49 protein-coding genes and 2 pseudogenes (2 of these 51 only partly in view) are annotated in these 57514 nt (G+C 75.1%); 28 read left to right on the top strand and 23 right to left on the bottom strand.

What is annotated here, in order from left to right:
* The 6 genes from D7294_RS17465 to glgP all read left to right on the top strand — a co-directional run.
* Positions 1-691: the 3' portion of an ABC transporter substrate-binding protein gene (locus D7294_RS17465; protein WP_120680727.1), read on the top strand. Its footprint begins 980 nt before the window's first position; 691 of the gene's 1671 nt are visible here — the last part of the coding sequence; the start codon falls outside the window, past its left edge; its stop codon occupies positions 689-691.
* 177 nt (positions 692-868) lie between these two features.
* A complete protein-coding gene (locus tag D7294_RS17460) occupies positions 869-1873 on the top strand; it encodes an ABC transporter permease (protein WP_120680725.1) in 1005 nt (334 codons plus the stop codon).
* Entirely contained in the window at positions 1873-2826 is a 954-nt protein-coding gene (locus D7294_RS17455; protein ID WP_120680723.1) for an ABC transporter permease, read from the top strand. Before D7294_RS17460 ends, D7294_RS17455 begins: the two co-directional genes overlap by 1 nt.
* Positions 2827-2830: 4 nt before the next feature.
* Positions 2831-3967, top strand: a complete 1137-nt coding sequence (locus D7294_RS17450; protein WP_120680721.1) for an ABC transporter ATP-binding protein — start codon at positions 2831-2833, stop codon at positions 3965-3967.
* Positions 3964-5136, top strand: coding sequence for an ABC transporter ATP-binding protein (locus tag D7294_RS17445; RefSeq protein WP_120680720.1), 1173 nt, complete (start codon positions 3964-3966; stop codon positions 5134-5136). Before D7294_RS17450 ends, D7294_RS17445 begins: the two co-directional genes overlap by 4 nt.
* 101 nt (positions 5137-5237) lie before the next feature.
* A complete protein-coding gene (glgP, locus tag D7294_RS17440) occupies positions 5238-7820 on the top strand; it encodes an alpha-glucan family phosphorylase (protein ID WP_120680719.1) in 2583 nt (860 codons plus the stop codon).
* 70 nt (positions 7821-7890) lie between these two features.
* Here glgP and D7294_RS17435 read toward each other — a convergent pair whose 3' ends face one another.
* Together D7294_RS17435 and D7294_RS17430 are read right to left on the bottom strand one after the other, a co-directional pair.
* Positions 7891-9759: an ABC transporter ATP-binding protein gene (locus tag D7294_RS17435; protein ID WP_120680718.1), complete on the bottom strand. Its 1869-nt coding sequence runs from the start codon at positions 9757-9759 to the stop codon at positions 7891-7893.
* Entirely contained in the window at positions 9756-11588 is a 1833-nt protein-coding gene (locus D7294_RS17430; RefSeq protein ID WP_120680717.1) for an ABC transporter ATP-binding protein, read from the bottom strand. Before D7294_RS17430 ends, D7294_RS17435 begins: the two co-directional genes overlap by 4 nt.
* 135 nt (positions 11589-11723) lie before the next feature.
* Here D7294_RS17430 and D7294_RS17425 point away from each other — a divergent pair, with 135 nt between their 5' ends.
* Positions 11724-12032 (top strand): hypothetical protein, encoded by a 309-nt coding sequence (locus tag D7294_RS17425; RefSeq protein WP_120680716.1) that lies wholly within the window; start codon positions 11724-11726, stop codon positions 12030-12032.
* A 166-nt stretch (positions 12033-12198) separates the two neighbouring features.
* Here D7294_RS17425 and D7294_RS17420 read toward each other — a convergent pair whose 3' ends face one another.
* From D7294_RS17420 to D7294_RS17410, 3 genes are all read right to left on the bottom strand, one after another.
* Positions 12199-12666, bottom strand: coding sequence for an ATP-binding protein (locus tag D7294_RS17420; RefSeq protein ID WP_241562435.1), 468 nt, complete (start codon positions 12664-12666; stop codon positions 12199-12201).
* Between the two features lie 138 nt (positions 12667-12804).
* Positions 12805-13581, bottom strand: a complete 777-nt coding sequence (locus tag D7294_RS17415) for an enoyl-CoA hydratase/isomerase family protein (RefSeq protein WP_120680714.1) — start codon at positions 13579-13581, stop codon at positions 12805-12807.
* Positions 13582-13674: 93 nt separating this feature from the next.
* Positions 13675-14886: a L,D-transpeptidase gene (locus D7294_RS17410; protein ID WP_338325659.1), complete on the bottom strand. Its 1212-nt coding sequence runs from the start codon at positions 14884-14886 to the stop codon at positions 13675-13677.
* A gap of 343 nt (positions 14887-15229) precedes the next feature.
* Between D7294_RS17410 and glgX the strand changes: the two genes are divergently transcribed.
* Positions 15230-17467, top strand: a complete 2238-nt coding sequence (glgX, locus tag D7294_RS17405; RefSeq protein WP_120680710.1) for a glycogen debranching protein GlgX — start codon at positions 15230-15232, stop codon at positions 17465-17467.
* Here the strand turns inward: glgX and D7294_RS17400 are convergent.
* A complete protein-coding gene (locus D7294_RS17400; protein WP_120680708.1) occupies positions 17442-18464 on the bottom strand; it encodes an SDR family oxidoreductase in 1023 nt (340 codons plus the stop codon). The genes glgX and D7294_RS17400 overlap by 26 nt on opposite strands.
* Positions 18465-18658: 194 nt before the next feature.
* Complete coding sequence (locus D7294_RS17395) at positions 18659-21781, bottom strand: FAD-binding and (Fe-S)-binding domain-containing protein (RefSeq protein WP_120680706.1); 3123 nt, start codon at positions 21779-21781, stop codon at positions 18659-18661.
* 553 nt (positions 21782-22334) lie between these two features.
* Between D7294_RS17395 and D7294_RS17390 the strand changes: the two genes are divergently transcribed.
* The 12 genes from D7294_RS17390 (at position 22335) to D7294_RS17335 (ending at position 32870) form a co-directional block, all read left to right on the top strand.
* Positions 22335-22838: a Na+/H+ antiporter subunit E gene (locus D7294_RS17390; protein ID WP_158674644.1), complete on the top strand. Its 504-nt coding sequence runs from the start codon at positions 22335-22337 to the stop codon at positions 22836-22838.
* Complete coding sequence (locus D7294_RS17385) at positions 22835-23110, top strand: MrpF/PhaF family protein (protein WP_120680702.1); 276 nt, start codon at positions 22835-22837, stop codon at positions 23108-23110. Before D7294_RS17390 ends, D7294_RS17385 begins: the two co-directional genes overlap by 4 nt.
* 192 nt (positions 23111-23302) lie before the next feature.
* The gene (locus D7294_RS17380; protein ID WP_120680700.1) at positions 23303-23608 is read left to right on the top strand and encodes a cation:proton antiporter; all 306 of its coding nucleotides are present in this window, start codon (positions 23303-23305) and stop codon (positions 23606-23608) included.
* Positions 23605-23976 carry a hydrogenase subunit MbhD domain-containing protein gene (locus D7294_RS17375; protein ID WP_241562434.1) on the top strand — a complete coding sequence of 124 codons (372 nt, stop codon included), beginning with the start codon at positions 23605-23607 and terminating at the stop codon, positions 23974-23976. Before D7294_RS17380 ends, D7294_RS17375 begins: the two co-directional genes overlap by 4 nt.
* A complete protein-coding gene (locus tag D7294_RS17370; protein ID WP_120680696.1) occupies positions 23973-24731 on the top strand; it encodes an MnhB domain-containing protein in 759 nt (252 codons plus the stop codon). Before D7294_RS17375 ends, D7294_RS17370 begins: the two co-directional genes overlap by 4 nt.
* Positions 24728-25072, top strand: a complete 345-nt coding sequence (locus D7294_RS17365; protein ID WP_120680694.1) for a sodium:proton antiporter — start codon at positions 24728-24730, stop codon at positions 25070-25072. Before D7294_RS17370 ends, D7294_RS17365 begins: the two co-directional genes overlap by 4 nt.
* 8 nt (positions 25073-25080) lie before the next feature.
* On the top strand, positions 25081-26940 hold the full coding sequence (locus D7294_RS17360; protein ID WP_241562433.1) for a complex I subunit 5 family protein: 1860 nt from the start codon (positions 25081-25083) through the stop codon (positions 26938-26940).
* A gap of 170 nt (positions 26941-27110) precedes the next feature.
* Positions 27111-28058 (top strand): phytanoyl-CoA dioxygenase family protein, encoded by a 948-nt coding sequence (locus D7294_RS17355; protein ID WP_120680692.1) that lies wholly within the window; start codon positions 27111-27113, stop codon positions 28056-28058.
* Between the two features lie 67 nt (positions 28059-28125).
* The gene (locus D7294_RS17350) at positions 28126-29100 is read left to right on the top strand and encodes an AraC family transcriptional regulator (RefSeq protein WP_120680691.1); all 975 of its coding nucleotides are present in this window, start codon (positions 28126-28128) and stop codon (positions 29098-29100) included.
* A gap of 249 nt (positions 29101-29349) precedes the next feature.
* Positions 29350-30081, top strand: coding sequence for a sulfite exporter TauE/SafE family protein (locus D7294_RS17345; protein WP_120680689.1), 732 nt, complete (start codon positions 29350-29352; stop codon positions 30079-30081).
* Between the two features lie 179 nt (positions 30082-30260).
* Entirely contained in the window at positions 30261-31055 is a 795-nt protein-coding gene (locus D7294_RS17340) for an SGNH/GDSL hydrolase family protein (RefSeq protein WP_422070712.1), read from the top strand.
* Positions 31056-31322: 267 nt separating this feature from the next.
* Entirely contained in the window at positions 31323-32870 is a 1548-nt protein-coding gene (locus D7294_RS17335; RefSeq protein WP_120680685.1) for a carotenoid oxygenase family protein, read from the top strand.
* 55 nt (positions 32871-32925) lie between these two features.
* Here the strand turns inward: D7294_RS17335 and D7294_RS17330 are convergent, their stop codons facing one another.
* Both D7294_RS17330 and D7294_RS17320 read right to left on the bottom strand, forming a co-directional pair.
* Complete coding sequence (locus D7294_RS17330) at positions 32926-34071, bottom strand: hypothetical protein (RefSeq protein WP_120680683.1); 1146 nt, start codon at positions 34069-34071, stop codon at positions 32926-32928.
* A gap of 655 nt (positions 34072-34726) precedes the next feature.
* Positions 34727-35653 (bottom strand): LysR family transcriptional regulator, encoded by a 927-nt coding sequence (locus tag D7294_RS17320; protein WP_120680679.1) that lies wholly within the window; start codon positions 35651-35653, stop codon positions 34727-34729.
* A gap of 82 nt (positions 35654-35735) precedes the next feature.
* Between D7294_RS17320 and D7294_RS17315 the strand changes: the two genes are divergently transcribed.
* Positions 35736-36737 (top strand): threonine ammonia-lyase, encoded by a 1002-nt coding sequence (locus D7294_RS17315; protein WP_120680918.1) that lies wholly within the window; start codon positions 35736-35738, stop codon positions 36735-36737.
* A 586-nt stretch (positions 36738-37323) separates the two neighbouring features.
* Positions 37324-38862, top strand: a complete 1539-nt coding sequence (locus tag D7294_RS17310) for a pectate lyase family protein (protein ID WP_120680677.1) — start codon at positions 37324-37326, stop codon at positions 38860-38862.
* Between the two features lie 152 nt (positions 38863-39014).
* Here the strand turns inward: D7294_RS17310 and D7294_RS17305 are convergent, their stop codons facing one another.
* The 5 genes from D7294_RS17305 to D7294_RS17285 all read right to left on the bottom strand — a co-directional run bounded on the left by D7294_RS17305 (position 39015) and on the right by D7294_RS17285 (position 43889).
* On the bottom strand, positions 39015-40484 hold the full coding sequence (locus D7294_RS17305; protein WP_120680675.1) for a sensor histidine kinase: 1470 nt from the start codon (positions 40482-40484) through the stop codon (positions 39015-39017).
* On the bottom strand, positions 40481-41173 hold the full coding sequence (locus tag D7294_RS17300; protein ID WP_120680673.1) for a response regulator transcription factor: 693 nt from the start codon (positions 41171-41173) through the stop codon (positions 40481-40483). Before D7294_RS17300 ends, D7294_RS17305 begins: the two co-directional genes overlap by 4 nt.
* A 121-nt stretch (positions 41174-41294) precedes the next feature.
* On the bottom strand, positions 41295-41924 hold the full coding sequence (locus D7294_RS17295) for a GerMN domain-containing protein (RefSeq protein WP_241562432.1): 630 nt from the start codon (positions 41922-41924) through the stop codon (positions 41295-41297).
* Between the two features lie 91 nt (positions 41925-42015).
* Positions 42016-43245 (bottom strand): acyltransferase family protein, encoded by a 1230-nt coding sequence (locus D7294_RS17290; protein ID WP_120680671.1) that lies wholly within the window; start codon positions 43243-43245, stop codon positions 42016-42018.
* A 5-nt stretch (positions 43246-43250) separates the two neighbouring features.
* The gene (locus D7294_RS17285) at positions 43251-43889 is read right to left on the bottom strand and encodes an SGNH/GDSL hydrolase family protein (RefSeq protein WP_241562431.1); all 639 of its coding nucleotides are present in this window, start codon (positions 43887-43889) and stop codon (positions 43251-43253) included.
* Between the two features lie 592 nt (positions 43890-44481).
* Here D7294_RS17285 and D7294_RS17280 point away from each other — a divergent pair.
* A complete protein-coding gene (locus D7294_RS17280; RefSeq protein ID WP_277751100.1) occupies positions 44482-45588 on the top strand; it encodes a CapA family protein in 1107 nt (368 codons plus the stop codon).
* Between the two features lie 33 nt (positions 45589-45621).
* Here the strand turns inward: D7294_RS17280 and D7294_RS17275 are convergent, their stop codons facing one another.
* On the bottom strand, positions 45622-46254 hold the full coding sequence (locus D7294_RS17275) for a TetR/AcrR family transcriptional regulator (RefSeq protein ID WP_120680667.1): 633 nt from the start codon (positions 46252-46254) through the stop codon (positions 45622-45624).
* A 91-nt stretch (positions 46255-46345) separates the two neighbouring features.
* On the opposite strand from D7294_RS17275, the gene D7294_RS17270 reads away from it, so the two are divergent.
* Positions 46346-47326 carry a GNAT family N-acetyltransferase gene (locus D7294_RS17270; RefSeq protein WP_120680665.1) on the top strand — a complete coding sequence of 327 codons (981 nt, stop codon included), beginning with the start codon at positions 46346-46348 and terminating at the stop codon, positions 47324-47326.
* Between the two features lie 139 nt (positions 47327-47465).
* Positions 47466-48953, top strand: coding sequence for an aminopeptidase P family protein (locus D7294_RS17265; RefSeq protein ID WP_206619519.1), 1488 nt, complete (start codon positions 47466-47468; stop codon positions 48951-48953).
* A 26-nt stretch (positions 48954-48979) separates the two neighbouring features.
* Here D7294_RS17265 and D7294_RS17260 read toward each other — a convergent pair whose 3' ends face one another.
* The 3 genes from D7294_RS17260 to D7294_RS17250 form a co-directional block, all read right to left on the bottom strand.
* A complete protein-coding gene (locus D7294_RS17260; RefSeq protein WP_241562430.1) occupies positions 48980-50137 on the bottom strand; it encodes an FHA domain-containing protein in 1158 nt (385 codons plus the stop codon).
* Complete coding sequence (locus D7294_RS17255; RefSeq protein ID WP_241562429.1) at positions 50134-51855, bottom strand: serine/threonine-protein kinase; 1722 nt, start codon at positions 51853-51855, stop codon at positions 50134-50136. Before D7294_RS17255 ends, D7294_RS17260 begins: the two co-directional genes overlap by 4 nt.
* Before the next feature lie 336 nt (positions 51856-52191).
* Positions 52192-52836: a class I SAM-dependent DNA methyltransferase gene (locus D7294_RS17250; protein WP_120680906.1), complete on the bottom strand. Its 645-nt coding sequence runs from the start codon at positions 52834-52836 to the stop codon at positions 52192-52194.
* A gap of 101 nt (positions 52837-52937) precedes the next feature.
* Here D7294_RS17250 and D7294_RS33980 point away from each other — a divergent pair.
* From D7294_RS33980 to D7294_RS33235, 3 genes and pseudogenes are all read left to right on the top strand, one after another.
* Positions 52938-53286, top strand: a pseudogene (locus tag D7294_RS33980) (Tn3 family transposase); the annotation flags it as partial.
* 92 nt (positions 53287-53378) lie between these two features.
* Positions 53379-53810, top strand: coding sequence for a hypothetical protein (locus tag D7294_RS17240; protein WP_147450854.1), 432 nt, complete (start codon positions 53379-53381; stop codon positions 53808-53810).
* A gap of 50 nt (positions 53811-53860) precedes the next feature.
* A complete protein-coding gene (locus D7294_RS33235) occupies positions 53861-54241 on the top strand; it encodes a hypothetical protein (protein ID WP_241562428.1) in 381 nt (126 codons plus the stop codon).
* Positions 54242-54356: 115 nt separating this feature from the next.
* On the opposite strand, the gene D7294_RS33230 is transcribed toward D7294_RS33235, so the two are convergent.
* From D7294_RS33230 to gcvT, 5 genes and pseudogenes are all read right to left on the bottom strand, one after another.
* Positions 54357-54587 (bottom strand): hypothetical protein, encoded by a 231-nt coding sequence (locus tag D7294_RS33230; RefSeq protein WP_241562427.1) that lies wholly within the window; start codon positions 54585-54587, stop codon positions 54357-54359.
* Positions 54588-54756: 169 nt separating this feature from the next.
* Positions 54757-55104 (bottom strand): annotated as a pseudogene (locus D7294_RS33975) (transposase); the annotation flags it as partial.
* A gap of 161 nt (positions 55105-55265) precedes the next feature.
* Positions 55266-56648, bottom strand: a complete 1383-nt coding sequence (locus tag D7294_RS17230) for an L-serine ammonia-lyase (RefSeq protein ID WP_120680656.1) — start codon at positions 56646-56648, stop codon at positions 55266-55268.
* Positions 56649-56661: 13 nt separating this feature from the next.
* Positions 56662-57045, bottom strand: coding sequence for a glycine cleavage system protein GcvH (gcvH, locus tag D7294_RS17225; RefSeq protein ID WP_120680654.1), 384 nt, complete (start codon positions 57043-57045; stop codon positions 56662-56664).
* 116 nt (positions 57046-57161) lie between these two features.
* Positions 57162-57514, bottom strand: the 3' end of a protein-coding gene (gcvT, locus tag D7294_RS17220; RefSeq protein ID WP_120680652.1) for a glycine cleavage system aminomethyltransferase GcvT. Its footprint extends 823 nt past the window's final position; the window shows 353 of its 1176 coding nt (coding positions 824-1176); its start codon lies off the right edge, out of view; the stop codon is at positions 57162-57164.

The following is a 57514-nucleotide window of genomic DNA, read 5'->3' as shown; positions in this document are numbered from 1 at the left end:
CCTTGAGGAACTGCCGGTCAGACAGGCCCTCGCCTACGCGCTCGACCGGCAGAACATCGTCGACACCCAGCTGCCCGAGGGCGGCGTGGTGGCCACCCAGTTCGTGCCGCACACGATCGAGGGCTACTCGGAGAACGTCACCACCTACGAGCACGACCCCGAGAAGGCAAGGGAGTTGCTCGCCCAGTCCGGGCACGAGGACCTCTCCCTCGACTTCTGCTACCCGACGGAGGTCACCCGGCCCTACATGCCGGCCCCTGCCGACATCTACGAGCTGCTGCGGGCCGACCTGGAGGACGTCGGCATCACCGTCAACCCGGTCCCGCTGAAGTGGAACCCGGACTACACCGAGACCACCAGGGACGGCGGCTGCAACGTCTACCTGCTCGGCTGGACCGGCGACTTCAACGACGCCTTCAACTTCCTGGGCACCTGGTTCGGCAGCTACCAAAAGGAGTGGGGCTTCCGCAACGAGGACCTGTTCGACCTGATGGCGCAGGCCGAGGTGGAGCCGGACGTGGACACCCGCGTCGGCCTCTACCAGCAGATCAACGAGATGATCATGGACTTCCTGCCGGGCGTGCCGATCTCCAGCTCCCCGCCGTCCATCGCCTTCGCCCCTGACGTCAACCCGCCGAACGTCTCCCCGCTCACCCGGGAGAACTACGCAGAGGTCAGCTTCAAGGACTGAAGCCCCGCGCGCGCAGGCCCGGATCGCTTCCCGCCCGGCCACGGCACCCCGTGGCCGGGCGGGTCGCTGAACGGCCCTGGCGCGCCGGCACACCGTCCCTTCCCACCCCCGCACAGAAGGCGAATTCCAAGCTGATTTCCCACAGCTGAGATAACCGAGCAGAGAAAGGGACCCTCGGTGCTCCGTCTCATCATCCGCAGGCTGCTGCAGCTGATACCCACGCTGCTCGGCCTGTCGGTCCTGCTGTTCCTCTGGCTGCACCAGCTGCCAGGCGGACCGGCCTCCGCGCTGCTCGGCGAGCGCGGAACCGAGGCCGACCGGCGACAGATCGAGGAGTCGCTCGGCCTCAACGACCCCGTCTGGGTGCAGTACGGCCGCTGGATGCAGCGCCTGGTGCACCTGGACCTCGGCGACTCGGTGCGCACCGGGCGCCCCGTGTGGGAGGAGTTCACCCAGCGCTTCCCCGCCACCGTCGAACTCGCCCTCTCCGCCATCCTGATCGCCGTCGTGGTCGGCATTCCGCTCGGCTACTTCGCCGCCAGGAGGCGCGGCAGCTGGCTGGACGTCACGGCCGTCTCCGGCTCGCTCATCGGGATCTGCATCCCGGTGTTCTTCCTCGGCTTCATCCTGCGGGCGATCTTCGCGGTCAACCTCGGCTGGCTGCCCAGCTTCGGGCGCCAGACCACCGGCATCAACGCCACCGAGGTCACCGGCTTCTACGTGCTCGACGGCCTGCTGACCGGGGAGTGGGACGCCTCCTGGGACGCGGTCGAGCACCTGATCCTGCCCGGCGTCGCCCTGGCCTCCATCCCGCTCGCGGTCATCGTGCGGATCACCCGCGCCAGCGTGCTGGAGGTGCTCGGCGAGGACTACGTGCGCACCGCCGAGTCCAAGGGCCTGCAGCGGCGCGTGGTGCGCTCGCGGCACGTGCTGCGCAACGCGCTGCTCCCGGTCGTCACGACCGTCGGCCTGCTCACCGGCAGCCTGCTCTCCGGGGCCGTGCTCACCGAGTCCGTCTTCGCCTTCGGCGGCATCGGCTCGTTCATCAAGGAGGCGATCGACAACCGGGACTACCCCGTCCTCATGGGCTTCATCCTCTTCATCGCACTCCTGTACGTCGCCATCAATCTCCTGGTCGACCTCGCCTACAGCCTCATCGACCCGAGAGTGCGGGTGAACTGATGACCACCAAGACCGAGAAGCTCGACCGGCTGGCGGAGCTCACCACCCGCACCGAGTCCACCGCCGGCGGCAGCCTGTGGCGGGAGGCGCTGCGGCGGCTGCGGCGCAGCAAGATGGCCCTCATCGGCGCCGTCATCATGGCCGTGTTCGTCGTCGTGGCCATCGTCGGGCCCTGGATCGCGCCCTACGACCCGACCGACCAGACCTGGCGCGACGAGGTCCTGGTCAACCACGCCCAGTTCGTCGGCCCGCGCGGCGGCAACTGGCTCGGCCTCGACCACCTCGGCCGCGACGAGCTGTCCAGGATGCTGGTCGGCACCAGGCAGACGCTGCTGGTCGGCGTCGTCTCGACGCTGCTCGGCTTCGCCGTCGGCGCGCTGACCGGCGGCATCTCCGGGGCCGCCCTCGCCTTCGGCGGGCGCGCCGGGCGGCGCCTCGACACCGTCCTCATGCGGCTGATCGACATGATGCTCGCGCTGCCCTCGCTGCTGCTCGCGGTCAGCGTGGCCGCCATCATGGGCCAGAGCCTGACCACCGTCATGATCGCCGTCGGCGTGGTGCAGATCCCCGTGTTCGCGCGCCTGCTGCGCGGCTCCATGCTCGCCCAGGCGGGGGCCGACTACGTGCTGGCCGCCCGCTCGCTCGGCGTGCGCCGCCGCCGGATCGTGCTGGCCCACGTGCTGCCCAACTCCCTGGGCCCGGTCATCGTGCAGGCGACCCTGGCCCTGGCCACCGCCATCATCGAGGCCGCCGCCCTGTCCTATCTGGGCCTCGGCAACCCGGACGCCTCCCAGCCCGAGTGGGGCGTCATGCTCGCCCAGGCCCAGCGCTTCTTCGACGCCGCCCCGATGATGGCCGTCTACCCGGCGGTCGGCATCATCGTCACCTCGCTCGGCTTCACGCTGCTCGGCGAGGCCATGCGGGAAGCGCTCGACCCGAAACTGCGGAGCTGATGTCATGCCCTTGCTTTCCGTGGACGAACTGACGGTGACCTTCACCGGCCACGGCGCGCCCGACGTCGCCGCCGTCTGTGGGGTCTCCTTCCAGGTCGACGAGTCCCAGGTGGTGGGCCTGGTGGGCGAGTCGGGCTGCGGCAAGAGCGTCACCTCGCTCGCCCTCATGGGCCTGCTCCCGCAGCGCGGGGTGCGCATCGGCGGACGGGCCGAGTTCGACGGCACCGACCTGCTGAGGCTGCGCCAGGCCCGGCTGCGCGACCTGCGCGGCAGCCAGCTCGCCATGATCTTCCAGGACCCGCTCTCCTCGCTGAACCCGGTGGTGCCCATCGGGGTCCAGGTCACCGAGATCCTCAGCCGCCACCGCGGGCTGCGCGGCTCCGCGGCCCGCAAGGAGGCCGCCGAGCTGCTCGACCGGGTCGGCATTCCCGACCCGACGCGGCGCCTGAAGGAGTACCCCCACCAGCTGTCCGGCGGCATGCGGCAGCGCGCCCTCATCGCGATGGCCGTCGCCTGCGCGCCCCGGCTGCTGATCGCGGACGAGCCCACCACCGCGCTCGACGTGACGATCCAGGCGCAGATCCTGGAGCTGCTCAAGGAGCTGGTCGACCAGCAGGGCACCGCCCTTTTGATGATCACGCACGACCTGGGCGTGGTCGCCGGCCTGTGCGACCGGGTCAACGTGCTGTACGCGGGCAAGGTGGTGGAGGCCGCCGACCGGCGCCCGCTGTTCGCCGAGGCCGCCCACCCCTACGCGCACGGGCTGCTCGGCTCCATCCCGCGCCTGGACGCGCCCCGGGGCGAGCGGCTGCGGCCCATCCGCGGCTCGATCAACGACCGCATCGACTGGGGGGACGGCTGCGCCTTCGCGCCGCGGTGCGACTTCTCCACCGAGGAGTGCCTGGACGGCGGCCTCCCCCTCACCCTGCTGCCCGGGCGCGAGGCCCACCGGGTGCGCTGCGTCCACCCGGTGGCCGCCGCCCCGGGGGACGGCGCCGGGGACGGGCCAGGGAACGCCGGGAACGGCCCCGGGAACACCGCCGGGAACGACCCCGGGAACACCGCCGAGAACACCGCCGAGGGCAGCCCCGGGGAAAACCCGGAAGGCGACGCCGCCGAGACGACGGAGGCCACCTCATGACCCTGCTCGAACTGGACGAGGTCAAGGTCCACTTCCCGGTCAGGCGCGGCATCCTCTTCGACCGCACCGTGGGCCACGTCTACGCGGTGGACGGCGTCTCGCTCAGCGTCTCCGCCGGCCAGACCTACGGCCTGGTGGGGGAGTCGGGCTGCGGCAAGACCACCCTGGGCCGGGCCGTCCTGCGGCTCAACGAGATCACCTCGGGCCGCGTCGTCTTCGACGGCACCGACCTGGCCGCCCTGCCGGCCGAGGAGATGCGCCGCGCCCGCCGCCGCCTGCAGATGGTCTTCCAGGACCCCCTCGGCAGCCTCAACCCCCGCCAGAACATCGAGTCGGTCCTCGCCGAGGGCATGGCCGCCCACGGCCTGGGCGCCGACCGGGCGGAGCGCCGCGCCAAGATCCTGGAGATCCTCGACCGGGTCGGCCTGCCCGCCGGCTCCCTGTCGCGTTACCCGCACGAGTTCTCCGGGGGCCAGCGGCAGCGCATCGGCATCGCCAGGGCCCTGGTCCTCGAACCCGACCTCGTCATCTGCGACGAGCCGGTCTCCGCGCTCGACGTCTCCATCCAGGCCCAGGTGCTCAACCTCCTGGAGGAGCTGCAGGACTCCCTCGGGCTCACCTACCTGGTCATCGCCCACGACCTGGCCGTGGTCCGGCACATCTCGGACGTCATCGGGGTGATGTACCTCGGCTCGCTGGTCGAGGAGGCCCCGAGCGACGCCCTGTACTCCGACCCGCGCCACCCGTACACCCGGGCGCTGATGTCGGCGGTCCCGGTGCCCGACCCCGAGGTGGAGGACACCAGGGAGCGGATTCTGCTGCGCGGCGACCTGCCGTCCCCGGCCGGCCCGCCCGCCGGCTGCCGCTTCCACACCCGCTGCCCCTGGCGGCAGCCCGAGCGCTGCGCCACCGAGCGGCCCGAGCTGACCGACGTGGGCGGCGGGCACCGGGTGGCCTGCCACTACGCGGCCGAGATCGCCGAGGGCACCCTCCGGCCCAACCGGGAGCTGGCCCCGCCGATCCTGCACCAGCCGGGCACTCTCACGGGCTTCGAGGCGGAGGCCGCCGAGGCCGCCGCGGAGCCGGGGGCGGCCGCGGGCCCCGAGGCCGGACCCGGCGGGCCCCCGGACGGCGGCCCGGGGCAGGGGCCGCAGCCGCTCATTCCCTGACCGCCGGCCCGTGGTCCCCGGGGGTGGTTTAGCGGCCCGATTCCACCGGATTGCCCCGGAATCCTCCGCAACCTCCCCCGGTGCCCGGCTACGGTCGAGGCGTGAAGGCCATCCGTCGCTTCTCGGTACGTCCCGTCCTTCCCGAACCACTCCGCCCCCTCCACGAACTCGCGCACAACCTGCGCTGGTCCTGGCACCCCGAGACCCGCGAGCTGCTGCGCTCCGTCGACCCGCAGGGCTGGCAGGCCGGCGGCGAGGACCCGGTCCGGCTGCTCGGCACCGTCCGCGCCGACCGGCTGGCCGCCCTCGCCGCCGACCGCGGCTTCCTGCGCCGCCTTGAGGTCGCCGTCGGCGACCTGCGCGACTACCTCACCGAGCCCCGCTGGTACCAGCAGGCAGACTCCCGCGCCGGCGGCGAACTCCCGCGGGCCATCGCCTACTTCTCGCCCGAATTCGGCATCACGGCCACCCTGCCGCAGTACTCGGGGGGCCTCGGCATCCTCGCCGGCGACCACCTCAAGGCCGCCAGCGACCTCGGCGCGCCGATGATCGGCGTCGGCCTGCTCTACCGCTACGGCTACTTCCGCCAGACCCTCTCCCCCGACGGCTGGCAGCAGGAGCACTACCCGGTCGTCGACCCGCACGAACTGCCCCTGACCCCGCTCACCGAGCCCGACGGCTCGCCCGCCAGGGTGACGCTCGCGCTGCCGGGCGGGCGCACCCTGGCCGCCAGGATCTGGCAGGCCCAGGTCGGCCGCGTCCCGCTGATCCTGCTCGACTCGGCCGTCGCCGAGAACGGGCCGGCGGAACGCGACGTCACCGACCGCCTCTACGGCGGCGGCAGCGAGCACCGGCTGGTGCAGGAGATGCTGCTCGGCATCGGCGGGGTCCGCGCGGTGCGCGCCTTCTGCCGCCTCACCGGCCACCCCGAGCCCGAGGTCTTCCACATGAACGAGGGCCACGCCGGCTTCCTCGGGCCCGAGCGCATCCGGGAGCTGGCCGCCTACGGGATCGGCTTCGACTCCGCGCTGTGGGCGGTGCGGGCCGGGACCGTCTTCACCACCCACACGCCGGTGCCCGACGGCATCGACCGCTTCTCCGAGGAACTGGTGGCCAGGCACTTCGGCGAGGGCGGCGAGCTGGCCGCCCTCGACTCGCGGCGGCTGCTCGCGCTCGGCCGCGAGCCCGAGGGCGTCACCGTGTCGGGCGAGGGCCCGCCGCAGTTCAACATGGCGGTCCTCGGGCTGCGCACCGCCCAGCGCGCCAACGGGGTCTCGGCGCTGCACGGCCGCGTCAGCCGCGGCATGTTCGCCGGCCTGTGGCCCGGCTTCGACCCGGAGGAGACCCCCATCGGCGCCGTCACCAACGGCGTCCACGCCCCCACCTGGACGGCGGACGCGGTGCAGCGGCAGTGGACCGGCTCGCTGACGGACGCGGAGCTGTGGGAACTGCGCCGCACCCTGCGCGAGCAGCTGGTGCACGAGGTGCGCGCCAGGCTGCGGGCCTCCTGGCGGCAGCGCGGCGCCGGGCACGCCGAACTCGGCTGGGTGGACGACGTCCTCGACCCGGACGTGCTCACCCTCGGCTTCGCCCGCCGCGTCCCCTCCTACAAGCGGCTGACCCTGATGCTGAAGGACCCCAAGCGGCTGCGCGCCCTGCTGCTGCACCCGCAGCGGCCGCTGCAGATCGTGGTCGCGGGCAAGGCCCACCCGGCCGACGAGGGCGGCAAGCGGCTGATCCAGGAGCTGGTGCGCTTCGCCGACGACCCGGCCGTCCGGCACCGCATCGTCTTCCTGCCCGACTACGGCATGGCCATGGCCCGCTGCCTCTACGCCGGCTGCGACGTCTGGCTGAACAACCCGCTGCGCCCGCTGGAGGCCTGCGGCACCTCGGGGATGAAGGCCGCCCTCAACGGCTGCCTCAACCTCTCGGTCAGGGACGGCTGGTGGGACGAGTGGTTCGACCCCGACTTCGGCTGGGAGATCCCCACGGCCGACGGCCAGGCCGCGGCCGAGCCGGAGCGGCGGGACGCCATCGAGGCCGCCGCCCTCTACACGCTGCTCGAACAGCAGGTCGCGCCCTGCTTCTACGACCGCGGCGCGTGGAACCACGGCGGCGCCTCCGGCCTGCCGGGGCGCTGGCTGGAGATGGTCCGCGCCACCCTGGACCGGCTCGGGCCCAAGCTCAGGGCGGACCGGATGCTGCGCGAGTACATCACCGGCTACTACGCGCCCGCCGCCGGCGCGCACCGGGCGCTCACCGCCGAGGCCGCGGAGGAGCTGTCCGGCTTCGCCGACCGGGTGCGCCGGGAGTGGCCGCGGGTCGCCGTCGACCACGTGGAGGCCGCCACCGAGCCGCCCACCCTCGGCGGCTCGGTGCCGCTCAGGGTGCGCGTCGCCCTGGGCGACCTGCCGCCCTCGGCCGTCGAGGTACAGGCGGTGACCGGCCGGGTGGACGGGGACGACACCCTGGCCGAGCCGGTGTACGTCCCGCTGAAGCCGAACGGCGGACCCGACCTCTCGGGCCGCTGGACCTACGAGGGCGAACTCACCCTGCACCGCCCGGGACCCTTCGGCTACACCGTCCGCGTGCTGCCCGCCCACCCGCTGCTGTCCGCGCGGGCCGAACTCGGGCTGCTCGCCCTGCCGCCGGAGGCGCCGGCCGACCAGGCGGCGGCACGCTGAGGGACCCCGCCCCGCCCGCGCCGCCGCGCCACCCCGCCCCGCGCCCTCTCCGGGCGCGGGGCGGGCGCGTTCAGGCCAGGCTCTCGCGCCAGGCCCGGTGCAGGTCGGAGAAGCGGCCCGTGCCGGCGATCAGCTCGGCCGGCGGCCCGTCCTCCACGATCCGGCCCGCCTCCATCACCAGCACCCGGTCGGCGATCTCCACGGTCGAGAGCCGGTGCGCGATCACCATCGCGGTACGCCCGTGCAGCACCGTGACCATCGCCTCCTGCACCGCCCGCTCGCCCGGCACGTCGAGCGAGGAGGTGGCCTCGTCCAGGATCACCACCGAGGGGTCGGCGAGCAGCACCCTGGCGAAGGCCACCAGCTGGCGCTGGCCGGCCGAGATCCGGCCGCCGCGCTTGCGCACGTCCGTGTCGTAGCCCTCGGGCAGGGCGGCGATGAAGTCGTGCGCGCCGATGGCCTTGGCGGCCTGCTCGATCTCCTCCGGGGTGGCGTCGGGCTTGCCGATCGCGATGTTCTCCGCCACCGTGCCGGAGAACAGGAACGCCTCCTGCGTCACCATCACCACCCCGCGCCGCAGCTCGGGCAGCGCCAGGTCCCGCAGGTCGACGCCGTCGAGCAGCACCCGCCCCTCGGTCGGGTCGTAGAACCTGGCGAGCAGCTTGGCCAGGGTGGACTTGCCCGCGCCGGTGGCGCCGACCAGGGCACAGGTCTGGCCCGCGGGGAGCGAGAGCCGGAAGCGGGGCAGCACCTCCCCGCCGGTCCGGTAGGCGAAGCGCACCTCCTCGAAGAGCACCTCGCGCCCGGGCGCGCCCGCCGGCCGCTCCGGCAGCCGCACCGGGTGCGCGGGCTCCGGCACGTCGGGCCGCTGGGCGAGCAGCCCGGCGATCTTCTCCAGGGAGGCGACCGCGGACTGGTAGTTGTTCAGGATCATCGCGAAGCGGTCGAGCGGGTCGTACAGCCGCCTGATGTACAGCGCGCCGGCGGCCAGCGCCCCGAGTTCGAGATCGCCCGAGGCCACCCGCTGGGCGCCCCAGAGCACGATGGCGGCGACCGCCACCGCGGCCGTCATCCGGGAGGTGACGACGAAGCGGCTCATCTCCAGCAGCGTGTCGCCGTTGAGCCGCTCGTGCCGCCGGTTCAGCCGGTCGAACTCCGCGGCGTTGGCCTCCTCGCGGCGGAACGCCTTCACCGGCCGGATGCCGTTGATGGTCTCGGCGAACTTGACGATGACCGCGGCGATCGCCGTCGACCGCTTGCTGAACCGCTCGGCCGAGCGCCGCCGGTAGCCGCGCACCAGCAGGAACAGCGGCACGAAGGACAGCAGGGCCGCCCCGCCGAGCCCGACGTCGAGGTAGAAGAGCAGCAGGCCGATGTAGCCGACCGAGACCAGGATCAGCAGCATCTCCTGGAGGCCCTCCTCCAGCAGGTCGCGCAGCGACTGCACGTCGCTCGTCGACCTGGAGATCAGCCGCCCCGAGGTGTACCGGTCGTGGAAGTCGAGGCTGAGCGCCTGCGCGTGCCGGTAGATCCGGCCGCGCAGGTCGAGCAGGATGCTCTGGTTGATCCGCGCGGCGACCCGCACGTACGCGGCCTGGAGCAGCCCGCCTCCCGCCGCGCACAGGAAGTAGGCGACGGCCACGGCGATCAGCGGGCCGCGGTCGTCCTCGCGCAGCGCGGGCACGCCGCTGTCGATGGCGTAGGCGACCAGCAGCGGCCCGGCCTGCACCGCGGCCTGCTGGGTGAGCAGCAGCAGGGCGCCGAGCGCGACCCGCGCCCGGTGCGGGAGCAGCAGCGAGCCGAGCAGCCGCCGCGAGGCGCCGGCCGGCGCGGGCAGCCGGTCCTGGTCGAAGGGGTCCGTGGGGCCGGGCAGGCCCGGCAGGTCCTCGGGCCCGGGCGGCGGCGTCTGCCGTCCGCCGGCGTCGACGGTGGTGCTCATCGGGCGGAGACCTCCGGCTGCTCGGCGTGCCTGCCCGTCATCAGGTGGCGGTACTCGGCGTTGGTGTGCAGCAGTTCGGCGTGGGTGCCGACGGCGGCGATCCGGCCGCCGGAGAGCAGCGCCACCCGGTCGGCGAGCTGCACCGTGGAGGGGCGGTGCGCGACGACGAGCGCCGTGGTGGTGGCGAGCACGTCGCGCAGGGCCGCCTCGACCCTGGCCTCGGTGTGGACGTCGAGGGCGGAGAGCGGGTCGTCCAGCACCAGGAACCTGGGGCGGCCGACGACGGCGCGGGCCAGCGCGAGGCGCTGCCGCTGGCCGCCGGACAGGCTCAGGCCCTGCTCGCCGACCTGGGTGTCCTCGCCCTCGGGCAGCGCCCGCACGAAGCCCTCCGACTGACTGGTGCGCAGGGCCCGCGCCAGGTCGTCCCGGTCGGCCTCGGCCGCGCCCATCAGGACGTTCTCCGCGACGGACGCGGAGAACAGCGTGGGCTCCTCGAAGGCCATCGCCACGTGCCGGCGCACCTCGTGCCGCGAGAGGCCGGCGATGTCGGTGCCGTCCAGGGTGATGCGGCCCGAGGTGACCTCGTGCAGCCTCGGCAGCAGGGTGACCAGCGTCGTCTTGCCGCTGCCCGTGCCGCCGACGAGGGCCATCGTCTCGCCCGGGGCGACGTGCAGGTTCACCCCGTCGAGCACCGGCGGGCTGCCGGGCGGGCTGTCCGGGTAGCGGAAGACGACGTCGGTGAAGCGGATGCCGTCGCCGGCCGGCGCGCCCCGGCCCGGCGCGGCGGGGGCGGCGGGCAGCCGGGCGCCGCCGGCGGGCTCGGCGGGCACCGGCTCGTCGAGCACCTCGAAGAAGCGGTCGGTGGCGGCGGCCGACTCGTTGGTCAGCGCGAGCAGGAAGCCGATCGACTCCACCGGCCAGCGCAGCGCCATCGCCGTGGTCATGAAGGCGACCAGGGTGCCCGCCGTCAGGTCGCCGTCGGCGACCCGGTCGACGCCCAGGACCAGGGCGGCCCCCAGGAAGAGCTCCGGGAGCGAGGCGATGACCAGCCAGATCGCGGCGAGCAGCCGCGCCTTGTGCAGCTCGGTGTCCATCAGGCGGTGGGAGAGGACGCGGAACGCCTCGGCCTGGCTGCGGTGCCGGCCGAAGCCCTTGATGATGCGGATGCCGAGGATCGACTCCTCCACCACCGTGGTCAGGTCGCCCATCTGGTCCTGGGCCCGCCGGGCCACCACCGAGAACCGCGACTCGAACACCCAGCTCAGCGCGATCAGCGGGACCACGGGCGCGATCAGCACCAGGCCGAGGGTCCAGTCCTGGACGAGCAGCACGCCGAAGCCGATGAGGATGGTCGTGCTGTTGACGATCAGGAAGGTGAGGCCGAAGGCGAGGAACTGCCGCAGCAGCTGCAGGTCGCCGGTGCCGCGCGAGAGCAGCTGGCCGGTGGGCCAGCGGTCGTGGAAGGTGACCGGCAGCCGCTGCACGTGCCGGTAGAGCTCCGAGCGCATCGCCGCCTCGACGCCGGCGAGCGGCCTGGCGACCAGCCAGCGCCGCAGGCCGAAGAGGCCCGCCTCGAACAGGCCCACGCCGAGCAGCAGGGCACCGCCGAGCCACACGCCGGCCTCGTCCCCGTCGCTGACCGGGCCGTCCACGATCCACTTCAGCACCAGCGGCATCACCAGGGACATCGAGGAGCCGGCGACCGCGACCGCGGCGGCGCCGAAGACCCTGGCCCGCACGGGGCGTACATAGGGCCACAGCCGGAGCAGGGAGCGGACGACGGAACGTTTTCGGGCAGGGGCGGCTTGGGCTTCGGCTGAGGCAGACATCAGCTTCGAGAGTACGTTTCGCCCCTGACACTGCCCACGGGTTTTCGGCCTAGGGCGCAGGACGGAGGGGGTGGTGGGCCGCCGCTTCCCGGCCCGCGGGCGCGGCTGTCGGTGGGGGCTCTTAGGCTGGCGGGCATGAGTCAGCCCACAGAGCTGAGGGAGTTGCAGACCTCCCTGCGGACGGCGTCCGACATCGCCTTCGACGTGCAGCCGCCCTCGGGCGAGCAGGCGGAGGTGCTGGTGGACGCCCTGCGGCGGGCGCTGGCCGCGGCCCAGGCGCTCGGCGCGGGGCCGGGCACCACCGGCTGCCGGGAGCACCCGCGTGGGGCGGTCGACCCCCTCTACGGCGACAAGGACGACCCGCTCCCGCCCGGCTGGGGCCGGTGCCTGCTGTGCAACGACCGGCGCCGCCGCGCGAGTCGGGGCCTGGCCGGCCGGGCCTGAGGCGCGCCCGCGCCTCGGGAGGCCCGGGCGGCCTCCCGGTGGCGGGCGCGCGCCCGCCGGCGTGCGCCGCGGCCCCGCCGGGCGCCGCGGTGCTGCCGGGCGCCGCGGTGCTGCCGTGGGCCGCGGTGCTGCCGTGGGCCGCCGTGCGCCGTGGGTGCCGCCCGGGTCAGGCCGGCGAGGCGGGGCCCCGCGAGGGCACCCGCATCTCGAACCAGGTGGTCTTGCCGCAGGGGAGGAGGTCGACGCCCCAGCGGTCGGCGAGGGTGTCGACGAGGAAGAGGCCCCGGCCGCTGACGACGTCCATCTCCCGGACCGGCAGCCGGCAGGGCAGGGCCCGGGAGGGGTCGCGGACCTCGGCGCGCACCCAGCCGCGGCGGCGCCTGAGCCGCAGCCCGAAGGAGTGCGCGCCGGCGTGCCGCACCGCGTTGCCCACGAGTTCGGAGACGAGAAGCACCGCGTCCTCGGTCAGCTCGGCCGGAAGCAGCCACCTGCCCTGCAGCTGGCGCCTGGTCACGCGCCTGGCCCAGGCCGCGGACTCGGGCCGCGAGGGGAGGCAGAGCTCGGCCGCCGAGGGGTCCGCGTCGGTGAGCTCCTCCTCGCCGATGACGTCGCTTGGATGTGCCGTCGCTGCCATGCCCCCATCATGGCGTGCATATGCCGGACGCGTGGGCCGTTCGGTGGGAAGTGCCCCCTCTGGGGTGAGTGGTGCCGCGGTGCTGCCGTACATATGCCCACGGCAGGCCCGTCCGGGAAGGGCGTGGCGCGGCGGCGCTCAGCCCCGGGGCCAGAAGACCGCCTTCCCCGGGCCGTCCTCGACGAAGCTGCGCATCCCGTAGTCCCGGTCCTCGGTGGCGAAGAGCCCGGCGAACCAGGTGCGTTCGAGGGTCAGCCCGGTGTCGAGGTCCGTCTCCAGGCCGGCGTCCACCGCCTCCTTGGCGGCGCGCAGCGCCGTCGCCGGGCCCGCCGCCAGCCGCACGGCCAGGGCCCGCGCCTCGGCGAAGACCTCCGCGGCCGGCACCACCCGGTCCACCAGGCCCATCGACAGCGCCTCGTCCGCCTTCACGTGCCGGCCGGTGAAGATCAGGTCCTTGGCCCGCGAGGGGCCGATCAGCCGCGGCAGCCGCTGGGTGCCGCCCGCCCCGGGGATGAGCCCGAGCTGGATCTCGGGCTGGCCGAACCTGGCGTCCTCGGCGGCGATCCTGAGGTCGGCGCACAGCGCGAGTTCGAGCCCGCCGCCGAGGGCGTAGCCGGTCAGGGCCGCGATCACCGGCTTCGGGATGCGGGCCACGGCGGTGAACGCCTCCTGGAGGCCACGGGACCGCTCGATCATCGCGGCGTGGTCCATGGCCCGCATCTCCTTGATGTCCGCGCCCGCCGCGAACACCCGCTCGCTGCCCCGGATCACGACCGCCCGCACGTCCGCGCGGGCGGTCGCCTCCCCTGCCAGCTCCCGCAGGCGGTCCTGGACGGCGATGTCGAGGGCGTTCATCGGCGGACGGTCCAGGCGCAGGGTGCCCACCCCGTCCGCCACCTCCAGATGCACAGTCATGCGCGTCAGGCTAGCCGCGGCGGGCGCGCGGCGGACGGAGGGCCCGGGCGCACTAGGCGGCTCCCTAGGAGGTGGTGCCCCCTCGCCCGGCGCTCACTGCTCCGCGGTCCAGTCGCTCCAGGACATGTTCCAGCCGGTCAGCCCGTTGTCGGGGGCCACCACCTCGTCGTCGGAGTTCACCACCTCGACCACGTCGCCGATCATCGAGTGCTCGTAGAACCAGTAGGCGTCGGTGCTCTCGTCCGAGGCGCCGCGGGTGTCGTCGAGGCCGATGCAGCCGTGGCTGCTGTTCTCGCTGCCGAACACCGAGCTCGCCGCCCAGTAGTTGCCGTGGATGAAGGTGCCCGAATTGGTCAGCCGCATCGCGTGCGGCACGTCCGGGATGTCGTACTCGCCGCCGTAACCCACCGTCTCGCCGTCCATCCGGGTCTCGACGAGCCTCTCGGTGATCACCATGCGGCCCAGCCAGGTGTCGCGGCCGGGGGCGCCGGCGGTGATCGGGATGGTCTTCACGCGCTCGCCGTCCCGGACCACGTCCATGGTGTGGGCGGCCACGTCCACGGTGCTGACCTGGCTGCGGCCGATCGTGAAGTGCAGGTCCTCGTAGGCGGTCCCGTACACGCCGGGCGCGCCCTCGACGCCGCGCTCCCGCAGCCTGACGGTCACCTCGGTGCCCGGCGCCCAGTACTCCTCGGGGCGGAAGTCGAGGCGGTTGCTGCCGAACCAGTGGCCCGCGACCTCGACCTCGGGCTCGGTGGTGATCTGCACCGCGTCGCGGACCTCGTCCGGGTTCTCGATGGCGGCGTCGAAGGTCAGCGAGAGCTCCATGCCGACCCCGACCTCGGCGCCGTCGGGGATGTTCCAGTTGGTGGTGAAGGTGGCGTCCGCGGCCACCGTGGTGAAGTGGGAGCTGACGGTCTCCTCGGCGCCCTCGCTGTTCTTCCCGGTGGCCGTGACGGTGTAGGCCGTGTCGTTGGCCAGGTGCTCGGTGGGCGCCCAGCCTGCGCCGTCCTCGGTGAGCTCGCCCGGGACCTCGGCCCCGTCCGCGTCCGCGACGGTCACCTCCGTCAGCGTGCCGTCCTGCGCGGTCACCTGAAGTTCACCCGAAGTGGCCACCCCGGTGGCGCCGTCCCCCGGCGCCACGGATATGTGCACGGGCTCGGCCTGCTCCGCCGTGGCGCCCTCGCCGGCCGGCGGTTCGTTCGCCTCGCTGCTGCCGCTGCACCCCGCGGTGCCGAGCAGCAACGCCCCGAAAAGGACCGCCGTCGCCGCCGGAATCCATGCGCGTCTGGGCCGCGTTCTCACGATTGTTCTCCCCTCGCGTGCGCCCCGCGCACACGCCCCTTTGCGCCCAGGTAATCAGACTGTTGTGACGGGGGAGGGAGGTGAATTGTCACCGTTCCGCTGCAAGTTCGGAGTGGTCGCGATCGGCTCCGCGGGCCTCCCGCCGGCCGCCCGTGGCACTATGGGGCGAACCGTGACACATGCGGTCAACGCGGCGGATGCGCGCAACGCGAGGAGCGCCGGCGCACGCCGCGAGCACCGGTGAGCGCCGGTGAGCACCGAGCGCCGGCAGTGAACGAGGCCCGCCGGGTGCCCGCGGTGCATGCGGTGAGGAGATGTCGGCAGATCCCGAGCGGAGGCGCACGTGTCCGAGGCAGCCCAGCGCGCCGGAGCGGAGGTGTGGCCGGGCCATCCCCAGCCCCTGGGCGCCAGGTTCGGGCCCGGCCCCGGCGGCGTCGAGGGCACGAACTTCGCGCTGTGGGCGGGCGGCGCGAAGGCCGTGGAGCTGTGCCTCTTCGACGAGCGGGACCGCGAGACGCGCCACCGACTGGAGGAGCTGACCCACGAGATCTGGCACGGCTTCCTGCCGGGCGTCCGCCCGGGGCAGCGCTACGGCTACCGCGTGCTGGGCCCGTGGAACCCGGCGCAGGGCGCCCGCTGGAACCCGGCCAAGCTCCTGCTCGACCCCTACGCGCGGGCCGTGGACGGGGAGTTCTCGCTGCCGCCCGAGGTCTACGGGCACGTCAGGCACTCGGCCTGGGGCGATCCCGGCGAGGACGACACCGTGCGCGACGACCGCGACTCGGCCCCCTTCGTGCCCAAGGGCGTCGTCGTGGACGACCAGGACACCTGGGCGGACGACGTCCGCCCCAAGACGCCCTGGCCCGACTCGGTGATCTACGAGCTGCACGTGCGGGGCTTCACCATGCGCCACCCCGGCATCCCGCCCGCCCTGCGCGGCACCTACGCCGGCCTCGGCCACCCCGCGGCCGTCGAGCACCTGGTCTCCCTCGGCGTGACGGCCGTGGAGCTGCTGCCCGTCCACCAGTTCGCGCACGAGGAGCACCTGCTGCGGCGCGGCCTGCGCAACTACTGGGGCTACAACTCCATCGGCTACTTCGCCCCGCACTCCGCGTACAGCGCCTCGGGCACCCGCGGCCAGCAGGTCGGGGAGTTCAAGGCCATGGTCCGCGCCCTGCACCGGGCCGGGATCGAGGTGATTCTCGACGTCGTCTACAACCACACCGCCGAGGCGGGGGAGTTCGGGCCGACGCTCTCCCTGCGCGGCATCGCCAACCCCGGCTACTACCGGCTCGCCGAAGACCCCCGCGGATACGCGGACTACACCGGCTGCGGCAACACCCTGCACGTGGTGCAGCCGCAGGTGCTCCGGCTGATCACCGACTCGCTGCGCTACTGGGTCCAGGAGATGGGCGTCGACGGCTTCCGCTTCGACCTCGCCGCGGCCCTCGCCCGCTCCATGCACGACGTCGACATGCTCTCCCCCTTCCTCGCCGTCATCGCCCAGGACCCGGTGCTGCGCCGGGTCAAGCTGATCGCCGAGCCCTGGGACGTGGGCAGCGGCGGCTACCAGGTGGGGGCCTTCCCCCCGCTGTGGACCGAGTGGAACGACCGCTACCGCGACACCGTGCGCGACTTCTGGCGCGGCGCGCTGCCCGACGTCCGGGACCTGGGCTACCGGCTCTCCGGTTCGAGCGACCTGTACGCCTGGGGCGGACGCAGGCCGTACGCCTCGGTCAACTTCGTCACCGCCCACGACGGCTTCACCCTGCGCGACCTGGTCACCTACGCGCACAAGCACAACGAGGCCAACGGCGAGGACAACCGCGACGGCAGCGAGGACAACCGGTCCTGGAACTGCGGCGCCGAGGGGCCCACCGACGACCCCGCGATCGCCGCCCTGCGCCGCCGCCAGCTGCGCAACCTGCTCACCACCCTGCTGCTCTCCACCGGGGTGCCGATGCTCGTGGCAGGCGACGAGATGGGCCGCACCCAGCGCGGCAACAACAACGCCTACTGCCAGGACAACGCGCTCAGCTGGCTGGACTGGTCCCTGCCGGCCGACCCGGCCTGGCGGCCGCTGCTCGACCTCACCCGCAGGCTGATCGGGCTGCGCCGCGCGCACCCGGTGCTGCGGCGCCGGGCCTTCTTCTCCGGCAGCCGCGACGAGCCGGGCGGCATGGGGGACCTGAGCTGGTTCCGCCCGGCCGGCGGCGAGATGACCGAGGAGGACTGGTACGCGCCCACCGCCACCCTCGGCATGTTCCTCTCCGGCCGCGACATCCCGCACCGCGACGAGTTCGGCCGCCAGATCGCCGACGCCAGCTTCCTCGTCCTCCTGCACGCCGGCGCGGAGCCGGTGGCCTTCCTGCTGCCGGGCCCGCCCTGGGCGGACGCCTACGAACTGGTCGCCGACACCTCCCGCGAGGACCAGGAGGCGCCCCCGGGCACCAGGCACCGCGGCGGCGCGGCCGTCACCGTGCCCGGCCGCTCGGTGCTGGTGCTGCGCGCCGGGGCGCCGCGGGACGAGGCCGCGGCCCCGGGGGAGGAGGCCCTCAGCCGCGGCGCCGGTACGCCCTGAGCAGCGCGGCCCCGGCCAGCAGGGAGCCCGCCGCCCCCACCGTGGCGCCGGCCGCTGAGGTCTTGCGGTGCCTGGCGGTCCACAGCTGGCCCGTCCTGTGGTGCGCGCGGGAGTCGAACGCCCCGTGCGCGCCGTGGTCGTGGCCCCGCGCCCCGTCCACCGGCTCCCACAGGTTGTGCGGCCGCCCCGGCTCCACCACCTCGTCGGTCTGCTGCGAGTCGAAGCCGGTGCGGGCCAGGTAGCGGTCGAGCAGCCCGGGCACCACCTTGTTGGCGAGCACGGTGCCCACCGTGGAGCCGCCCAGGAGGTACTCCCTGCGCCTGGGGTGGTCGGCGGCGAACAGCACGCCGCGCGCGATCGTCTCCGGCTGGAAGATGGGCGGCACCGGCTGCGGGTGCCGGGGCAGCCGGGACAGCACCCAGGAGAACTGCGGGGTGTTCACGGCCGGCAGGTGCACCGTGGTGACGCGGACGTGGCTCTTGTCGTGCATCAGCTCGGTGCGCACCGACTCGGTGAGGCCGTTGATGGCGTGCTTCGCGCCGCAGTACGCCGACTGGAGGGGGATGCCGCGGTAGGCCAGGGCCGAGCCGACCTGCACGATGGTGCCCTCGTCACGGGGCAGCATGTGCCGCAGCGCGGCCCTGGTGCCGTTGGCGAACCCGAGGTAGGTCACCCGCGTGACCCGCTCGAACTCCTCGGGCTCGATGTCGGTGAACCGGGCGAAGACCGAGGTGAAGGCGACGTTCACCCAGACGTCGATCGGGCCGAACGCGTCCACCACCGCGCGGGCCGCGGCCTCCACCTGCGCGGCCTCGGCGACGTCGGTGGGCAGCGGCAGCGCCCGGCCGCCGGCCGCCTGCACGTCCTCCACCGCGCCCCGCAGGCCCTCCTCCCCGCGGGCGAGCAGCCCGATCGAGGCGCCCCTGCGGGCGAACAGCTCCGCCGTGGCCCGGCCGACCCCCGCGGTCGCGCCCGTGATGACCACCGTCTGACCCATCGTTCGCGTCCCTTCCCTCTCCGTTTTCCTTCCGATCCCTTCCGAGTGCCTTCCGATTCCTTCCGAGTCCTTCCGAGTCCTGCCGAGTCCTGGCGAGTCCTTTCGCAGTGCCTTCCCGGTGCCTTCCGTCCCTGCCAGGGCCCCGCCGCCCCGGCACCGCTGCCGTGGCCTCCCCCGGGCGGCGGCCGGCCTCCTCACCCGTTCCGCAGCCGCCGCGCGTACCCCGCCCCGGCCGCCGCCGCGGCCAGCGCGGCCGCGGCGGTCCCGGCGGCGAACAGCGCGGCCTCGCGCGGGGCGGCCTCGGGCCGCACCGCCGCCTGCCGCTCCGGGTACGTGGCGGGCACCGGGCCCTCCAGGCCCGCCGCCAGCGCCTCCGCGAGGTGCACCGCGCGCCGCCCGGTGGTGCCCTGCTCGATCTGGGTGCGGCAGCTGAAGCCGTCGGCGATCACCAGCGAGCCGGGCGCCGCGCTCCGCACCGCGGGCAGCACCCCCTGCTCGCCGACCGCCATCGACACCTCGTGGTGCCCCCGCTCGAAGCCGAAGTTGCCGGCGAGGCCGCAGCAGCCCTCGTCGAGCACGTCCGCGTCCAGCCCGGCCCGGCGCATCAGTTCGGCGTCCGCGTCGTAGCCGAGCACGGCGTGCTGGTGGCAGTGGGTCTGCACGGTCGCGCCCCTGGCCAGCCGCGGGGGCCGCCAGCCCGCCCGGTTCGCCAGCACCTCGGAGAAGGTGTGGAACTGCCCCGCCAGCCGCTGCACATCCTGGTCGTCCGGCATCAGCTCCGGCGCGTCCGCGCGGAACACCGCCGAGCAGGAGGGTTCGAGACCGACCACCGGGGTGCCCGCGGCGATCCAGGGCCGCAGCGTGTCCAGGGTGCCGCGCAGCACCCGCTTGGCCCGGTCGAGCTGCCCGGTGGAGATCCAGGTGAGGCCGCAGCACACCGGTTCCTGCGGCACCGCGACCCGGAACCCGGCCTCCGTCAGCACCCGCACCGCGGCGTGCGCGACGTTCGGGTGGAAGTAGTTGCTGAAGGTGTCGGGCCACAGCAGCACGGCGTTCTCCTCGCCGGGGCGCGGCTGGTCCGGCGCGCCCTGCCGCTGCCACTCCTGCGTGAACGACCGGGGCGCGAAGACCGGCGCCTCGCGCTCGCCCGCCACCCCGGCCAGCCGCTTCCCGAGCGCGGCGACGCCGGGGGCGTGCAGCGCGGCGTTCACCACCCGGGGCGCCACCCGGGAGAGCCTGGCCCACACCGGCAGCCAGCCCAGCGAGTAGTGCGCGGCCGGGCGCAGCCGCCCGGCGTAGTGGTGCGCGAGGAACTCCGCCTTGTAGGTGGCCATGTCGACGCCCGTGGGGCAGTCCGACTTGCAGCCCTTGCAGGCCAGGCACAGGTCGAGGGCGTCCCGCACCTCGGTGGAGCGCCAGCCGTCGCCGATCGCCGAGTCCTGATGGCCGCCGAGCATCTCGAAGAGCAGCCTGGCCCGGCCCCTGGTGGAGTGCTCCTCCTCGCCCGTCGCCCGGTAGGAGGGGCACATCACCCCGCCGTGGTGGGAGCGGCAGTTCCCGATGCCGACGCAGCGCATGACCGCGTGCGAGAAGCTGTGCTCGTCCTCCGGGTAGCCGAAGTGGGTGGGGCCGGCCTGGGGCCGCCAGCGCGGCCCGAGCCGCAGCTGCCCGTCCACCGGATGGGGGTGGACCACCTTGCCCGGGTTCATCCGGTCGTCCGGGTCGAACAGCGCCTTCAGCTCGTCGAACGCCCGCACCAGCCGCTCGCCGAACATCCGCGGCAGCAGCTCGCCGCGCGCCTGCCCGTCGCCGTGCTCCCCGGAGAGCGAGCCGCCGTAGGACACCACGAGGTCGGCCGCCCGGGTCAGGAACGCGCGGAAGCGTTCCACCCCGTCGGCGGTCTTGAGGTCGAAGGGAATCCTGGTGTGGACGCAGCCCTGCCCGAAGTGCCCGTAGAGGGACGCCTGTTCGTAGCCGAACTCGGCCAGGAGCCGGCGCAGGTCGCGCAGGTAGCCGCCGAGGCGCTCCGGCGGCACCGCCGAGTCCTCCCAGCCCTCCCAGGTCTCCCGCCCGTCCGGGGGCCGCGCCGTCACCCCGAGGCCCGCCTCGCGGGCCTTCAGCAGCTGGTTCTCGCGCTCGGGGTCGTCCGAGAACCCCACCCGCGGGTCGTCCTCGGCCAGGCCGAGGCCCCGCAGCAGGTCGCGGGCCTGCGCGTCGGCGTCCTCCTTGCTCTCGCCCGCGAACTGCACCAGCAGCCAGCCGTCCCCCTCGGGGAAGCGGGCGAGCGAGTCCAGGTACGCCCGCTCCTCGCGCATCAGCTGGGCCATCCGCCCGTCGATGGCCTCAAGTTGCAGGGGGTGGCAGTGTTCGAGCAGCCGCGGCACGTCGTCCGCGGCGGCGCAGACGTCGGGGTAGCCGAGCACCAGCATCGCGTCCGCGGGCTCGTGCGGCACCAGCTTCAGCTCGGCCCGCAGCACCGTCACCAGGGAACCCTCGCTGCCGGTGAGGGCCTTGGCCAGGTCGAAGCCGCGCTCGGGCAGCAGGAAGTCGAGGTTGTACCCGGACACCCGGCGCGGCAGGCTGGGATAGCCGCGGCGGATGTCCGCCAGGTAGGTCGCGACCAGCTCCTTCAGGCCCCGGTAGAGCTCGGCCCTGCGGCCCCCGGCGGCGAGGATGCGCGCGTACTCCTCCTCGCCGGTCGGCCCCACCCAGCAGCGCAGCCCGTCGTAGGTGAGGATCTCCAGGCGCAGCACGCTGTCCGCGGTCTTCCCGTAGGCCTGCGCGGTGGCCCCGCAGGAGTTGTTGCCGATCATGCCGCCGAGCGAACAGTGGCTGTGCGTCGAGGGCTTGGGGCCGAACTTCAGCCGGTGCTCGGCGAGCAGGCCGTTCAGCCGGTCGAGGACGATGCCGGGCTCCACCACGCAGGTGCGGGCCTCGGTGTCCAGGGAGACCAGCCGGTTGCAGTGCTTGGTCCAGTCGATGACGACCGCCGCGTTGGTGCACTGCCCGCCCAGGCTGGTCCCGCCGCCCCGGGACAGGACCGGCGCCCCGAACTCGGCGCACACCCGCACCGCCTCGGCGCCCGCGTCCACCGTCCGCGGCACCACCACCGCCAGCGGCACCTGCCGGTAGTTGGAGCCGTCGGTGGCGTACGCCCCCCGGCTTCCCGCGTCGAATCTGACCTCGCCCGCCACCCGCTCGCGCAGGGCCGCCTCCAGCGCCCGGAGGTCCCGGCCCCCGTCCGGCGCGGCCCCGTCCGCACCCGCGTGCGGCGCCTGCTGCCGCTCCGGCGCGCCGATCCGGAAGAAACCGTCCATCCTGCCCTGCCGCCTTCCTGCCGCCCCACGGCCGCCGTCTCGCCGCCGTCTCGCCACGCCCGCGCCGGCCCGCCCCGCGCGGGCGCGTGCCGCACCTGCCCGCCGGGCCCGGCCGCCGTCACGGGCGCCGCGAGTACCCGCACCCGCCCGCGCTACACCGGGGAGTCCCGCGCGCCGCCGGCCCCCGGGCGAGAAGGCGGGAGTGATTCCGGGCCGGCCGGGTACCCCGCTCTGCCCCACGCCGCGGGCGGCCGGGCGGAACGGCCGCCCGCGCCGCCGCCGCGCCGGTGCCTGCATCGGAGTGGTGCGGCCTGGCGTGTTGCCCGCCCACCGGGCCGGTTCCGGGACGGCGGGCGGGCATCCGCGTACATATCCGTAGATGCCGGGTGCGCGGCCAGGGGCCCGAGGCAGGGAGCCGCCGGACGGCCCCCTGGCTCCCGGAGGCACCCGGAGAGGTTTCGGAGGCAGTGGTGGCGACAGAGCGGGCACGGCAAGCGGCCGGAGCAACGGGGGGCGCGGCGGGCACGCCGTGGGCATCCTGCCGGGGCCTGACGTGAGCCGGGGGCGCGCGAACCGCGCCACGCGCGTGACGGGCTTCGTCCTCGTCTGGGCCGGGCTGCTCTTCCTCGCGTACTGGGTGCTGATCGGCCCGGTCTCCGCCCTCGAACTCCTGGTGGGTGCGGGCGGCGCGCTGCTGGCCGGCGGCGCGGTGGAGGGCATGCGGCGGGCCGAGCGCCAGCCCTGGGGCGGCGCAGAAAGGCTGGGCGCCGCGGTGGCCGCGTTCCCGGTCACGCTGCTGCGGGAGACCTGGCAGCTGGCCCTCGCGGTGCTGGCGGCGCTGCGCGGGCGCCGCGCGGCGGGCCGGGTGGTGCGGGTCCGGCTGGCGCCCGGCGTGGGCCCGAGCTGGGCGGCGGCGCTGCTCTCGGCGAGCCCGGGCAGCTGCGTCCTGGACATCGCCGGGGACGGGCAGGGGCGCGGCTGCGAGCTGACCGTGCACGTGCTGGCCACCGCCGTCTCGCCGCTGGAAGCGGCGCTGCGCGGGGAACGCGCGCCGTGAACGCCTGGCTGCTCGCCGTCTGCCTGCTGCTCCCCGCGGGCCTGGGGGCCTGCGCCTGGCGGGCCTGCCGCGGCGAGCCCGCCCAGCGCCTGGCCGGGATCACGCTGGGCGGCACCCTCTGTGTCGCGGTGCTGATGCTCACCGCCCAGGGCCTGCACCGCACCTCGTACCAGGACCTGGCCCTCGTCCTCGCGCTGATCGGGCCCGCCGGAACGCTGGTCTTCGCCCGCTGCCTGGCCGGGGGCGAGCGGGAGGAAGGCTCCCGGGGCTGAGGGGCCCGGCCGCGTCGCCGCGCGGTACGGCGCGGGCCCGGGGCGGCGGGGCGGAGGGGGCCCGGAGTGGCGGGCGGAAACGGGGGCGGGACGGGAAGCGAAGGACCGCAACGAAGGACCGGAACAACGGACCGGAACAACGGACCGGAACGAAGGACCACACGAAGGACCGAGACGAAGGAGGGGCAGGCGATGGAGGTCCGGCACGTCTTCGCCCTGGTGCTGCTGGCCTGCGGGGTGGCCGTGCTGCTGCTGGCCGGCCTCGCCCTGCTGGTGCTCCCGGGGCCCTACGCGCGGGTGCACGCCCTCTCGCCCGCCACCTCGCTCGCCCTCCCGCTGGTCTGCCTGGCCCTGGCCCTGGACACCGGACCCGGCAGGCAGGCGCTGAAGCTGCTGTTCATCGGGCTGCTCGGCGCCCTCAGCGGCCCGGTGACCACGCTGGCCATCGGGCGCACCGCCTGGCGGGCGAGCGCGCCCGGCGAGGAGCCGCCGTCGTGACCGCGCCCTCCGCCACCCTCGACTACCTGATCGTGGTCTCCCTCCTCCTGGTGACGCTGACCGCGACCGCCGCCGCGCTCACCCGCGACCCGGTGCGGCAGGCGGCGGTGCTCTCCGCGCTCGGGCTGTGCCTCTCGCTGCTGTTCCTCTTCCTCCAGGCGCCGGACGTCGCCCTGTCCCAGCTCGCGGTCGGCGGCGCCATCACCCCGCTGCTGGTGCTGCTGACGGTGCGGAAGATCCGCCGCACCCCGCACGGCGAGACCGGTGGAAAGACCGGCGCCGGGAACGGCGGGGCGGACACCGGCAGCGAGGGCGGCGGGGGCGGCGGCGGGGGACAGCCGGGCGGGGGAGAGGGGAAGAGCCCGTGAGCAAGACCGTGCGGCGCCGGCTGTTCCTGCTCTCCGCGGCCGTGGTGGCCGTCGCCTTCTTCTGGGCCTGCCTCGGCCTGCCCGGCTTCGGCACCGCCCGCCACCCCTACGGCTCCCGCGCGGTCGACACGGGAGTCGACCAGCGCACCGCCAACGTCGTCTCCTCGATCAACTTCGACCAGCGGGCCTTCGACACCCTCGGCGAGGAGTCGATCCTCTTCGCCGCCGTCCTCGGCGCCGTCGTGCTGCTGCGCCGGGCCCGCGACGAGCGCCGCGAGGAACCACGGCCGGGGCGGGTGCTCCCGCCCACCCGGCTGCTCGGCCTCGTCCTGCTGCCGATCACCCTGCTGGTGGGCGTCTACATCGTGGCGCACGGCCAGCTCAGCCCGGGCGGTGGCTTCCAGGGCGGCGTGATCCTCGCCGTCGGCCTGCACCTGGCGTACGTCGCCGCCGACTACCGGGTGCTGTGCCGGATCAGGCCGCTGTGGCTGCTCGGCACGCTGGACGCGGTGGGCGCCGGGGCGTTCACCGCGCTCGGCCTCGCCGGGCTGCTCACCGGCGCCGCCTACCTGGAGAACTTCCTGCCGCTCGGCACGTTCGGCCGGCTGTCCTCGGGCGGCCTCGTGCCCCTGATCAACGCGGCCGTCGGCCTCGAGGTCGGCTCCGGCGTCATCGTCCTGGTCGCGCAGTTCCTCGACCAGGCCGTGGAGACCGCCTCGCCGGCCGACCGGCCAAGGAAGCCGGAGGTGTCATGACCGTCCTGCCCTTCCTCGCCGCCGGCTGGATCTTCCTGGCCGGCGTCTACGGCATGGTGACCAGCCACAACCTGGTGCACGCCGTGGGCTGCCTGAGCGTGGCCCAGTCCTCGACCTACGTGCTGCTGCTCGCCGTCGGCTACCGCAGCGGTGCCACCGCCCCCGTCTTCTCCGACCTGCCGACCGGCTCGCCCGTGGTCGACCCCGTCGTGCAGGCCCTCGCCCTGACCGACGTCGTGGTCGGCGCCACCCTCACCGCGCTGCTGCTCAGCCTCGTCATCCAGATCCGCAAGCGCTCGGGCACGGTCGACCCGGAGGCGCTGACCGGCCTCAAGGGCTGAAGGACGCCGTGCCGCAGACGGTGGACCTGCTGCCGCTGGCCGTCGCGATCCCGCTGCTCGGGTCCGTGGTGCTGATCGTCGCCGGGCGCCTGCTGCCGCGCACCGCGAACGACCTGGTGGCCCTGGCCTTCGCGGCGGCGGTCGTCGCCGACCTCGCCGTCCTGTGGGCCAGGGCCGGCGAGGGCCAGCTGGCCTCCTGGGTCGGCGGCTGGCGCCCTCGGCACGGGCGCGGCGTGGGGATCGTGCTGGTCGGCGACCGGCTCGGCATCGGCCTCGCCCTGCTGGTCGCGATCCTGCTGCTGGCCACCCTGGCCTACTCCTGGCGGTACTTCGACGAGCCGCCGCGCGGCCACGGCGCGGCCTTCCCGGCCCTGCTGATGCTGTTCGAGGCGGGCATGTGCGGCTTCGCGCTGACCGGCGACCTGTTCAACGCCTTCGTGTTCTTCGAGCTGATGGGCGTCGTGGCCTACGCGCTGACCGGCTACCGCATCGAGGACCCGAGGCCGCTGCACGGGGCCCTCACCTTCGGGGTGGTCAACTCGCTCGCGGCGTACGGGGCGTTGCTCGGCATCGCCATGCTCTACGCCCGCACCGGCGAGCTCGGCATGGCCCAGATCGGGCGCCGCCTGGCCGGGCACCACCCCGACGCCCTGCTGGTCACCGCGTTCGTGCTGGTGATGACCGCCCTGCTGGTCAAGGGCGCCACCGTGCCCTTCCACTTCTGGCTGCCCGACGCGCACGCCGTCGCCCCCACCCCGGTGTGCATGCTGCTCTCCGGCGTGATGGTGGAGCTCGGCGTCTACGGCGCGGCCCGGGTCTACGGGGTGGTCTTCGACGTGCCCGGCGGCGTGTCACCCGCGGCGTTCGAGCACACCATGACGGCCGCGGGGCTGCTCACCGCCGTCGTCGGCTCCGTCATGTGCTGGCAGCAGCGGCACCTGAAGCGGATGCTCGCCTTCTCCACCATCGGGCACACCGGGCTCTTCCTGCTGGGCCTCGCCCTGCTCACCCCGGAGGGCGCCGCGGGCACCGGCCTCTACGTGGCCGGGCACGCCGGGGCCAAGGCGGCGCTGTTCGGGCTGATCGGCGTGCTGCTCGACCGGCACGGTTCGGTCGACGAGCACGGCCTGCACGGCCACGGCCGCGATCTGCGGGCGGCGGGCGTGCTGTTCCTCGCGGGCGGGCTGGTGCTGGCCGGGCTGCCGCCCTTCGGCACCGGCCTCGGGGAGGCGCTCACCGAGCACGCGGCGGGCAAGGAGGCCGGGTGGCTGCTCGTGGCCTACCCCCTGGTGTCGGTGCTCACCGGGGGCGCGGTCCTCAGGGCGGGCCTGCGGGTCTTCGCCGGGGCCGGGCCGCCGCCGCGGCTGAGCCACTCGGACGTGGAGACCGGCGGGGAGGCGGAGGCGCCCGAGGTGCGCGACCCGCAGCGGCCGGTGCCGCGCACCATGACGGCGGTGCCCGCGCTGCTGCTCGGCTGCTGCCTCGCGGTGGGCGTGGTGCCGCAGATCGCGCATGCGCTGGCGGCCCCCGCGGTGGCCTTCACCGACCACGCGGGCTACCGCGCCACCGTCTTCGGCGAGCCGCGCGCCACCCTGCCGGGGCCGCTGCCCGAGGTGGGGTGGACGGTGAGCGGGGTCCTGCTCGGGCTGCTCTCCGCGGGGCTCGCCGTGCTGCTGGCGAGCGCGGCGGTGTGGGGGCCGCGCCGGTCCTGGCGCCTCTTCCGGTGGCTGCGCTCCTGCCTCGCCCACCTGGAACGCGCGCTGATCGTGCCGCTGCGCCGCCTGCACTCCGGCCTCCTCGGCGACTACGTGGTGTGGCTGACCCTGGGGATGGCCGTGCTGCTCCTGGCCTTCGCGGCCCAGTCCTGAGCGCGGCCGCAGGACCCGGCGCGGGACCCGGCCCGCCCGCCGCTCCGGCGGCGGACTCTGGCAGAATTCGCCATCCTCGCGCCCCGGCGGGCCATGGCCGGGCGGGCCGGGCGCGGGCGAGGATCGGGCCCAGTCCGTGAGGAGCCCGCGCCTGGGATTGGGGAACACACATGAGCACCGCGGCAACCGAGACGACAGCGACCACAGCGGCCACGGCGGCCACGGCGGCCACGGCGGCCACCGGGACCGCCCACGCCGCACCGGCCACCGCGCACACCGGCCTCGCCGCCGCGTACGCGGAGAACGGCTTCGCCGTGCTGGAGGGGGCGCTGAGCCCCGCCGAGGTGAGCGGCCTGCTCGCCGAGGCCGTGCGCATCTGCCGCGGCGAACGGGGCGCCGTGGAGGGCGCGGCGCCCGGCGCCTTCGAGGGGAGCGACGAGGAGGTGATCCGCCGGTTCCTGTGCGTGCACTACCCGCACAAACTCTCGGCGCTGATGCGTGACACGATGCGCCATCCCGCGGTGACCGCGGCGCTCACCGCCGTCATCGGGCCGAACGTGAAGGCCATGCAGTCCATGCTCTTCATCAAGGCCGAGGGCAGGCCGGGCCAGGCCTGGCACCAGGACGAGATGTTCATCCCCAGCCGCGACCGCTCGCTGACGGCCGCCTGGATCGCCCTCGACGACGCCACCGTCGAGAACGGCTGCCTGTGGGTGCTGCCCGGCTCGCACCGCCGCGGCGTGATCTACCCGAACCGCGAGCACGACGACGCGCGGTACGACTGCACCGTGCAGTCCTACGGCTTCCCCTACCGGGAGTCGGACGCGGTGCCCGTGGAGATGCGCGCAGGCTCCGTGCTCCTCTTCAACGGCTACCTGCTGCACAAGTCGCTGCCCAACACCGGCCGGCACGGCTACCGGCGCGCCCTGGTCAACCACTACATGAGCGCCGAGTCGCTGCTGCCCTGGGCGCCCCCGGCGCCCGGGGAGGCGATGGCGCAGGCCGACTTCCGCGACGTCGTCATGGTCGCCGGCGAGGACCCCTACCGGTACAAGGGGTACGCCGACATCCGCCGCCCCCGGGTGCGCCCCGACCGCGACGGAGGCTGCGACCGGTGAGGGCGGGGCGGCCGGGCCGGCCGGGGAAGGCGCGGGTGGCCGGGCGGGGCCACCGGGGCGGCGCCGGATGAACGAGCGGCGAAAGCGGCCCGGGCCGGGACCGGGCGAGGCGGTGGACTCGGCCGGCGAGTGGGGCCTGGAACTCGTGCCCCGGCTCGGCCCCGCGGTCGCCGACTACCCGCCCGGCTCGTCGTTCGGCCCGCGCACCGCCCGCTCCCACGAGTTCGTCTGGCTGCTGCGCGGCAGCGCGACCTGGACCTGTGGCGCGCTCCGCGTGCCGCTGCGCCCGGGCGCGCTGCTGCTGGTGCGCCCCGGCATGCGGGACGCCCTCCGCTTCGACCCGGCGCGCCCGACCCGGCACGCCTACGTCCACTTCCGGCTCACCGGCCCCGCGGCCCCGGGCCGGGAGGAGGCCGCGGGCTGGCCCGTGGTCAAAGAACTGGCCCGCCGCGAGGAGCCGATGGCCGCGCTGTGCCGCTACCTGCTGCACCTCGGCGGCGCCCGCCCGCCCTCCTGGGAGCGGCACGCGGCCCACACCCTGCGGCTGCTCCTGCTGACCTTCGTCGCCGGGCCGCTGCCCGCGGACCCCCCGGCCGCGGCGCTGCCGGAGCCGGTCCTCGCGATGATGGCCGAGGTCGGGGCCTGCTGGGCGGACGGGGTGGCGCGTCCGGTGCCGCTCGGCAGGCTGGCCGCCGCGGCGGGTGTCTCGGTCAGCACCCTGTGCCGCACCTTCAGGGCGCGGTTCGGCCTGGGCCCGGTGGCCGCGCTGGAGCGGCTGCGGCTGGCCAGGGCCGAGCCCCTGCTGTGGCTGAGCAACCTCCCGCTGCGGGCCGTCGCGCTGCAGTGCGGCTTCGCCGACGCCTACCACTTCTCGCGCCGGTTCCGCGCCGTGTACGGCGTCGCGCCCAGCGCGTTCCGCGCCACGCCCCCCGAGTCGGCGGCGCCCTCGCCCCTCGCCGCGGCCGGACTCGGCGCGCTGGAGGCGCTCTTGCCGCCCGCGGGCGCCCTGGGCGGGGAACGCGGAAAACCCGCCGCGCCGTAGCGGGCCGCGCCGCGTTCGGCCGGGAGCGAACGCGCCGGGGCCGGGAGCCAGCGGGCCGGGGCCGCAAGCCAACGGGCCTGGCTCCGGGGCGGGCCGGGCTCCCGGGCGGGCCGGGGGAGCGGGCACTGGGCCGCCCCGGGGCGGGCCGGGGGCCGCGGGGCCCGGCGGGGAAATGCGTTGCCCGGCGTGCGCCGACGGGGCAGGGTGTGCCGGGATCCAGCCGGAGCACGACCCCGCAAGGAGCCTTCTGTGACGAGCGGTTGGGCCGCCGGCCTCCTCCTCACCGGCATCGTCCTGTTCGGCGCCTCCGTGCAGCGGCTGGCGGGGATCGGCTTCGCGCTCGTCGCGGTGCCCGCCCTGGTGCTGTTCCTCGGCCCGGCCGAGGGCGTGCTGCTGGCCAACTGCGCCTCCTGCGCCATCAGCGCCGCCGGGCTCGCCGGCAGCTGGCGGCGGGTGCGCCCGGCGGCGATGGTGCCGCTGGTCGCCGCGGCCGCCTGCACCGTGCCGGCCGGGGCCTGGGTGGCCACCCGCCTGTCCGAGCCCGCGCTGCTGACCGGGACCGGGGTGCTGGTGAGCGCGGCGGTGCTGCTGGTGATGGCCGGCGCCCGGGTGCCCGCCCTGCGCGGCCGCACCGGGGCGCTGGCGGCCGGCGCCGCGGTCGGCTTCATGAACTCCTCGGCCGGGGTGGGCGGTCCGGTGATCTCCCTGTACGCGGTCAACGCCGGCTGGACGGCCCGGGTCTTCGTGCCGAACGCCCAGTTCTGCGGGGTCGTGGTGAACGCCTTCTCCGTCGCGGCCAAGGGCCTGCCGCGGCTGACCTGGCCGCTGTGGCTGCTGGTGGCGGGCGGGATCGCGGCGGGGGCCGTGATCGGGAGGGCGCTCGGGGAGCGGGTGCCGGAGCGGGGGGTGCGGCTGATGGTGCTGCTGCTGGCGCTCGGCGGCGGGCTCAGCACCCTGGGCAAGGGGCTGTGGGGCCTGTGACATCGGCGGCCGGCCGCGCCGCCGGGGCCGCCCCGGCCGCCGGCCTCCTTGCCAGGGACGGCGGTTGACGCGCCCCCGAAGTTCACCAGGGCGCCCCCTCGTCGTTGGCATGAACACTTCCATCAACGCGCGTTGCTTGATACAACGAGTGCCGCAGTGACCCTGCGGATGGAGGTTCCGTGAGACTGACCAGATCCATGTCGGCGGTATCCCTGCTGATCGCCGCCTTCATGCTCGCCCTGCTGAACGCCGGTCAGGCCCAGGCCGCCGGACCCGCCTACGTGGCACTCGGCGACTCCTACTCCTCCGGCAACGGTGCCGGAAACTACATCGACTCAAGCGGCGACTGCCACCGCAGCAACAGCGCCTACCCGGCGCTGTACGCGGCGGCCCACAGCCCGTCCTCGTTCACCTTCGCGGCCTGCTCGGGCGCCGTCACCAGCGACGTCACCGGCTCGCAGCTGGGCGGCCTCAACTCGTCCACCGGCCTCGTCACCATCACCATCGGCGGCAACGACGCCGGTTTCGCCGACGTCATGACCACCTGCGTCGCCGGCTCCGACAGCACCTGCCTCAACCGCGTCGCCACGGCGAGGACGTTCATCAGCAACACGCTTCCCGCCCGGCTCGACTCGGTCTACAACGCCATCAGCTCGCGGGCGCCCAACGCGCACGTCGTCGTCCTCGGCTACCCCCACATGTACATCGAGCCCTCCTGGTGGTGCCTGGGCATCGGCGAGACCAAGCGCGAGGCCATCAACGACGCGGCCGACCTGCTCAACTCCGTGATCTCCGCCCGGGCCGCCGCCCACGGCTTCGCCTACGGGGACGTGGCCGCCGCCTTCTCCGGCCACGAGCTGTGCTCGGGCGACGACTGGCTGCACGACCTGGCCCTCCCGGTCTGGGAGTCCTACCACCCCACCGCGCGCGGTCACTCCGGCGGCTACCTGGTCGCCCTGAACGCCAGGGACTGACGCCGCCCCACCTCCCCGGGGAGCCCTCCGGCTCCGCCGCTCCCGGCGGGCCCGGGCCGCACGCCGGCCCGGGCCCGCTGCCGTGCGCGGGCCCGAACGCCCCGGCGCGCGCCCGGCGCGGAACGTCCGCCCCCGGGGGTGCGGACACCGGGCGGTGGGGGGCTGGGTACACCGCGCCGTGGGACCTGGGCCTCCTGAACGCCGGCCGCCGCCGCCACAGAATCGTGGACGCCGGGCAAGGAGCGCGGCAGAGACGGGAGTTCGGCGATGAGCGGTTACCCACGGAGGAACGTGCTGCGCGCCGCCGCGGCGGCGGGGGCACTCGCGGGCGCCTGCGGCGCGGGAGGCACGGCCCGCGCGGCGACGGCCGGGGCGGGCGCGGCGGGAACGGCGGGAACGGCGGGCGCGGCGGCGACGGGAACGGCGGGCGCCGGGCACCGGTACCCCTTCCTCGAAGGCGCCTTCGCCCCGGCCACCGAGGAGGTGACGGCCTTCGACCTGCCGGTCAGCGGGCGCATCCCCCGCGAGCTGAGCGGCCGTTACCTGCGCAACGGCCCCAACGTCCTGGGCCTGGAGGACCCCAGGGCCCACCACTGGATGCTCGGCGCGGGCATGGTGCACGGCGTCCGGATCAGGGAAGGCCGCGCCGAGTGGTACCGCAACCGGTGGGTGCGCTCCGCCTCCGTGGCCGCCGGCCTCGGCGAGCCCTACCCGGGGCCCGTGCCGCCCGACGACTTCCCCTGCAACACCCACGTCATCCCCTTCCACGGCCGCGTCCTCGCCCTCCAGGAGAGCGGCCCCGCGCCCTACGAACTCGACGAGGAACTCGGCACCGTCGGCGTCCACGACTTCCGCGGCACCCTCCGCGGCGCGTTCACGGCGCACACCAAGCTGGACGCGTACGCGGGGGAGTTGCACGCCGTGACCTACTACCCGACGTGGGACCACGTGCGGCACCTGGTGGTGGACCGCAGCGGCAGGGTGGCCCGCACCACGAGGATTCCGGTCGCGGACGCCCCGATGATGCACGACTTCGCGCTCACCGAACGGCACGTCGTCGTCTTCGACCTGCCCATCACCTTCGACCCGTCCGCCGCCGAGGCGGGCGCGCCGGTGCCCTACGTGTGGAACGATCGCCACCCCCCGCGGGTCGGCGTGCTGCCGCGCCGGGGCGGGCCGATCCGCTGGTTCGAGGTGGATCCGGTCTCCTACTCGCACACCCTCAACGCCTACGACGAGGGCGACCGCGTCGTGGTCGACCTCATCAGCTTCCCCGCGCCCTTCTTCGCGGCCGGACGCGGCTTCGGGGGCCCCTCGGCGGTGGGGACCCCCTCGCTGAACCGCTGGACCATCGACCTGGCCCGCGGCCGGGTGCACATCAGGCGGCTCGACGACAGGCCCCAGGAGTTCCCCCGCGTCAACGAGTCCCTGGTCTCCCGCCGGCACCGGTACGGCTACTCGGCCGCCGCCGCCGAGATGACGGCCGCCTACCTGGCCGCCGAGGAGGAGGTGCCCGACCGGGCCTTCGGCAACGCCCTCATCAAGCACGACCTGTTCCGCGGCACCACGCAGGTGCACCGGCTGCCGCGGCACGCCGCCGCGAGCGAGGCGGTGTTCGTGCCCGCACGCCCCGGGGACCCACGCGCCGAGGAGGACGAGGGGTACGCCATGGCCTACGTGCACAACCCCGAGCGCAACGCCTCCGACCTGGTGATCCTGGCCGCACAGGACTTCACCGCCGCGCCCCTGGCCCGCATCCACCTGCCCGCCCGGGTGCCGCTGGGCTTCCACGGCAGCTGGGTTCCCGACGCCTGAGGAGGCGGGCGCCGTCCGGCGGCCGGGGCCGCCCGGCGCCGGGCGGCCCCGGCGCTCAGGACCGGCGGCGGGCGCGGCGCAGCAGGGCGTGCGCCGCCCGGCGCGCCCCGCCGTGGCCGAACTGGTCGAGCAGCCCCTGGGCCTTGCCCGTGCTCGCCGCGAGGCCCCTCGTCGACTCCGCGATCCGCGCCGCCAGTTCCGCCCGCAGCCCCGCCTCGCCCCCGGCCCGGCCCGCGGCCTCGCGCAGGAGCCGGGCCAGGGCGCGGGAGACCTCCGGGTCCGCCGCCCCGTAGTCCACAGGGCGGCCCACGTCCGCCCAGTCCAGCCGCGCGTCGCAGTAGCCGTGGCGTTCCAGCAGCCGCACCTGCGCCGGATGGCTGGCGTTCGCCGCCGGCAGCCACAGGGTGGGCACGCCGGTGGCCGCGGCGTCGTAGATGTTGCCGAGGCCGGGCGTCATGCAGGCGAAGGCGGCGGTGCCCATCAGGTCGAGCACCTCCTCGCGCGGAAGCGGGCCGGCGCCCGGCTCGCCGAGGGCCGCCGCCACCTGGCGGCTCGTCGTGACCACGAGGGGGCCGGGCGCCACCGGCGCGGCGCGCAGGGCCCCGAGCAGCAGGCGGGCGTAGGCGAGCGCGTCGCCCGGCTCCCAGTACGGGTTCTGCAGGCCGCCGAGGTTGACCAGCACGTGGCGGCCCGGCCGCCGGCGCCGGCGCGGCGGGGCAAGCGGCGGCACCACCAGGGCCCGTTCCCCGAGCGCGGGGTCGGCGGCCAGGCGTTCGCGCACCCCGAAGAAGTCCTGCGCCAGGTACAGCTCCGCCGCGCGGGCGGCTGCGGGCAGCCGGGGCCAGTACCAGGTCAGCGCGTCGTAGAGCGCCACCGGGAGCCCGGCCCGCCCGGCCAGCTCCGCCATCCGGAAGTCCATCGCGGTCACGAACAGGTCGTAGCGCGGCGCCACGGCCCGCAGCCGGCGCAGCACTTCCTCCCCGGACAGCCCCGTGGTGTCGTGGACCGCGTGGTAGGGCGGCCTGTGCTGCAGGTCGAGCGTGTGCCCGCCGCCCACGTAGTCGAGCCGGGCGCAGTCCGGGGCGAGTTCCGCGGCGAGGGCGGAGGCCGCCGCGGCCGGCCCGAAGCCGAAGGGCTCCGCATTCACCAGCAGGCGCGGCCCCGCTTGCGAGGCGCCCGCGGCGTCCTGGTGGGTCGTCACACGCTCCTCAACGAGGCGCCCGCCCCCAGGGCACGATGCCGCCCGCGCCTCCCCCGGGCGCCCTGGCAGGGCCAAGGCGCTCGTGACTACGCCGAGTTGAGTGCCGTCACCGTCGGCGGTGCGGCGTGCCGGGGGTGAGCGATGTCCGCGCCTGCCGCGCCACCTCGGCGCCGCGCGCGCCTGGTGTTCGGCAGCTGCGCCGGCGGGCTGGTCGGGCGCCGGCCTGCCGTCGCCCACCCCGAGGCCGTCCGCGGCCTCGTCGCGCACGAGCCGCCGCTGCTCGGGCTGCTGCCCCAGGCCCGCGCGCACTACGACCTGGTGGACCGCGTCCTGCTCACCCACCGGCGCGCGGGGGCCGCGCCCGCCCTGCGGCGGCCGGACGCCCTCCACGACGGGCGGCCCGCCGCGCCGATGCCCCAGGTGCGCGACACCAGCGCGGGTTCTTCCTGGCCCACATGCTGCGGCCGTGCACCCGCTTCCTGCCCGCCCTCGCCCCGCTCGCCGCGCTCGGCGCGAGGCTGGTGCCCGCGGTCGGCCGCGACCCGGCCGCCCGCCGGGCGCGCGGAGCGAGCGCCACGCCGGGCGCGCGCCCGGCGCGGGTGGGGGCGAGGGCGCGGCGTCCGGCCTGCGCGCGCCGGTGCCGCGCCGGAGTCCGCTACGCCCAGTCGGCGAACCGGTTCGCCGTCTCCGCGGTCAGCGCGGCGATGAACGCCTCCACCGGGCGCGCGGCCGGCGGCGCCCCGTAGATCGCGACCGACACCCGGCGCCGTACGCCCGGCAGCCGGGCGGCCCGCACGCCGGGGTGCCGGTGCGCCGCGAACGCCAGCCCGGGCAGCACGCTCACCCCGAGCCCGGCGGCCACCAGCGCCTGCACCGCCACGTAGTCGTCCGTCTCGAAGGTGATCCGCGGCGCGAACCCGGCCCGCTCGCACACCGACACCAGGTGGGCGCGGCACCGCGCACAGCCCGCGATCCAGCTCTCCTCGGCGTAGCCGGCCAACTCGGCGCGCGCCCCCGCCTCCTCTCCCGCCCCTCCCGCCCCGGCCTGCCCGGCCGGGGTCACCAGGTACAGCGGCTCCTCCAGCAGCGGCGTCACCGTCGTGTTGCGGCGGTCCGCGGGCACCGGCGGGCCGTGCTCGAATATCAGCGCGGCGTCCACCTCCGCATTGCGCAGCGCGGTCAGCGCCTCCGGCGGCTCCGCCTCGGTCAGTTCGAGCACCACCCCGGGATGGCGGTCCGCCAGGCAGGCCGCGGCCGCCGGCACCAGCGTGGCCAGCGCGGAGGGGAACGCGGCCAGGCGCAGGCGCCCGGTGCGCAACCCGGCGTGCGCCGCCACCTCGGCCTGCGCCGAGGCCACCTGCCCGAGGATCTCCTCGGCCCGCGTCACCAGCAGCCGCCCGGCCTCGGTCAGCATGATCCCGCGCCCCGCCCGCCGCACCAGCGGCACGCCCACCTCGGCCTCCAGCCTGGCGAGGTGGTGGCTGACCGAGGGCTGCGCATAGTGCAGCGCCTCGGCCGCCGCGGTGACCGAGCCCTCGCGGGCCACGGCGACGAGCACCCTGAGCCGGGTCAGATCGAGCATCCGCGAATCATAGGTCTCATCGATGCTTCCCTAGAAATCAGGCATTGGATCTATCGGTGCCGGCCGTGCCATGGTGCGGGACATGCGAGCCTGGACGGTCCCCACCATCACCGAGGCGCTGCGCGCCCGCCGCCTGCTGGCCGCCCACCTGCCGCCCACCCCCATGTGGAGCTACCCGGCGCTCGACGCCGCCGTGGGCGGGGGCAGGACGGTCCTGGTCAAGCACGAGAACGTCCAGCCGACCGGCGCCTTCAAGGTGCGCGGCGGCCTCACGCTGCTGGGCGGCATGGAGCCGGCCGAGCGCGCCCGGGGCGTCGTCGGCTACTCGACCGGGAATCACGCGCAGTCCCTGGCCTACGCCGCCGCGCACTTCGGCGCCCCCTGCGTGATCGTCATGCCCGCGGAGCCCAACCCGGTGAAGGCCGCCGCGGTGCGGGCGCTGGGCGCCGAACTGATCGAGGCGGGCGCCGACCTGGACGAGGCCGCGGAGCACGCCGGGCGCGTGGCCGGCGAGCGCGGCATGCGGCTGGTCAGCGCGGCGGACGAGCCGGAGCTGATCGCGGGGGTGGCCGGGGTCTACCTGGAGATCTTCGAGCAGGCGCCCGACGTGGACACGGTCCTCGTGCCCGTCGGCGGCGGCAGCGGCGCCGCGGCAGCCTGCCTGGCCGCCGCCGCGGTCGCCCCGCACTGCCGGATCGTTGCCGTGCAGTCCGCCGCCTCGCCCGCGGCGCACGACTCCTGGCGCGCCGGCCGCCCGCTGGCCCGCCCCAACCGGACCCGGGTGGAGGGCCTGGCCACCGGCCGCGGCTTCGCCCTCACCCAGCAGCTGCTCCGCGGCCGCCTCGCCGACTTCCTCCTGGTCGAGGACGAGGAGATCGCCCGGGCCCAGTGGCTGCTGATGCGGGACGCCCACACCCTGGCCGAGGGGGCGGGAGCGACCGCCCTGGCCGCCCTGCTCGTCCACGGCGACCGGCTGCCGGGCCGCAAGGTGGCCGTCGTGTGCACGGGCGCCAACGCCGGTGAGCGCGAACTCCGGGCCTGCGGCGCCGCGGCCGGGGGCGGGAGCGTCGCCGCGGCGCGCTGACCGCGGCCGGCCCGCCGGGTTCCGTGCGCCGGGGCCCTCCCGGCGCGCCGAACCCGGCGGGCCAAACGCCGCGGCGCGCCTTCGCCGCCGCGGGCGACCGCCCCGCGCCCGGCCGCCGGCACGTTTTCCCGGTGCCCGCGCTCTCTTGTCACTGCCCGGACATCCCCCTATCCTCCCGGCTAGAAAGCGCTTTCACAGGTGGCTCGGCGGCGGCAGAGGCCGGCGGGTTCCTGGCTCTGCCCGGCACGCGAGCCGCTCCCGGGGCGGCGCCCGCCGCATCCGTGCCCGGAGGCCGAAGGCCATGGGACGGAAGGGGCGAACGGCGCCACGGGAAGCGCGTGCCGCCTCGTTCCCCGCGGGTCCACGGCGGGGGGCCGGGGTGTCCGGCCGCCTCCCGGCCCGGGCGATCGCCGTGCACACGGCGCTCCCCGAGGCCGGCGGCCAGGCCGGGCGGTGGAGAAAGCGCTGTCACGGCACCCGTGGCCCGCACCGGACAAGCCGGTGGCATCCGCCCCGGCCCGGGTCGCCGCGTTCCCCCCGCACGCAGCAGCACCATCCGGCACTCGAAAAGGAAGGGCGATCCGATATGAGACGGTTAGTCACGCTGCGCCTTCACGCGGCGCTCGCCTTACTGGCCATCGTGGCCGCGGTCGGCGTGGTCCTGACCATGCCCAGCGCCTCGGCCGCGACGGGCGGCGTCACCGGCTACGCGACCCAGAACGGCGGGACCACCGGCGGCGCCGGCGGGCAGACGGTCCGGGCCACCACCGGAACCGAGATCCACGAGGCCCTGTGCAACCGGGCCAGCAGCAGTACCCCGATCACCATCGAGGTCGAGGGGACGATCAACCACGGCAACACCAGCAAGGTCTCGGGCGACAGCTGCAACACCGCCGAGGACAGGATCGAGCTCAAGCAGATCAGCAACGTCACCCTCATCGGCGTGGGCAGCGGCGCCGTCTTCGACCAACTCGGCATCCACATCCGCGAGTCCAGCAACATCGTCATCCAGAACGTGACCGTCAGGAACGTCAAGAAGTCCGGCTCGCCCACCTCCAACGGCGGGGACGCCATCGGCATGGAGAGCGACGTCCGCAACGTCTGGGTCGACCACGTCACCCTGGAGGCCTCCGGCGGCGAGGACGAGGGCTTCGACGGCCTCTTCGACATGAAGGACAACACCCAGTACGTGACGCTGTCCTACAGCATCCTGCGCAACTCGGGCCGCGGCGGGCTGATCGGGTCGAGCGAGAGCGACCTCTCCAACGGCTACGTCACCTTCCACCACAACCTGTACGAGAACATCGACTCCCGCACCCCGCTGCTGCGCGGCGGGACCGCCCACATCTACAACAACCACTACGTGGGCCTCGTCAAGTCCGGGATCAACTCCAGGGCCGGGGCGCACGCCAGGGTGGACAACAACTACTTCGAGGACTCCAAGGACGTCCTGGGCACCTTCTACACCGACGAGGCCGGCTACTGGCAGGTCAACGGCAACATCTTCGACAACGTGACCTGGTCGAGCCCGGCCGACGACAACCAGCCCGCGGGGCCGGACCCGCAGTCCAACACCACCGTCAGCATTCCCTACTCCTACACCCTCGACGAGGCCACCTGCGTGCCCGACGTCGTCAGCCGCACCGCGGGCGCGGGCACCGGGATGCGGGTGTCGGACGGCAACTGCACGCCGCAGGTCCCGGACGACCCCACCGACCCGACCGACCCCACGGACCCGACCGACCCGACGGAGCCCGGCGGCACGAACCTCAGCCTCGGCGCCGGCTCGGACGGCACCGGCAAGGCGGACGGGACGAGCTACGGCAATGTGCGCGACGGGAACATGAACACGTACTGGTCGCCGGACGGCGCGACGGGCTCGATCTCGATCAAGTGGGACGCGGCCACCACCGTCTCCTGGATCAACATCCGCGAGGCCGCGGGCGCCACCGGGAACATCGGCTCCTGGCGAGTGGTCGACGCCGACAACGGCGCCGTTCTGGCCTCGGGCAACGGCGCGGGCGTCATCTCCTTCCCCACCACCAGCCTGCGGAAGATCACCTTCCAGATCACCGGCTCCAGCGGCACGCCGCGCATCGCCGAGTACGAGACGTACGCCGCCTGAGGCACCCCGTCCGAAGCACGCCACCGAAGCACACGGCGTGCAGGGCGCCGTTCGACGGGCGCCGCCCCTGCGGCCCGTCCGGCCCGGCGGCCATGCCGCGGGCCGGGCGGGCCGCACCCGCCCGGGCGCCACGGGGCGCGGGGCGGCCCGGGTCAGGTCGCCCGCTCCCCGGGGGACGTGACCGCCTGCCGCGGCAGGGTGAGGGTGAAGACGGCGCCGCCCCGCGGGGAGTTGGCGGCGGTGAGGGTGCCGCCGTGCAGCCGGGCGTTCTCGGCGGCTATGGCCAGGCCGAGGCCGCTGCCCTCGCCGTGGGCGCGCGCCGCCGCCCCCCTGGTGAACCGGTCGAAGACGTGCGGCAGCACCTCGGGCGGGATGCCGGGACCGTCGTCGGCCACCACGATGCGCAGGCCCGCTCCCTCGCCGCCGGCCTCGGCCCGCACGCGGACCCGCGCCCCCGGCCCGCCGTGGCGCAGGGCGTTGCCGACGAGGTTGGCGAGGACCACGTCCACCCGGCGCGGATCGAGGCGGGCGCGCAGCCCGCCTTCCGGCGTCTCCACCTGGACCCGGTCCTGCCAGTGGCGCAACGCGAGGGTCCTGCGCAGGAGTTCGCCGACCTCGACCTCCTCCGGGTCCAGCCGGGCGGCGCCCGCGTCGAAGCGGGAGATCTCCATCAGGTCCTCCACCATGCGCACCAGCTTGCGGGTCTCGCCCGCGACCAGGCCCAGCGCCTCCGCGGTCTCCGCCGGGAGGCGGCCGGAGGCGGCGTCCTCGTCGAGGAGGCCGGTCACCGCGGTCATCGCCGCCAGGGGCGTGCGCAGTTCGTGGGAGACGTCCGCCGCGAACCGGCGGGCCTTGGCCTCCATCTCCCGCCTGAGCTCCGCGTCCGCCTGCAGGGTGCGGGCCATCGCGTTGAAGGTGCGGCCGAGGTCGGCCAGCTCGTCCTCGCCGGTGACGCGGATGCGGGTGTCCAGGGCGCCGCCCGCCATGTCCTCGGCCGCGGCACGCAGGCGCCGCACCGGCCGCAGGACGCGGCGGGCGACCAGCAGGGCGGGCACCGCGGCGGCGAGCACCACCGGCAGGGCCCCGGCGCGCGCCGCGGTGACCAGCGAGGCGATGTCCTGCTGCTCGGAGGCCAGGGAGAAGGAGGCGTACACCACGAGACCCGAGGGCTCGAAGGAGTCCCCGGCGGAGGAGACCGGCAGGGCGAGGGCCAGCCAGGGCTCGCCCTCGTGGTGGAAGCGCTGGGCCAGGGCCGTCCGCGCCGCGGAGGCGGCGGCCGGCAGTTCGGCCGGCAGGGCGGGGGCCGCGGCGCCCGCGGTGACCGGCCCTCCCTCGCGGAAGACGGCGGCGGTGCGCCACTCGTGGGCCCCGGCGGAGCGGTCCAGCTGCCGGGTGAGCGCCCGCAGATCGGCCTCGGTGGGCCGGGCCGGCAGGTCGGGCGCGAGGGAGTCGACCCGGGCGCGCAGCTCGTGCACGGCGTTGTCCTGCACCCGCTCCAGGATGGCCGAACGCGCCTGGCGGTAGGTGAGGGCGGCGGTGGTCAGGGCGCTGAGGGCGGACACCAGCAGGAAGCCCGCCACGAGCCGGGTGCCGAGACCCCGGGGGATCAGGCGCCGCCTCACAGCGGGCCGAAGCGGTAGCCGAAGCCCCGCACCGTCTGCACGTAGCGCGGGTTCCTCGGGTCGTCCTCGGTCTTCGCGCGCAGCCGCATCACGCAGGCGTCGACCAGCCGGGCGTCCCCGTAGTAGCTGTGCTCCCACACCTGTTCGAGAAGCTCCCTGCGGCTGAAGGTGCGCTCGGGGAAGGCCGTCAGGAACAGCAGCAGCTTGAGTTCGGAGGGGGCAAGCGCCAGCTGCCTGCCGCCCTTGGTCACGCGCAGGGCCGCCCGGTCGATCTCCAGGTCGCCGAAGGCGGCGTGTTCCTCCCGCGCGGCCGCACCGGGCGGGGAGGGCGCCACCCGGCGCAGCACGGCGCGCATGCGGGCCGCGATCACCTCGCCGCCCGCGGGCTTGACGACGTAGTCGTCGGCCCCGGCCTCCAGGCCCACCACGACGTCCACGTCGTCGCCGCGCGCGGAGAGGATGACCAGCGGCACCTGGCCGAGTTCGCGGATGCGCCGGCACACCTCAAGACCGCTGATGCCGGGCAGCATCAGGTCGAGCAGCACGATCTCCGGCGCGGAGGCGGCCAGCGCCGCCAGCCCGTCCTCGCCGGTGCCGACCGCCTCGACCTCGTGGCCGCGCCGTCGCAGCGCCATCGAGACCCCGCGCCGCACGGCCGGATCGTCCTCGATCAGCAGGACCCGCGTCATGGAGCGGCCCCCCTTTCCGTTCCTTCCATGTCCGTTCCGCTTTCCTTCCCCACTCCTTCGGGGCGTTCCTTCCGCGTCTCCCCCTGCCCTTCCGCGCCCTTTCCGCGTCCTTCCGCGCTCCCTACCCCGAGGGGGCGTGTCCCCGGGGCACCACGGTGCCGGTCTCGTCGCAGCCGACCTCCCAGGGGCTGCCCTCGAAGCCCGCCTCGTGGACGCGCACCACCACGTCCACCGGCGGCTTCCCGCCGGGAATCCCCGGCGCCGCGGCGGCCGTGCACACCAGCTGGCTCACCGCCGCGCCCGCCAACTCGGCCACGGTCCACGGCAGCCGGAGGTCCACCGTGCCCGCGGAGGTCTGCACGCCGACCCGGGAGCCCGCCGGCAGCGCGGTGTCCAGACCGCGCGCCCGCTCCTGGGCGGTCGGCCCGCCCAGCAGGGCGTCCAGTGCCTGCTGCGGACCCGCGCCCGGGGGCGCCGGTCGCGTGGCGGGCCAGGGCCCGTCCGGCGTGAGGAAGTACACCCGCACCAGCTCGGAGCCCTCGCGGTTCAGCCCGCCCACGGCCGGCGCCCCCGCGTTCCGCGGCCCGGCGTCGGAGATCCCACAGCCGGCCAGCGCCGCGGTCGCCGCCAGCACGGCGCACAGGCCGGCCCGCGGCCCCGGCCGGCGCCCCGCCGCCCGCCCGCCGCCCGGCGCCTTCCCCGGGTTCCCCGGGTTTCCCGGGTTGCCCGGGCTCCTCGGGTCTCTCCCCATGTCTCCCCGCACCTCTCCCCTCGGGTCTCCCCGCACGTCTCCCGGCTGCCGCCGCCTCCCTCGCCCCGCGGCGGCCGGTGCGCCGCGCTGCCTACGATGCCATCAGCCGGGTCACATCCACCGTGCCCGCCCCGGGATGCGGCCGCGGTATGGCCGCCCACACCCCGGCGGCCAGGGCGGCCGCGGCGGCCAGCGCGAGCAGCCCCCGGCGGCCGAACGCCCACCGCGCGCGGAAGCGCACCGGGTCCTCCACCCAGGTCTTCGACAGCACGGCCGCCCCGAGGGACAGGCCGATCGCCAGGGCCGTACGCCCCCAGCCGCCGACCCCGAACACCTCGTCCGGCAGCAGGAGATACACCGGCCAGTGCCACAGGTACAGGCTGTACGACAGCGCGCCGAGCCGGCGCGGGACGGCGGCGCCCACCAGCCGCCCGGCGCGGCCCCCTGGCGCCGCGGCCAGCAGCGCGACCAGCAGGGCCGCCGCCAGCGAGTGGGCGAACAGCCCGCCCCGGAACAGCCCCGGGGAGCCGTGGCCGCCGGTCAGCGCCCACGAGGCGGCCAGCCCGCACCCCAGCAGCGCGGCGGCCACGTCCGCGACCCGCCGGGGCACCCGCGCGAGCAGGCCCGGAACCGGCGCCGTGGCGGCCAGCGCGCCCAGCAGCAGCGAGAACGCCCGGGTGTCGGTGCCCTCGTACACCCGCGTGCCGTCCACCGGGTTGGCCAGGCCCGCCATGAGCAGCGCGGAGGCCGTCGCCCCGGCCGCGGCGAGGGCGGCGACGCGCCGCTCGCCGCCCCGGCCGCGGGCGGCGGCCGCGACCACCGGCGGCCACACCAGGTAGAACTGCCACTCGACGGCGAGGCTCCACAGGTGGGCGAACAGCCGGGTGCCCGAGGCGTCCCAGTAGCCGATCCGCTCCGCGATGTCGTGCCAGTTCGCGCCCTGGATCGCCGCCCAGGGCGCGTCGTCCAGCGCGAGGCGAAGCAGCGCGGGCGAGCCGAACGCCCAGGCCAGCAGCAGCGTGCCGACGCCGAGGACGGCCGGCGCCGGCAGCAGGCGCCTGGCCCGGCGCCCCCAGAACGCGGCCAGGTCGACCCGGCCGCCCTGCGCGGCCTCGCGCAGCAGCAGGCCGGTGATGAGGAAGCCCGAGAGCACGAAGAACAGGTCGACGCCGAGGAAGCCGCCGCTCAGGTGCCCGGCGTGGAAGAGCAGCACGCCCGCGACGGCGCAGCCGCGCAGTCCGTCCAGCGGGGCGACCCGGCCGGCGGCCCCGTGGGCCGGTCCTGGCGCGCGGCGGCCTGCGCGCCGCGGGCGGGACGTCACGGCCCTCACGCGCAGCCCAGGTTGGCGAACCGCTCGTCCCCGGTCCAGGAGCCGTTCGCCCAGTCCTCGGGCGCGGCCGGGGCGAAGTCGTACCACTCGCCGAGCCGTTCGGCGAACCAGGCGGCGAAGGCGGCCGAACCCTGCTGGCAGGAGTGGATGCCGTCCGGGGCGCGCTGTGCCCGCTCCGCCTCGGCATCGGCGCCCCACAGCTCCCGGGAGTCCAGGAAACGCACCCGCGCGCCGCCCGCCGCTCCGCGCGCCTCCCGGTGCGCCTCCGCGACCTCCTCGGCCGCCGCGGGGGCGCTGTCCAGGGCGCTCTCGTGCCCCCGGTAGAAGTCGTCGATCCTGAAGGGCGGCGCCGAGACGAGGACCAGGTCCGCGCCGGCCTCCCGCGCGGCCCCGGCGAGCCTCTCGTACGAGGCGCGCTGCTGCGCGGGCGTGCCCCAGTCGTAGGTGGTGAGCTGATAGGCGAGCACGTCGGGGCGGAAGGAGGCGAGGTCCTCGGCCAGCTCGCGCCACGTCGCCTCGGCGAGCGGGCGGATGGCCGCGTCGCCCTCCACCACGGTGCCGCCGCCGTCGGAGGAGGCGTCCTCGACGTCCACGCCGCTCGCCGTCAGCGCGGCCCGCAGCGCCGTGCCCTCCACCCCGGCGATGGAGTCCCCCAGCCACAGGAGCCTGAGCGCCTCCTCCCCGGCGGGCGGGGGCGCGGAGGAGGCCCCTGGGGCGCCGTCCGCACCTGAGTCGCCCGCGCCGCACCCGGTCAGCAGGGCGCCGAGGGCGGCGAGGCCGGCGAAGGCGTTCGCGGCGCGGGCGGGCCCGGGCCGGGGCCGACGGCGGCCGGAGGAGTCGCGGGGGCCAGGTGAGGCAGATATGTCGCTTCGCGTGTCGCTCTGCATGGCGTCAGCGAATCAGCCGGACTCGCCGATCGGCCGCGCCGTCATCACCCGCTCACACAACGGGAGAACGCCCGTCACCTCCGTCCCCCGCGAGGCGCCCCGCCCGGGCCGCCGCGGAAGACGCCTGGGGACATGTCGGGCATCCTGGGGGTGTGGCGCCTTCGCGGCCGCCCTCGGCCGCCGCCCGCGACCGGGCGTGCGGCCGTGCCCACCCACCACGTCCGGCCGAGCGGAGCACGGCGATGGCAGACCCTGCGCACCGCGTCCGCCCGCGGCCCGGCGCGTGACCGCCCCGGCGCCCGGCGGGGCCGGCCGCGGCGGGGAGCGGGGCGCCGGCCTCGTGACCCTGTTCCTGACCGGGGACGTGATGCTCGGCCGTGGCGTCGACCAGATCCTCCCGCGGCCGGGCGACCCGCGGCTGCGCGAGGAGTACGTGCGGGACGCGCGGTCCTACGTGGCGCTGGCGGAGCGGGCGAGCGGCCCGATTCCCGCGCCGGTCGCCCCCACCTGGCCCTGGGGCGAGGCGCTCGACGTGCTGGAGCGGGCCGCCCCGCAGGTCCGCATCCTGAACGTCGAGACCTCGATCACCGGCCGCGGGGAGTTCGCCCCTGGCAAGGCCGTCCACTACCGGATGCACCCGGCCAACCTCCCGGCGCTTGCGGTGGCCCGGCCCGACGTCTGCGTGCTGGCCAACAACCACGTCCTGGACTTCGGCCGCCGCGGCCTGACCGACACCCTGGACGCGCTGGCCGGGGCGGGCCTCGGGGCGGCCGGGGCCGGGCGGGACGCCGCGGCCGCCCACGCCCCGGCCGCCGTCCCGGTGGGGCCCGCGGCCCGCGTCCTGGTGTTCGCCGTCGGCATGTCGTCCAGCGGCATCCCGCCCGGCTGGGCGGCGACCGCGGACGGGGCCGGGGTCGCCTGTGTGCCCGAGCCGACGGCCGCCGCGGCCGCGGCCCTGGCCGGGCGCGTACGGCAGGCCAAGCGCCCCGGCGACCTCGCCGTCGTCTCCGTGCACTGGGGCTCCAACTGGGGCCACGAGGTGCCCAGGGAGCAGATCCGGTTCGCCCACGCCCTGGTGGACGGCGGGGCCGACCTGGTCCACGGGCACTCCTCGCACCACCCGCGCCCCCTGGAGGTGTACCGCGGCCGGCTGATCCTCTACGGCTGCGGGGACTTCATCGACGACTACGAGGGCATCCGCGGCCACGAGGAGTACCGCGCCGACCTCCGCCTCGCCTACCTCGTCTCCCTGGCGGCCGGCACGGGCCGGCTGGCCCGGCTGCGCATGGTGCCGCTGCGCGCCCGCCGGATGCGCCTGGAGCGTGCGCCGGCGCAGGACCGCGCCTGGCTGCGCGCGACGCTCGACGCGATCAGCGAGGGCGTGGAGGTGACCCTGGAACCCGACGGCACGCTGGGCCTCGCCGAGGGGGCGCCCACCGGCGGGTGAGGGCCCCGGCCGGGCCCGCGCCCCGGGGCGGGGTCACCGGCCGGGGGACGGCCCGCCGCCCCCGGCGGGGGGCCGGGGGAGCGTGAGCCCGGTGAGGAAGTCGTCCAGCATGGCGATCTGCACCTCCTCGGGGAAGCGGCCGGGCGCGAAGAGGGCCTGGACGACGAGCCCGTGGGCGAAGGCGACGGCCGCGGCGGCCAGGTGTTCCGGATCGCCGGCCGGGATCTCGCCGCGGGCGCGCGCGGTCTCGAAGAAGGGGCGGAGGGTGGCGCGCAGCCTCGTGTAGCGGTCGGCCTGCTGGGCGGACAGGGCGTCGTCGGCGAGGGAGAGGTCCCAGGAACTGACCCAGATGCGGCTGCGGCCGGCGTCGGCCGGGGTCAGCGGCAGGAGGTCGAGGAGCACGGCGCGCGCGCCGCCGAGGCCGGCGGAGGGGCGCGCCCGGCGGGAGCGCTGCGCGGTGTTCTCCTCCAGCAGGTCGAGCGCGTGCGTGACGAGGGCGCGCTTGGAGGGGAAGTAGTGCGTCAGCATGCCGGTCGAGACGCCCATGGCGGCGGCGACGGCGCGCAGGGTCAGGCCGCCGAATCCCCTGGCGGCGAGCACCTGCCACACCGCCTCCGACACGTCCTTGCGGCGGGCTTCGCGGTCTCCTGGTGCGGGTGGCGGCATGCTGCTATTTTACATACCAAACGTTTGTTACGTACCGGGTGGGCGCCGCAGGCGTGTTCCCGGGGACGCCGACCCGGAGGGCGGATCTCTCGTGCTCAGCCTCGCGCTCGGTGACCAGGCCAGGCTCGGCCCGCTGGAGCCGTGGCAGGCGCCGGAGTTCCTCGCGCACCTCGACCGGGCCCGCCCGCTGGTGGACCCGTGGATTCCCTGGGCGTCGCTGAGCCACGACCTCGCCTCGGCCACCGCGACTCTCAGGCGATACGCCGACCTGCGGGCCGCGGACGGCGGCGCGCTGTACGGGATATGGCGGGAGGGCACGCTGGTCGGCGGCGTCATGTTCACCCGCTTCGACTCCGCCACCGGGGTGTGCGAGCTCGGCTGCTGGCTGGAGGAGGCCGGGCAGGGCAGGGGACTGGTGACCCGGGCCTGCCGCGCGCTGATCGACTGGGCCTTCACGGCGCGCGGGATGAGCCGGGTCGAGTGGTGGGCCGCCGCGGGCAACACCCGCAGCATCGCCGTCGCGCGCCGCCTCGGCATGGCCAGGGAGGGCGTGCTGCGGCAGCGCCATCCCCACCGGGGCGTCCGGCAGGACAGCGAGGTGTGGTCGGTCCTCTCGGGGGAATGGCCGCCCGGGGGCCCGGCCGCGACCCGGGCCGGCGTCCAGGCCGAACTCGACCGGCTGATGGGCGCGTTCCTGGCCGCCTTCACCAACGCCGGCGGCAGGCGGGCGGACGTCGAGGCCGTGCGCGACCTGTTCGTCCCCGGGGCGCTGCTCGTCTCGCACACCGGGGAGCAGCCGGTGGTCATGGATCTGGACGCGTTCATCGCATCGCGGCAGCGGATGCTCACCGACGGCACCCTGACGGAGTTCTCCGAGTGGGAGGCCGGCGAGCGCACCGAGATCGCCGGATCGCTCGCCCACCGCCTCAGCACCTACCGCACCTCGGGCCGCCGGGACGGAAAGCGGTTCGAGGGGGGCGGCCACAAGACGACCCAGTTCCTGCGGACCCCGGCCGGCTGGCGGATGTCCTCCGTGGCCTGGCGCGAGGAACCGGCCCTCCCCCCGCCGTGAGGGCCGCGCGCGCCTCGCGCCCGGGCCGGGCGCACGAGCGGGCGCGCGAGCGGGACGTACGAGCGGGACGCACGAGCGCGGCCGGCCGCGGACGCGGCCGGCGAGCGAGGACACCACCACGGTGGGGAAAGGAAGCACGGTGCCCAACATCGGACGCGAGGAGCTGTCGGGCAGTCACGACAGCGCCGTCCCCCGGCAGTTCCTGGACTTCATGGCCACCGGTTGGCGCCCGGAGAGGGCCGACCTCACCCCGGTGCCCCACCGCGCGCACCTCGCCCGGCGCAGGTCCCTGCTCTCCGCGGCCTTCCCCGGGGACACGCTGGTCGTCCCCACCGGCACCATCCGCTCGCGCACCTTCGGAGCGCCGTACCTCTTCCGCGCCGGAAGCGACTTCCTCTGGCTGACCGGCGATCAGGAACCCGACTCGGTGCTCGTGCTGCATCCGGTGGCCACGGGGCACGACGCCGTCCTGTACACCCGGCGCCGGTACGACGCCGCGTCCGGCGCCGGGTACCTGGACCGCATGAACGGCGAGATGTGGTACGGCCGTGGGTACGCGCCCGAGGAGAAGTCCGCGATCCTGGGCATCGAGACCCGGCCGCTCGACGAACTGCCCGCGGTGCTCGATGCGGTGGCGGATTCCCCGCGGCTGCGGGTCCTGCGCGGCTACCACCCGGGAATCGACGGCGGCCTCGAACCCGGGACGCTGCCGGCCACCGCGGGCAACGCCGAGCGGGACGCGCTGCTCGCGAGCGTGCTGTCCGAACTGCGGCTGGAGAAGGACGAGTGGGAGATCGCCCAGCTGCAGGACGCGGTGGACGCCACGATCCTCGGCTTCGAGGACGTCGCCCGCCGGCTGCGGCCGGACGCGCCCACCCCGGAGCGGTACCTCGACGGCGTCTTCGGCTGGCGCGCCCGCGTCGCGGGCAACGGCGTCGGCTACAGCTCCGTCGTGGCCGGCGGCCCCCGCGCGGCGATCCTGCACTGGTCCCGCAACGACGGCACCGCGGACCCCGGGCAGGTCCTGCTCCTGGACGCGGGCGTCGAGAACGTCCACGGCTACACCGCCGACGTGACCCGCGTCCTGCCCGTGTCCGGGGCGTTCAGCCCGGCCCAGCGCGACGTGTACGAGCTGGTGCACGCGTCACGGACCGCGGGGCTGGCGGCGATGGCGCCCGGCGTCGCCTTCGCGGAGATCCAGGAGGTCTGCACGCGGGTGCTGGCCGAGGGCCTGCGCGACCTCGGCCTCCTCAAGGGCAGCGTGGCCGAGGCGCAGGACCCGGCGTCGTTCGCGTACCGCCGCTGGACGCTGCACGGATTCGGCCACATGCTCGGCCTGGACGTGCACGACTGCGGGCATTCGCGCCCCGAGGCGTACGCCGGCGGCGTCCTGCGCGAGAACCACGTGCTGACCATGGAGCCCGGCCTGTACTTCCAGCCGCACGACGACCTGGTGCCCGCGGAACTGCGGGGCATCGGCGTGCGGATCGAGGACGACGTCCGGATCACCGCCACCGGCGCGCACCTGCTCACCGGGGCGCTTCCCACAGAGCCGCACGAGGTCGAGTCCTGGCTCGCCGCCCAACGCGAGGCGGGCCCCCGCGATCCCGGCACCGCCGCCGCGTGAGACGGCCGCCGGCCGGGAAGGCGGCCTCAGAGCCACTCCGTGTCGGCGTGCGCCGGGCCCCGTGCGGGGGCTTTGGCCCCGGAGCGGCGCCAAGCGGCGGCGATCTCCGCCGGGTAGCGGCGGGCGCTGCGGGTGAGCGCGGCGCCCGGGGTGAGTTCCGCGATGTCGTTGACGTGGAACGGGACGCCGCGGTCGGCGCTGAGCGGCACCGGCCCGGGGGCCCCGGGGCGCAGCAGGCGGGTGCCGCGGCTGCTGAGGTTCCGGAGGGTGAGGTCGCCGCCGGTGACGGTGGCGATGAGGTGGCGCCGGCTGACGCGGCGGGCCAGTTCCTCCGGGAGCAGCCGGTACAGGGCGATGCCGCCGGCGTCCGGGGCGCGCCCGATCTCCACGGTGGTGTCCGCGTCGAGGGTGAAGCGGTGTACGCAGGCGCCGTCGACGAGGAGTTTCAGCTGCACGATGCCGGTGCGCGGGCCGTCGTCGGCCAGCGGGGCGCGGTGCAGCTCGCAGACCGGGACGCCGTGCCGCATGAGGGGGAGCCGCACCTGGCTTCCGCGGCGGCGGTCGTAGAGCGCGCAGCCGCGTTCGGGGCAGCGCCAGTGGCGGGTGACGATCTCCCGCATCGGCCTGCGGTGGCGTCCGGCGAGCAGACCGTGGGCCTTGAGGTCGGACTCCTCGATCTTCCGGGAGATCTGCGCCGGGGTGCGGATGCCCATGTCCCGCTCGCGCAGCACCACCCGGTCGCCCTCGCGGGCCGGGGCGAGGAACTGCGTGGTGTTGCCCTGGATCCAGGGGTGGCTGGTGCGGAAGTCCCGGAAGTCGTCCCGGGAGATGACGGGGAGGCCGGTGACCTCGGCGAGGTCCAGCAGGGGCTCGTCGGCGTCGCCGGCCTCCTCGATCAGGCCGCGGCCGGCCCAGCGTGCCAGCAGCGCGGGCTCCGCCGGGCCGGGGAACGCGCCGCCGGCCCGGCGCAGGCTGCGGTCGGCGACGGCGTGGACGCGCACCGCCCGGTCGCCGGCCCGGTCGGCGAGGGCGTCCAGGACCAGGCGCAGGCGGTGCAGCGAACGGGGGTGGTGGCCGCCGAGGCGCTCGTCGCGGAGGACGTTGGACAGGTCGACCAGGGCGTCGGCCTCCTCGTGGGTGGCCGCCAGGTGGCGCTCCAGGCTCGCGAGGTCGTGACGGGTCATGGCCGGGCCGGCTCCCAGACGGTGAGCAGGGTGGAGACGTCGTAACGGTCGTCGACGGGGGTGAGCGCGGTGACCTCGAGCAGGGCGATGTTGCCCTCGCTGGTCGTGGTGCACAGGAGGCTGCCGACGGGGAGGGTGTCCTCGAAGTCGGCGTAGTCGAGGGACTCCGGCAGGACGTTGGTGCGGGAGCCGAGCTCGCACTCCTGCGCCGTCGGCCCGGAGGCGAGGCCCGTCGCGGTCTGGAACTCCCAGCGCTCCTTCAGGCTGTCCCCCAGGTACAGCTCCAGCGCGTCGTAGTCGTCGACGTCGGTGCCCGCGAAGGGCTCGTCGTAGTCGACGCCGACGTCGGTGTAGTCGTCGGTGCGCAGTTCGAACGGCTGGGCCTCGATGAGGAGGGTGTAGGGCTCCGGCTCGGGCTCCTGTGCGGTCTCCGCTTCCGTGGGCGGCGGGGAGGTGGTGTCCTCCTCCGGCCGGCCGGGGGTGGTGGCCGGGTCGGTGGCCGACCCGGCGGACGACCCGCCGCCTTCGGCCTCGTTGTCGCCGTCGCCGCCCAGGGGCAGCAGGTTGAGCAGCAGCACCGCCAGGGCCCCGGCACCGGCCGCGCCGAGGGCGAGGGGCAGCCGGCCGCGCCGGGGCGGACCGGACGGTGCGGGCGCGGCGGGCGCCGGGGCGGGGCGCTCGCCGGGCGCTGTCGCGCGGTACGTGGGCGGCGGGGGCGGCGCCGGGGCACCCGTCGTGCCGGGGAACGCCGCGCTGCCCTGCGTGGTCCCGCCGAACGCGGGGGCCTGCGGGGGCGGCGGGGTGCGGATCTCGGCGGCGCGGGTCCGGATCGACGCGGTGACCGGCGCGGGCAGCCAGTCGCGCAGGTCGTCCAGCGGCTCCCCGGCCAGCCGTTCGCAGAGTGCGGCGAGTTCGGCCGGGGCGATCCGCCGGCCGGGGTCGGCGGCCAGCGTGCGGGTGAGCACCTCGCGCAGCGGCTCCGGATAGCCGGAGAGGTCCGGCGGGCGCTGCTCGGTGCCGGCGATGAGGGTGGCCACGGTCAGGCCCCCGCCCTCCCCGTAGGGATGACGGCCGGTGGCCGCGACGGCGGCGATCAGGCCGAGCGCGAACACGTCGCCGGCCGGCCCCACCGGCTGCCCGAGGGCGTGCTCGGGCGACATGTAGTGCGGGGTGCCGATGAAGCCGTTCGAGGTGGTGAGCTGGGTGGCGTCCGCGGCGCGCGCGATGCCGAAGTCGATGACGTGGGGGCCGGATTCGGTGAGCATCAGATTGCTCGGCTTCAGGTCGCGGTGCACGACGCCCGCGGCGTGGATCGACTGCAGGGCCCGCGCGGCGCAGCCCGTCAGGCGCAGGGCGGCGGGCAGCGGCAGCGGGCCGTGCTCGGCCAGCGCGTCGTGCAGCGGCAGACCGGCGACGAACTCGGTGGCCAGCCAGGGCCGTTCGCCGCTGATGTCGTGGTCGACGACCTGGAGGAGGTGGTAGCCCTTGACGCGCCGCGCTGCGGTGACCTCCTGCGCGAAGCGGCGCCGGAACGTGTCGTCGCGGCCCAGGTCGCGGCGGATCAGCTTGAGGGCGACGGGCTGGCCGCCGCGGGTGTGCGAGAGGTAGACGGTGCCCATGCCGCCCTCGCCCAGCCGGGCCAGCAGCCGGTAGCCGGCGACCTCACGCGGGTCCTCCGGTATGAGGGGTTCGAGTGGTGATCCGGGGCGGGGCGGCAACGCGGTTTCCTCCGAAGACGACGGGAGACGGGGACGGCGGGCAGGCCGGGCGGCAGACGCCGGGCGCGGCCGGGGGCGACGGCGGACCGCCGGGCAGCGGACGGCCCGCCACCCGGGACACGGCCCCGGGGCCCCACGTCACGCCGTCCCCGCGGCACTGCACCGCTGCCCCTCCACGCCCGTCCTGTGCTTCCCCGAGGTGCAAACCCCAACTGACGATGGACTCGCCGGCCTCGAACCGGACGCTTGCGTAGGTGTGCCGCAGCACCCCACCGTCGGGGGGATTGCCGCACGGACCACCTGATCCCGGCTCCGCCAGGAGACTGGCGGAGCCGCTCAAGGTTGGCGACGCGCGAGGATGATCCCTCCCAGTTTGCTCTCGGCCGAGGTGAGAGTCTTGTGCGTCTCGACGGCGAAGCCAGCTTCGTTGAGCCACGCAATCGTCTGGTCGTGCTGCCTGCGATGGACATAGACCTTCATCGGGTGCCCGCCATAGCCCTCGGTCTTCAACCGCGACTCATCGCCGACGTGGAAACTGAGCAGCAACGGCCCACCGGGCCGAAGCACTCGACGGAAATGCGCAAGCACCGAGCCGATCTCGTCGTCAGGAATGTGGATCAGTGAGTACCAGGCGACCAGGCCAGTCACGGAGGCGTCGGCCAAGGCGAGGTCCGTCATGGAACCGAGATCGAACCGCACGCCGGGGTGTTCACGACGGGCCACATCGACCATACCCGGTGAGAGATCGATGCCGAACGCGTCCAGGCCAAGGTTCCGCAGGTGGCCGGTGATCCTGCCTGCCCCGCATCCCACGTCCGCGACCAGCCCGCCGCCTTGGGCACGCACCAGGTCGGCAAACAGCGCCAAGACCGCGCGCTCCTCGGGTGTTTCGTCCAAGAGGTGACGTGTCAGCTCGGCGTAACTTGCAGCGACGGTGTCATAAGACGTCCGCGTATCCGCCAGCCAGTCATCTGCGTTCAGTCCCCTCTCCACCGACCGCAGGCTACACAAGTCATCACGCGGCGCGATGGCTTGGTTCGGAGAAGGGCTGTTGTGCATTTCCTGCAACCGGCGAGAACCGGAGTGTGCGGGAGTCCCGCCACAAGCACGCCTGCGACATCTGCCACGGCAAGCGCGGGCAGATCATGCAGGCGTACCGCTCGGCGCGCGCGGCCTGGTGCCGAACGCCGCGGTGCTGTGGACGACCCGCTACCTGGACGCCGCCGGCGGGCAGCTGCGAGCGCTGCCCGCCGGGGAACGGGAGTACGACGGTACGAGGACGGCGCCCGCCTTTCCCCGCTCGGACACGCCGACCTCAACTGCCTGGGCCGCTACAGCTTCCACGCCACCGTCCCGGCAGGTGGGGGTTTGCGGTCTCTGCGCGCTCGGGACGTGGATGTCTCGGACGGGGACGACGAGCGACTGTCGTGACCGCGGCTCGTGCAGTGGGCGGAGGGCTTGCCTGTCCTGGCTTGCGGGGCCAGGCTGGCGGTGAAGCCGGTGTCGGCGTGCGGGAGGCTGCCGTGTTCCATCAGAAGTCCTGTAAGCGCCGCGGGGTGTGTACGGGCTGTATGCCGTTCGCGCGCCGTCCGTGTACCGCCTGGCAGGGGCCGCGGCCGGTGGTCCGGCTCGGCCGCACCGTGCTCACCTACCGCTCGTGCCTGCACTGGAGCGTCGCCGCCGCCGCCGCGGCCGTGGTCCTGCTTGGGGCCGGTGCCGTTGTGGGGCTTGTGCTGCCGCTCGGGGCTGCAGCGGTGGTGGTCGTTCTGGTGTGGCTGCTGGCCGCGCTGCGCGTGCTGCGTCTGGATGCCGCCTGTCCCGCCCCCGGTGGCGGCCCCGGCCCGGGCGGTGCCGGGTTGCGGGAGCCGCGCCGGCCGAAACCGCATCCGCCCGCCGGTGTCGTCGGGCTGCCGCTGCCCGACGGAGGGAAGAGCGGGGCCGCCGCCCTGGCCTGATCCGCGGTGTCAGGGGGCCAGCAGTGGGCCGAAGGTGCGGCTCGCGATCTGTGCGGCCTGCGCTTGGGCGACCACTCTACGCCGATACCACGTTTAACGACCCCCACGAAAACTCCGGCAAGCCCGACGGGTACCCCGAGCCCTGCGGCACCATCGGGGTGGGCGGTGACTACCGGGTGACCCGCCTTTGGGAGCAACAGGACCTGGACGGCAAACCCCCCAGCCAGTCGATCGTCCATGCCTGGAAGCGGGCCGTCCACCACCCCATCGAGTACGTGTGTGCCAACGTGGGCGAGGACGACACCCACGACAGCGACGAGGTCCTCGCCGAAGGTTGCGTGCCCTTCACCGGTGTCGGCAAGTACTCCATCAGTGGTCGGAACGGATCGGTGACTGTCGACGTTTTCCGATTTGAGCCCTTCAGCAGCTGACCCCTTGTCGGCACGGGTGCTCTGCTGTCCGGGCAGGCTCGTCCTTCCGGGACAGCAGAGCACCCGTGCGGCAGGAGATGCGGCGAGGGGGTGTCCGCACCCCCCTGCACGCTTCTCAGCGGTTTGGTGGGCCATGGGCTTGCTGCCGGTAGGGCCTGCCCGCGAGACGGTCGCCCTTGGGCCTCGTGGTCTGGTTGAAGGCCCATTGCCCGCGCTCGACCTTGTCGCGGCCGGCGCGGGTCAACAGCACCGGCCACCGGTTCGGCTTCTTGATCGCTCGGGGGCAGGTGCGGCCGGTGCGCGGGGCGAGCAGATGACGCCGGGCGTTGTTCGCGGCCTCGGTCATGGCGCGGGCGAGTCTGCGGGTGGTGGTGGCGGGCTGGGGAGGGCACGCTGCGGCGGATGATGCGCACGCACGTCAGTGAGGAGACGCGGTCGGTGTCCACGACGGGGCCGTGCTCGACGGCGGCCTGGTGGGCGAGCCGGCGGACGGTGTGGTGGACCGCGAGCAGCACGGCCCACAGCTCTTGGCAGGCGCCTTCGGGGGTGCGGGAGCGTAGCGGCCCGGCGGAGCCGAGGTGGTTCTTGATCTCGTCGAAGGTCAGCTCGATCTCCCAGCGCTGGAGGCGGCGCGCGGCCGGTTCCTCGACCGGGTACTGCTCGTGGTCCAGCAGGGTGGTGCCCAGGAGGATGGTCTGCCCGCCCGTGGTGGTGAAGGTGATGACGTCGGGATCGCAGACCGGGCAATCCACGATGTCGGCGGGGCACAGTCCCGTCTTGTCTCTCGCAGAGAAGGTTCCGCGACGGCGAGTTGTGTTCGCGGGGCCGCCAGGCCAGACTCCCGCTGGCAGGCAGCCGTGCAAACAGGCTGGTCAGCGCCCCGCCCCTCCGGGAAGCTCCAGGGACTTCTCAGGGACTTTCCGTCCTGTCCGGGGGACTTCCCAGGGACTTTTCACCGTGGAAGGAGGGAAGGGCCGGACAGGACGAAAAGACGCGTTCCCGCAGGACAGGGCCGGCCAGGCCCTCAGCATTCGATGATGTTCACCGCGAGCCCGCCCCTGGCCGTCTCCTTGTATTTGACGCTCATGTCGGCGCCGGTCTGTTTCATGGTTCTGATCGCCTGGTCCAGCGAGACGTGGTGCCTGCCGTCGCCGCGCAGCGCCATCCTCGCGGCGGTGATCGCCTTCACCGCGGCCATCCCGTTGCGTTCGATGCACGGGATCTGGACCAGGCCGCCGACCGGGTCGCAGGTCAGGCCGAGGTTGTGCTCGATGCCGATCTCGGCGGCGTTCTCCACCTGTTCCGGGGTGCCGCCCAGCACCTCGGCGAGCCCCCCGGCGGCCATCGAGCAGGCCGAGCCGACCTCGCCCTGGCAGCCGACCTCGGCGCCGGAGATCGAGGCGTTTTCCTTGAAGAGCATGCCGATCGCCGCCGCCGCGAGCAGGAAGCGCACGACGTCCTCCTCGCCGGTGCCAGGGACGTACTCCAGGCAGTACCTGAGCACCGCCGGGATGATGCCGGCCGCGCCGTTGGTCGGGGCGGTGACCACCCGGCCCCCGGCGGCGTTCTCCTCGTTCACCGCCATCGCGTAGAGGGTCACCCAGTCCAGTGCCAGGGCCGCGCCGCCCGGGGTGCGGCGGAGCCTGCGGGCCGCGGCGGCGGCCCTGCGGCGCACGCGCAGGCCGCCGGGCAGCACCCCCTCGCGGCTCAGGCCGCGCTCGACGCAGTCGTCCATCACCCGCCACAGGCGCAGCAGCCCGGCGCGGACCTCGGCCTCGGCGCGCCAGGCCCGCTCGTTCTCGAGCATCAGCGCGGACACCGAAAGGCCCGTCTCGCGGGTCAGCCGCACCAGTTCGTCGCCGGTGCGGAAGGGGTGCGGCAGCGCGGTGCCCTCGGGCCGCACCCGGTCGGGGCCCGTCGCGTCCTCGTCGAGGACGAAGCCGCCGCCCACCGAGTAGTACGTCCTGGTGAGCAGCGTCCTGCCCGCCGCGTCGAAGGCCGCCAGCCGCATGCCGTTGGCGTGGCGCGGGAGGGAACGGCGCCGGTGCAGCACCAGGTCCGAGTCCGGGTCGAACGCCACCGGGTGCGCGTCGCCCACCTCGGTGGCGAGCAGCCGCAGTTCGCGCCGCCGGCGCACGCGCGCGGCCTCCTCCTCTGCGGCGTCCACGTCCACGGTGTCCGGGGCGTGGCCCTCCAGGCCGAGGAGCACCGCCTTGGGGGTGCCGTGGCCGTGGCCGGTGGCGCCGAGCGAGCCGAACAACTCGGCGCGCACCGCCGCGGTGTGTGCCAGCAGTCCCTCGTCCTTCAGGCGCGTGGCGAACATCCGCGCGGCGCGCATCGGGCCGACGGTGTGCGAGCTCGAGGGGCCGATGCCGACCGAGAACAGGTCGAAGGCGGACAGGGCCACCGCTGACTCACCCTCACTCGTGGGTGAAGGCGGTGTACTCGTCGGCCGAGAGCAGCTCCGCCTCGCCCGCGGCGGCGTCCGGGCGCACCCGGAAGAGCCAGCCCTCGGCGAACGGGGCGGAGTTGACCAGCGCGGGGTCGTCGGCGACGTCCTGGTTGACCTCGGTGACCTCGCCGCTGACCGGGGAGTACAGCTCGCTGACCGACTTGGTCGACTCCAGCTCGCCGCAGGGCTCGCCCGCGGTGACGGCGGTGCCCGGCTCGGGCAGCTGGACGTAGACCACGTCGCCGAGCGCGGAGGCGGCGTACTCGGTGATGCCCACCGTGGCGACGCCGTCCTCGGCGGCGGAGATCCACTCGTGGTCCTTGCTGTAACGCAGCTGCTGCGGGTTGCTCATGAGATTGCTCTCCCTTGGGGTATGCGGGGTCGGGGGGATGCGGGGTCGGAGTGTGCCGGGTGTGCGGGGTGCGGGGCGCCGCGGGGGCGTCCCGCGGCGCGAGGGGGCGCGCCGGATCACCTCGGGCGCCGGTAGAAGGGCAGGGCGACGACCTCGCAGGGTTCCCGCGCCCCGCGGATGTCCACGAAGACCTCCCCGGTGCCCGGCGCGGCGTGCGCGGCGTCGACGTAGGCCATGGCGATCGGCCGGCCCAGGGTGGGCGAGGGGGCGCCCGAGGTGACCTCGCCGATCACCCGGTTCGCGCCGTCGAGCACCCGGTATCCGGCCCGCGGCACCCGGCGGCCCTTCGCGATCAGGCCGGTCAGCGTGCGCGGCGGGCTGGTGGCGGCGCGTTCCGCCGCGGCTTCCAGGGCCGCCCTGCCCACGAAGTCGCCCGGCTTGCCGAACTTCACCACCCGGCCCAGGCCCA

It is taken from the genome of Streptomyces hoynatensis (assembly GCF_003626535.1).
GTDB classification, from domain to species: domain Bacteria; phylum Actinomycetota; class Actinomycetes; order Streptomycetales; family Streptomycetaceae; genus Streptomyces; species Streptomyces hoynatensis.
This window is presented reverse-complemented; position numbering and strand designations above follow the sequence as displayed.

Bases quoted from the DNA above. Each gene is read 5' to 3' on its own strand.
- D7294_RS17455 (WP_120680723.1), top strand. From the start codon at position 1,873: ATGACCACCAAGACCGAGAAGCTCGACCGGCTGGCGGAGCTCACCACC.
- D7294_RS17450 (WP_120680721.1), top strand. From the start codon at position 2,831: ATGCCCTTGCTTTCCGTGGACGAACTGACGGTGACCTTCACCGGCCAC.
- D7294_RS17445 (WP_120680720.1), top strand. From the start codon at position 3,964: ATGACCCTGCTCGAACTGGACGAGGTCAAGGTCCACTTCCCGGTCAGG.
- D7294_RS17435 (WP_120680718.1), bottom strand. From the start codon at position 9,759: ATGAGCACCACCGTCGACGCCGGCGGACGGCAGACGCCGCCGCCCGGG.
- D7294_RS17430 (WP_120680717.1), bottom strand. From the start codon at position 11,588: ATGTCTGCCTCAGCCGAAGCCCAAGCCGCCCCTGCCCGAAAACGTTCC.
- D7294_RS17425 (WP_120680716.1), top strand. From the start codon at position 11,724: ATGAGTCAGCCCACAGAGCTGAGGGAGTTGCAGACCTCCCTGCGGACG.
- D7294_RS17420 (WP_241562435.1), bottom strand. From the start codon at position 12,666: ATGGCAGCGACGGCACATCCAAGCGACGTCATCGGCGAGGAGGAGCTC.
- D7294_RS17415 (WP_120680714.1), bottom strand. From the start codon at position 13,581: ATGACTGTGCATCTGGAGGTGGCGGACGGGGTGGGCACCCTGCGCCTG.
- D7294_RS17400 (WP_120680708.1), bottom strand. From the start codon at position 18,464: ATGGGTCAGACGGTGGTCATCACGGGCGCGACCGCGGGGGTCGGCCGG.
- D7294_RS17395 (WP_120680706.1), bottom strand. From the start codon at position 21,781: ATGGACGGTTTCTTCCGGATCGGCGCGCCGGAGCGGCAGCAGGCGCCG.
- D7294_RS17380 (WP_120680700.1), top strand. From the start codon at position 23,303: ATGGAGGTCCGGCACGTCTTCGCCCTGGTGCTGCTGGCCTGCGGGGTG.
- D7294_RS17365 (WP_120680694.1), top strand. From the start codon at position 24,728: ATGACCGTCCTGCCCTTCCTCGCCGCCGGCTGGATCTTCCTGGCCGGC.
- D7294_RS17355 (WP_120680692.1), top strand. From the start codon at position 27,111: ATGAGCACCGCGGCAACCGAGACGACAGCGACCACAGCGGCCACGGCG.
- D7294_RS17350 (WP_120680691.1), top strand. From the start codon at position 28,126: ATGAACGAGCGGCGAAAGCGGCCCGGGCCGGGACCGGGCGAGGCGGTG.
- D7294_RS17335 (WP_120680685.1), top strand. From the start codon at position 31,323: ATGAGCGGTTACCCACGGAGGAACGTGCTGCGCGCCGCCGCGGCGGCG.
- D7294_RS17320 (WP_120680679.1), bottom strand. From the start codon at position 35,653: ATGCTCGATCTGACCCGGCTCAGGGTGCTCGTCGCCGTGGCCCGCGAG.
- D7294_RS17315 (WP_120680918.1), top strand. From the start codon at position 35,736: ATGCGAGCCTGGACGGTCCCCACCATCACCGAGGCGCTGCGCGCCCGC.
- D7294_RS17310 (WP_120680677.1), top strand. From the start codon at position 37,324: ATGAGACGGTTAGTCACGCTGCGCCTTCACGCGGCGCTCGCCTTACTG.
- D7294_RS17300 (WP_120680673.1), bottom strand. From the start codon at position 41,173: ATGACGCGGGTCCTGCTGATCGAGGACGATCCGGCCGTGCGGCGCGGG.
- D7294_RS17295 (WP_241562432.1), bottom strand. From the start codon at position 41,924: ATGGGGAGAGACCCGAGGAGCCCGGGCAACCCGGGAAACCCGGGGAAC.
- D7294_RS17275 (WP_120680667.1), bottom strand. From the start codon at position 46,254: ATGCCGCCACCCGCACCAGGAGACCGCGAAGCCCGCCGCAAGGACGTG.
- D7294_RS17260 (WP_241562430.1), bottom strand. From the start codon at position 50,137: ATGACCCGTCACGACCTCGCGAGCCTGGAGCGCCACCTGGCGGCCACC.
- D7294_RS33230 (WP_241562427.1), bottom strand. From the start codon at position 54,587: ATGACCGAGGCCGCGAACAACGCCCGGCGTCATCTGCTCGCCCCGCGC.
- gcvH (WP_120680654.1), bottom strand. From the start codon at position 57,045: ATGAGCAACCCGCAGCAGCTGCGTTACAGCAAGGACCACGAGTGGATC.